Annotated in this window: 47 protein-coding genes, 1 tRNA gene and 1 pseudogene (1 of these 49 only partly in view); 25 read left to right on the top strand and 24 right to left on the bottom strand. The window is 39.0% G+C overall.

Annotated features, from left to right (window positions below; all coding sequences use genetic code 11):
- The 18 genes and pseudogenes from ACT29I_RS09035 to ACT29I_RS08950 all read left to right on the top strand — a co-directional run.
- Positions 1 to 1,078 carry the 3' portion of a c-type cytochrome gene (locus ACT29I_RS09035; protein ID WP_444793239.1) on the top strand. 230 nt of this gene lie to the left of the window's left edge, so only the last 1,078 of its 1,308 coding nucleotides appear in the window; the start codon falls outside the window, past its left edge; the stop codon is at positions 1,076 to 1,078.
- A 62-nt stretch (positions 1,079 to 1,140) separates the two neighbouring features.
- Positions 1,141 to 2,463, top strand: a complete 1,323-nt coding sequence (locus ACT29I_RS09030) for an alkaline phosphatase D family protein (RefSeq protein WP_430933577.1) — start codon at positions 1,141 to 1,143, stop codon at positions 2,461 to 2,463.
- Positions 2,464 to 2,699: 236 nt separating this feature from the next.
- Positions 2,700 to 8,255 (top strand): alpha-2-macroglobulin family protein, encoded by a 5,556-nt coding sequence (locus ACT29I_RS09025; protein ID WP_444793238.1) that lies wholly within the window; start codon positions 2,700 to 2,702, stop codon positions 8,253 to 8,255.
- A gap of 56 nt (positions 8,256 to 8,311) precedes the next feature.
- On the top strand, positions 8,312 to 8,464 hold the full coding sequence (locus tag ACT29I_RS09020) for a hypothetical protein (protein WP_430933575.1): 153 nt from the start codon (positions 8,312 to 8,314) through the stop codon (positions 8,462 to 8,464).
- Between the two features lie 255 nt (positions 8,465 to 8,719).
- Positions 8,720 to 9,343, top strand: coding sequence for a hypothetical protein (locus tag ACT29I_RS09015; RefSeq protein WP_430933574.1), 624 nt, complete (start codon positions 8,720 to 8,722; stop codon positions 9,341 to 9,343).
- A gap of 3 nt (positions 9,344 to 9,346) precedes the next feature.
- Positions 9,347 to 10,693 carry a tetratricopeptide repeat protein gene (locus ACT29I_RS09010; RefSeq protein WP_444793237.1) on the top strand — a complete coding sequence of 449 codons (1,347 nt, stop codon included), beginning with the start codon at positions 9,347 to 9,349 and terminating at the stop codon, positions 10,691 to 10,693.
- Between the two features lie 316 nt (positions 10,694 to 11,009).
- Positions 11,010 to 11,534, top strand: coding sequence for a hypothetical protein (locus ACT29I_RS09005; protein ID WP_430933572.1), 525 nt, complete (start codon positions 11,010 to 11,012; stop codon positions 11,532 to 11,534).
- Positions 11,531 to 12,646 (top strand): hypothetical protein, encoded by a 1,116-nt coding sequence (locus tag ACT29I_RS09000; protein ID WP_430933571.1) that lies wholly within the window; start codon positions 11,531 to 11,533, stop codon positions 12,644 to 12,646. Before ACT29I_RS09005 ends, ACT29I_RS09000 begins: the two co-directional genes overlap by 4 nt.
- 117 nt (positions 12,647 to 12,763) lie before the next feature.
- Entirely contained in the window at positions 12,764 to 14,053 is a 1,290-nt protein-coding gene (locus ACT29I_RS08995) for an Ig-like domain-containing protein (RefSeq protein ID WP_430933570.1), read from the top strand.
- Positions 14,054 to 14,167: 114 nt separating this feature from the next.
- The gene (locus ACT29I_RS08990) at positions 14,168 to 15,034 is read left to right on the top strand and encodes a sugar phosphate isomerase/epimerase family protein (RefSeq protein ID WP_430933569.1); all 867 of its coding nucleotides are present in this window, start codon (positions 14,168 to 14,170) and stop codon (positions 15,032 to 15,034) included.
- 55 nt (positions 15,035 to 15,089) lie between these two features.
- A complete protein-coding gene (locus ACT29I_RS08985; RefSeq protein WP_430933568.1) occupies positions 15,090 to 16,043 on the top strand; it encodes a sugar phosphate isomerase/epimerase family protein in 954 nt (317 codons plus the stop codon).
- Positions 16,044 to 16,564: 521 nt separating this feature from the next.
- Positions 16,565 to 17,059, top strand: coding sequence for a hypothetical protein (locus ACT29I_RS08980; protein WP_430933567.1), 495 nt, complete (start codon positions 16,565 to 16,567; stop codon positions 17,057 to 17,059).
- A gap of 445 nt (positions 17,060 to 17,504) precedes the next feature.
- Positions 17,505 to 17,699: pseudogene (locus ACT29I_RS08975) on the top strand (hypothetical protein); the annotation flags it as partial.
- 115 nt (positions 17,700 to 17,814) lie between these two features.
- Complete coding sequence (locus tag ACT29I_RS08970) at positions 17,815 to 18,153, top strand: DsrE family protein (protein WP_430933566.1); 339 nt, start codon at positions 17,815 to 17,817, stop codon at positions 18,151 to 18,153.
- A 39-nt stretch (positions 18,154 to 18,192) separates the two neighbouring features.
- A complete protein-coding gene (locus ACT29I_RS08965) occupies positions 18,193 to 18,537 on the top strand; it encodes a TfoX/Sxy family protein (RefSeq protein ID WP_430933565.1) in 345 nt (114 codons plus the stop codon).
- Positions 18,538 to 18,843: 306 nt separating this feature from the next.
- The gene (locus ACT29I_RS08960) at positions 18,844 to 20,190 is read left to right on the top strand and encodes a sensor histidine kinase (protein WP_430933563.1); all 1,347 of its coding nucleotides are present in this window, start codon (positions 18,844 to 18,846) and stop codon (positions 20,188 to 20,190) included.
- A gap of 130 nt (positions 20,191 to 20,320) precedes the next feature.
- Entirely contained in the window at positions 20,321 to 22,120 is a 1,800-nt protein-coding gene (gene typA / locus ACT29I_RS08955) for a translational GTPase TypA (RefSeq protein ID WP_430933562.1), read from the top strand.
- A gap of 196 nt (positions 22,121 to 22,316) precedes the next feature.
- Positions 22,317 to 23,468 (top strand): MFS transporter, encoded by a 1,152-nt coding sequence (locus tag ACT29I_RS08950; protein WP_430933561.1) that lies wholly within the window; start codon positions 22,317 to 22,319, stop codon positions 23,466 to 23,468.
- A gap of 68 nt (positions 23,469 to 23,536) precedes the next feature.
- Here the strand turns inward: ACT29I_RS08950 and ACT29I_RS08945 are convergent, their stop codons facing one another.
- Both ACT29I_RS08945 and ACT29I_RS08940 read right to left on the bottom strand, forming a co-directional pair.
- Complete coding sequence (locus ACT29I_RS08945; RefSeq protein ID WP_430933560.1) at positions 23,537 to 24,484, bottom strand: sensor histidine kinase; 948 nt, start codon at positions 24,482 to 24,484, stop codon at positions 23,537 to 23,539.
- Between the two features lie 168 nt (positions 24,485 to 24,652).
- A tRNA-Asn gene (locus tag ACT29I_RS08940) sits at positions 24,653 to 24,726 on the bottom strand.
- A gap of 186 nt (positions 24,727 to 24,912) precedes the next feature.
- On the opposite strand from ACT29I_RS08940, the gene ACT29I_RS08935 reads away from it, so the two are divergent.
- Positions 24,913 to 25,893: an adenosine kinase gene (locus ACT29I_RS08935; RefSeq protein ID WP_444793236.1), complete on the top strand. Its 981-nt coding sequence runs from the start codon at positions 24,913 to 24,915 to the stop codon at positions 25,891 to 25,893.
- 65 nt (positions 25,894 to 25,958) lie between these two features.
- On the opposite strand, the gene ACT29I_RS08930 is transcribed toward ACT29I_RS08935, so the two are convergent.
- The 9 genes from ACT29I_RS08930 to nadB all read right to left on the bottom strand — a co-directional run bounded on the left by ACT29I_RS08930 (position 25,959) and on the right by nadB (position 38,887).
- A complete protein-coding gene (locus ACT29I_RS08930; RefSeq protein WP_444793235.1) occupies positions 25,959 to 27,230 on the bottom strand; it encodes an NAD(P)/FAD-dependent oxidoreductase in 1,272 nt (423 codons plus the stop codon).
- A gap of 225 nt (positions 27,231 to 27,455) precedes the next feature.
- Entirely contained in the window at positions 27,456 to 31,157 is a 3,702-nt protein-coding gene (locus ACT29I_RS08925; protein WP_444793234.1) for a metallophosphoesterase, read from the bottom strand.
- A gap of 32 nt (positions 31,158 to 31,189) precedes the next feature.
- Complete coding sequence (locus ACT29I_RS08920; protein ID WP_430933556.1) at positions 31,190 to 32,083, bottom strand: SdiA-regulated domain-containing protein; 894 nt, start codon at positions 32,081 to 32,083, stop codon at positions 31,190 to 31,192.
- A gap of 187 nt (positions 32,084 to 32,270) precedes the next feature.
- Positions 32,271 to 33,230, bottom strand: coding sequence for an AEC family transporter (locus tag ACT29I_RS08915; protein ID WP_430933555.1), 960 nt, complete (start codon positions 33,228 to 33,230; stop codon positions 32,271 to 32,273).
- A gap of 329 nt (positions 33,231 to 33,559) precedes the next feature.
- Entirely contained in the window at positions 33,560 to 34,249 is a 690-nt protein-coding gene (locus tag ACT29I_RS08910) for an FkbM family methyltransferase (protein WP_430933554.1), read from the bottom strand.
- A 364-nt stretch (positions 34,250 to 34,613) separates the two neighbouring features.
- Positions 34,614 to 34,994, bottom strand: coding sequence for a DUF4890 domain-containing protein (locus ACT29I_RS08905; RefSeq protein ID WP_444793233.1), 381 nt, complete (start codon positions 34,992 to 34,994; stop codon positions 34,614 to 34,616).
- Positions 34,995 to 35,209: 215 nt separating this feature from the next.
- Positions 35,210 to 35,959, bottom strand: a complete 750-nt coding sequence (locus ACT29I_RS08900) for a glycosyltransferase family 2 protein (RefSeq protein ID WP_444793232.1) — start codon at positions 35,957 to 35,959, stop codon at positions 35,210 to 35,212.
- Positions 35,960 to 37,225: a glycosyltransferase gene (locus tag ACT29I_RS08895; RefSeq protein WP_444793231.1), complete on the bottom strand. Its 1,266-nt coding sequence runs from the start codon at positions 37,223 to 37,225 to the stop codon at positions 35,960 to 35,962. It abuts the gene before it with no gap.
- Positions 37,226 to 37,312: 87 nt separating this feature from the next.
- The gene (gene nadB / locus ACT29I_RS08890) at positions 37,313 to 38,887 is read right to left on the bottom strand and encodes an L-aspartate oxidase (RefSeq protein ID WP_444793230.1); all 1,575 of its coding nucleotides are present in this window, start codon (positions 38,885 to 38,887) and stop codon (positions 37,313 to 37,315) included.
- 640 nt (positions 38,888 to 39,527) lie between these two features.
- Between nadB and ACT29I_RS08885 the strand changes: the two genes are divergently transcribed.
- Positions 39,528 to 41,081, top strand: a complete 1,554-nt coding sequence (locus ACT29I_RS08885; RefSeq protein ID WP_444793229.1) for a glycine--tRNA ligase — start codon at positions 39,528 to 39,530, stop codon at positions 41,079 to 41,081.
- Between the two features lie 634 nt (positions 41,082 to 41,715).
- Here the strand turns inward: ACT29I_RS08885 and ACT29I_RS08880 are convergent.
- From ACT29I_RS08880 to rplM, 5 genes are all read right to left on the bottom strand, one after another.
- Positions 41,716 to 42,444: a tRNA lysidine(34) synthetase gene (locus tag ACT29I_RS08880; protein WP_444793228.1), complete on the bottom strand. Its 729-nt coding sequence runs from the start codon at positions 42,442 to 42,444 to the stop codon at positions 41,716 to 41,718.
- Between the two features lie 101 nt (positions 42,445 to 42,545).
- Positions 42,546 to 43,370, bottom strand: coding sequence for a translation elongation factor Ts (tsf, locus tag ACT29I_RS08875; RefSeq protein WP_430933547.1), 825 nt, complete (start codon positions 43,368 to 43,370; stop codon positions 42,546 to 42,548).
- 26 nt (positions 43,371 to 43,396) lie between these two features.
- Positions 43,397 to 44,245, bottom strand: a complete 849-nt coding sequence (rpsB, locus tag ACT29I_RS08870) for a 30S ribosomal protein S2 (protein WP_430933546.1) — start codon at positions 44,243 to 44,245, stop codon at positions 43,397 to 43,399.
- 176 nt (positions 44,246 to 44,421) lie between these two features.
- A complete protein-coding gene (gene rpsI / locus ACT29I_RS08865; protein ID WP_027473237.1) occupies positions 44,422 to 44,808 on the bottom strand; it encodes a 30S ribosomal protein S9 in 387 nt (128 codons plus the stop codon).
- A gap of 5 nt (positions 44,809 to 44,813) precedes the next feature.
- Complete coding sequence (gene rplM / locus ACT29I_RS08860) at positions 44,814 to 45,269, bottom strand: 50S ribosomal protein L13 (RefSeq protein ID WP_430933545.1); 456 nt, start codon at positions 45,267 to 45,269, stop codon at positions 44,814 to 44,816.
- Between the two features lie 379 nt (positions 45,270 to 45,648).
- Between rplM and ACT29I_RS08855 the strand changes: the two genes are divergently transcribed.
- Positions 45,649 to 46,119, top strand: a complete 471-nt coding sequence (locus ACT29I_RS08855; protein ID WP_444793227.1) for a nucleoside deaminase — start codon at positions 45,649 to 45,651, stop codon at positions 46,117 to 46,119.
- A 35-nt stretch (positions 46,120 to 46,154) separates the two neighbouring features.
- Positions 46,155 to 46,664 carry a DNA-3-methyladenine glycosylase gene (locus ACT29I_RS08850; protein ID WP_430933543.1) on the top strand — a complete coding sequence of 170 codons (510 nt, stop codon included), beginning with the start codon at positions 46,155 to 46,157 and terminating at the stop codon, positions 46,662 to 46,664.
- On the opposite strand, the gene ACT29I_RS08845 is transcribed toward ACT29I_RS08850, so the two are convergent.
- From ACT29I_RS08845 to ACT29I_RS08835, 3 genes are all read right to left on the bottom strand, one after another.
- A complete protein-coding gene (locus tag ACT29I_RS08845; RefSeq protein WP_444793226.1) occupies positions 46,657 to 47,451 on the bottom strand; it encodes a LytR/AlgR family response regulator transcription factor in 795 nt (264 codons plus the stop codon). The two genes, ACT29I_RS08850 and ACT29I_RS08845, sit on opposite strands and share 8 nt — an antisense overlap.
- Before the next feature lie 4 nt (positions 47,452 to 47,455).
- Positions 47,456 to 49,447 (bottom strand): tetratricopeptide repeat-containing sensor histidine kinase, encoded by a 1,992-nt coding sequence (locus ACT29I_RS08840; RefSeq protein WP_444793225.1) that lies wholly within the window; start codon positions 49,445 to 49,447, stop codon positions 47,456 to 47,458.
- 162 nt (positions 49,448 to 49,609) lie between these two features.
- The gene (locus tag ACT29I_RS08835) at positions 49,610 to 50,215 is read right to left on the bottom strand and encodes a riboflavin synthase (RefSeq protein WP_430933540.1); all 606 of its coding nucleotides are present in this window, start codon (positions 50,213 to 50,215) and stop codon (positions 49,610 to 49,612) included.
- 238 nt (positions 50,216 to 50,453) lie between these two features.
- On the opposite strand from ACT29I_RS08835, the gene ACT29I_RS08830 reads away from it, so the two are divergent.
- Positions 50,454 to 50,861 (top strand): OsmC family protein, encoded by a 408-nt coding sequence (locus tag ACT29I_RS08830; RefSeq protein ID WP_430933539.1) that lies wholly within the window; start codon positions 50,454 to 50,456, stop codon positions 50,859 to 50,861.
- A gap of 9 nt (positions 50,862 to 50,870) precedes the next feature.
- Positions 50,871 to 51,881 (top strand): NAD-dependent epimerase/dehydratase family protein, encoded by a 1,011-nt coding sequence (locus ACT29I_RS08825; RefSeq protein WP_430933538.1) that lies wholly within the window; start codon positions 50,871 to 50,873, stop codon positions 51,879 to 51,881.
- A 36-nt stretch (positions 51,882 to 51,917) separates the two neighbouring features.
- Here ACT29I_RS08825 and ACT29I_RS08820 read toward each other — a convergent pair whose 3' ends face one another.
- The 4 genes from ACT29I_RS08820 to ACT29I_RS08805 all read right to left on the bottom strand — a co-directional run bounded on the left by ACT29I_RS08820 (position 51,918) and on the right by ACT29I_RS08805 (position 54,503).
- Positions 51,918 to 52,502: a DUF502 domain-containing protein gene (locus tag ACT29I_RS08820; protein ID WP_430933537.1), complete on the bottom strand. Its 585-nt coding sequence runs from the start codon at positions 52,500 to 52,502 to the stop codon at positions 51,918 to 51,920.
- A 58-nt stretch (positions 52,503 to 52,560) separates the two neighbouring features.
- Entirely contained in the window at positions 52,561 to 52,914 is a 354-nt protein-coding gene (locus ACT29I_RS08815; protein WP_430933536.1) for an MmcQ/YjbR family DNA-binding protein, read from the bottom strand.
- Between the two features lie 248 nt (positions 52,915 to 53,162).
- On the bottom strand, positions 53,163 to 53,528 hold the full coding sequence (locus tag ACT29I_RS08810) for a YraN family protein (RefSeq protein ID WP_430933535.1): 366 nt from the start codon (positions 53,526 to 53,528) through the stop codon (positions 53,163 to 53,165).
- Between the two features lie 72 nt (positions 53,529 to 53,600).
- The gene (locus ACT29I_RS08805; RefSeq protein ID WP_430933534.1) at positions 53,601 to 54,503 is read right to left on the bottom strand and encodes a S66 peptidase family protein; all 903 of its coding nucleotides are present in this window, start codon (positions 54,501 to 54,503) and stop codon (positions 53,601 to 53,603) included.
- Between the two features lie 232 nt (positions 54,504 to 54,735).
- Between ACT29I_RS08805 and metG the strand changes: the two genes are divergently transcribed.
- Positions 54,736 to 56,772 (top strand): methionine--tRNA ligase, encoded by a 2,037-nt coding sequence (gene metG / locus ACT29I_RS08800; protein WP_430933533.1) that lies wholly within the window; start codon positions 54,736 to 54,738, stop codon positions 56,770 to 56,772.
- Between the two features lie 292 nt (positions 56,773 to 57,064).
- Here the strand turns inward: metG and ACT29I_RS08795 are convergent, their stop codons facing one another.
- Positions 57,065 to 57,328: a GIY-YIG nuclease family protein gene (locus tag ACT29I_RS08795; protein WP_444793224.1), complete on the bottom strand. Its 264-nt coding sequence runs from the start codon at positions 57,326 to 57,328 to the stop codon at positions 57,065 to 57,067.
- Positions 57,329 to 57,671: the final 343 nt, after the last annotated feature.

The following is a 57,671-nucleotide window of genomic DNA, read 5'->3' as shown; positions in this document are numbered from 1 at the left end:
TTTGGCTGTGGTGTTAGGTGTGGCGCCTTTACTTTCCATCAACGTGCTATATACCATTTACTTTTATTCGGCCAATGCGCTAACCGGTAAGTATTGGATTATGCTTGTTCCGCTGGTGGCTTTTGTGTTTTTGTTGTTATACGCACATAAATATAACTGGAAAATATTGGCTAACAATAAACCTTTGCACATTTCAATATTGGTTTTAGCGGTGGCTTGTTTTCTTTTTATCCCATTTGTATTTTTGGCCAATATAAACCTGATGCTTTTTCCGGAAAAGTGGAGTGAAGTTAAGGGATTCTTCTCCTCCTTGGCATTGCCAAATGTGTTGCCACGATACTTTCATTTTCTGATGGCCTCAATGGCAATTACCGGCTTGTTTTTGTTTTATTATTTCAGCCGCAAGGGCTTTGAATTTAAAGAGAGTCTTGGAGAATTTACCAAATATGATTTGCAAAAAAAATTTTACTCATTGGCCTTTGGTGCAACTACTTCGCAATTTTTATTTGGATCGTTAGTGTTCTTAACCCTGCCATCTAAAGGAGTCGATTGGAACCTGTTTTGGGTGATTTTACTGGGCGTCTGTTTTGGGATAGCCGCCATGATACTGATGTGGTTTGAGATTACCGGGCCGCAGGAAAAAATAGGACGACATTTTGTTAGGGTAGTATCCTTGATAACCATTACTGTTGTTTTTATGGGTACCGGACGCCATATTTACAGAGCAAATGCTTTGGAGCCACATCAAAGACTAATGGCCCAACGTTCGGCCCAACATGCTGAAATGGTACAGCAGGCAACCTGGGAGGCACAACAGGGTATGAGTGCCCAAGCTGATTTGCCTCCGGGCGAAGCTTTGTTTAAACAATATTGCACCGTTTGCCATAAAATTACCGAACGCCTCGTTGGGCCGCCGGTAATCGAAATGATTGAGGTATATGCCAATGATTTTTCAGGATTTAAAAAGTGGGTGCGCACTCCGGGCCGCAAACGAATGGATTATCCTGCCATGACAGGTTTCCCGCAAATGACTGACCAGGAACTATCGGATTTGGGTGATTATATTTTTGAGCAATAGCATGACTTGGATTTTAAGCTGCCATAATTGCTTATGTAAGCTTTGGGTGAAATGGATAAAATATGACAATACATAAAAATATTATTGTTTGTTTGGCTATTTTTGGTTTGCAGATATGCTACAGTCAATCCCCACTTCAATCTGGGCCTATGCTTGGGTATACCGATATGAAAGAGACTGCCATCTGGATTCAAACCAGGCAGGAGGCTGAGGTTTCTATCCGGTATTGGATCAAAGGAAACAAGGGAGAATTCTATACTACATCGAAAGTTCAAACATTGCAAAATACTGCCTGCACGGCAACATTAATTGCCAATAAAGTTGAACCCGGAAACGTGTATCAATATCAAGTGGTTGTAGATGGTACGGAGGTTGATATAAAATATCCAACTGAATTCCGGACGCAACCCATTTGGAAATGGAGAACAGAACCGCCAAATTTCACCTTTGCGACGGGGAGTTGTGCCTATGTCAACGAAGAAAGCCACGACAGGCCGGGAGCTCCATATGGCGAAGGCTATGAAATATTCGAAGCCATTTATAAATCAAAGCCTGACCTAATGGTTTGGTTGGGAGATAACACCTACCTGCGCGAACCCGACTGGCACACGTGGACAGGTATTCTTCATCGATGGACACATACACGCTCCCTTCCCGAACTTCAACCGATGCTGGCATCAGTTCATCATTATGCCATATGGGACGATCACGATTACGGCCCCGATAATAGCGACCGTGGGTGGTGGAACAAGAATAAGACTTTTGAAGCATTCAAATTGTTTTGGGCCAATCCTTCATACGGTGTAGGCGATACTAAAGGAGTATTCACCCATTTTCAATGGAATGATGTTGACTTTTTTCTTTTGGATAATCGATTTTATCGTTCTCCAAATAATTTAATTGCGGACAACAAGTCCATCTTAGGAGAAGAACAAAAGCAGTGGTTAAAAGATGCGTTGGTTTACAGCGAGGCCAACTTTAAAGTAGTGGCCATTGGAGGACAATTCTTAAACACGGCTGCTAAATTCGAGACGTATGCAAATTATGGCTTTGGTAAAGAACGTCAGGAAATAATAGATTTTATTGATAAACAAAAAATAAAAAACGTGGTATTTGTTACCGGCGATAGACACCATAGTGAATTAAGTGTGTTTAAAGAAGATAACAAGCCGAGAATAATAGATGTTACGGTATCACCTTTTACATCTGGGTTAGGAAAAGCCAAAGATGAAGGGAACACACTTCGTGTAGAAGGAACCTATGTTGAAGTGCGCAATTATGCGCTAATCAGCTTTTCCGGAACAAGCAAAAAACGCATGATGAATATCCAAATTCGCGATCAAAAAGGAAAAATGATTTGGGAAAAGAAGTTTGAGAAGGAATAGTAATTCAAAAACGAATGTTATTGGGGTTAGGGTACAAGTGACAGTTTATTGGGAGACACAAAAATAACTATGTATTGACATGTTAAGGTAATAAATGTATCGGGGCATTGGTATTTTTTGAACTCCAAAACGTACATTCATCCACAAATATTTTGTTAATTTAATTGGCGATGTTCCCAACATTTTTGTAGCTTGTGAGGATTAAAGAAACGTATAACCTTCACAAGCATTCCCCTATGCAAACCAAAAACATACTAAGCCTAATCGTCCTGATTATTTCTCTGATTTTAGCAGGATGCAAACAGAAACCCAAAGAAGTCCAACAACTTTCCGAAGTTAAATACAACAAAAGAGTATCTGCCTTTACTTCAGGTATGGTATCTAACCAAACCGAGATTATGGTGCGGTTCTCTAAAAATGTACCCGGAGCTGAACCGGGTAGTCCGGCTTCATCGAGCATCTTGGAAATGACACCTGACGTCAAAGGTGAATTCTATTGGCTCGATAACCAGTCGTTAGCATTTAAGGCAGCCGATAAAATGGAATCGGCCACCGTTTACAAGGTGAAGGTAAAACTAGGGCAGGTATTTAAAGATGCCAAAGAAGATTTTGAATTTTCGTTTCAAACCATCACCCAAAATTTTAGGGTTGAGATGGGCGAAGTTTCGCCTTACGAAAAAACCAACCTATCGGATAATAAACTCAGTGGGAAACTGATTTTATCAGACTTTGCCGAATTGGACAAGGTGCACCAAATGGTTGTTGCCGACCAAAAGGGAGATCCATTGGAAATTGAATGGCTATCCTCTGCAACAGAAAATCATTATCCTTTTTTGATTCACCATATCAGCAGGGGCACCTCATCAGATAATATCAAGATTAGAATTAAAGGTAGGCCCATAGGTGTTGACAAAGAAGACAGTAAGAAAATTGAGATCCCTTCCGTTGATGATTTTGAGTTGATTAGTTGTAAGGCGGTTTTTCTGCCACGTCAGGCTATCGAAATTTCTTTTACCGATCCTTTAAATCCCGGACAAGAGTTGGCAGGATTGATAGAGCTGGAAAACAAAACAGCCTTCTCCACCGAAATTGAAGACAATATCATTAAGATACTTCCAGGCAATTCGTTAAGTGGAAGCATTAGAGTGACTGTTCATCCTGGAATAGAAAACATATTAGGCGCGATAAGTGATGAAAAGGAATCTTATCATGTCACTTTTACCAGCTCAAAACCCCAGGTGGAATTTATTGGGAAAGGTACCATTTTACCCGAGTCATCAGGCTTGACCCTTCCTTTTAAGGCGGTGAGTTTGAAAGAGGTCCAGGTGCGAGTGATCAAGATATTTGAGAATAACATCGCCTCATTTTTACAGGTTAACCGACTGGACGGAAACTACCAACTGAAACGGGCTGGCCGGCTGGTTCTTAAGAAAACTATTCCGCTGAATACAGATAGAACACTGGACTTAAATAAGTGGAATACTTTTTCCATCGATTTGGACCAATTGGTTACGGTGGACCGGGGAGCGATTTACAGGGTTGAACTGCGGTTTGACCGAAGAAATGCCATCTATCCTTGTGCCAGTGAAGACGAAAGTTCACATGCTAACCAGGAATCTGACCCGGATGAAATTACCGAACGTGAAATAGCTTATTACGACACGCCCGAAGGAGGTTACAGCTATTACGATAACGATTATTATTACGGCAGTTGGCGCGACAGGGATGATCCATGTAAACGAGCCTATTATCACAGCAATCGTTTTGCCAGCAGAAATATTCTGGCTTCAAATATTGGAATTATTGCAAAAAAAGGAGCCGACAAGGAGATGGTGGTAGCGGTTACCGACTTGCGAACTACCGAACCATTGGCGAATGTGGACGTCGAAATTTATAATTATCAGAATCAGCAGATTGCTTCATCAAAAAGTAATGGAAATGGGTTGGTTAGGGTTGATGTTACTAAAAGACCGTTCCTGTTGGTGGCCAAACAGGAGAACCAACGTGGTTATCTGCGATTGGATGCAGGTTCTTCACTCTCCTTAAGTCGCTTTGATGTAGCCGGACAAACCATCAATAATGGACTAAAAGGATATATTTATGGCGAACGTGGTGTATGGCGACCGGGAGATACCCTGTTCGTTTCGTTTATTTTAGAGGATAGAGATAAAAGTCTGCCCGAGGAACACCCTGTGGTTTTTGAGTTGAGCAATCCTCATGGTCAGTTGGTAAAAAGAATAGCCAGTACCGATGGAGTTAACAACATGTATTTGTTTAAGGTGGATACGGATGAAGATGCACCAACCGGTAACTGGCAGGCTCGTATTCATGTAGGGGGTACCTCCTTTAATAAAACACTAAAAGTAGAAACGGTTAAGCCGAACCGCCTGAAAATAAAAATGGATTTTGGGGTAGATATGATATCGGTTGCCAAGCCATATATCAGTGTCGATATGGAAGTGAAATGGCTTCATGGCGCTGTGGCGAAAAACCTGAAAGCCGACGTAACCGCTACTTTAACCTCCAGCCCAACTAAATTTAAAAGGTTCAATGATTTTACTTTCGATGATCCCTCGCGTTCCTTTACCAGCGAAGAAGTCACCTTTTTTGAAGGAAAAACCAATGCCGAAGGAGTAGCCAATATGCAAGGTAATTTAGAGGTGAGCGACCAAGCACCCGGAATGCTGAAGGCTTCTTTCCGCACACGTGTTTTCGAGGAAAGTGGTGATTTTAGTATTGATAGGTTCTCCATTTCTTACAGTCCTTACAAATCGTACGTGGGCGTTAAAACCCCTACAGGCGATAAACGTGGAATGTTACTGACCGATAAAGACCATACTATTGAAGTAGCCACTGTAGATAGCGAGGGAAACCCGATCTCGAAAAATCGATTGAAATATGTTGTGTACAAAGTAAATTGGCGTTGGTGGTGGGAGAGTGGCGCCGATAACCTGGCTCGTTACGTTTCTTCGTCCTCGCAAGATATCGTCCAGAAAGGTTATCTGAACACTGAAAATGGAACTGGCTCATTTGACTTTAAGATAAAATACCCGGCCTGGGGACGTTATTTGGTGCGGGTGTTCGACCCAGTTAGTGGTCACGTTTGCGGAAAAACGGTTTATGTGGATTGGCCGGGATATGCAGCCAAACCTATGAGCGACAATCCCGAGGCTGCTTCTATGCTAACTTTATCAACCGAGGAAGATAAATATAACGTAGGACAAAAAGCCCAGGTAAACTTTGCCTCATCGGAAGGTGGCAGGGCGCTGGTAACCATCGAAAACGGAACCCGCATCATCCGCGAATATTGGGTTCGTACGCAAAAAGAATTTACCTCGTTTAACTTTGAGGTCACCAAAGAGATGACACCCAATATTTATGTTCATGTTACTTTGTTGCAACCACATGCCCAAACTGCGAACAATCTCCCTATTCGTATGTATGGTGTAACCCCGTTATTGGTTGAGGATGCCGAAACGCATTTGACACCGGTGATTGATATGCCGGAATCTTTGATGCCGGAACAAATGGTAAAAATTAAGGTAAGTGAAGAGAATGGCAAACCCATGACCTATACCTTGGCTATGGTTGAGGAAGGATTATTGGATTTAACACGATTCAAAACACCTAAACCCTGGAATCATTTTTATGCCCGTGAAGCATTAGGCGTGCGTACCTGGGATATATACAACCAGGTGATTGGTGCCTATGGCGGACAAATTGAAAAAGTATTTAGCATAGGTGGTGACGGCGATTTGGCCAAAGTGCAAAAAGATCCGAATGCCAACCGTTTTAAACCCGTGGTAAAAGTTTTTGGCCCGTTTGAATTGAAACCAGGCAAAAGAAAAACGCACGAGTTTAAGATGCCGCAATATATTGGTTCGGTACGCACTATGGTAGTGGCCTGTAACGAGCGCATGTACGGAAACACAGAAAAAACAACTCCGGTTAAAAAACCATTGATGGTGCTGGCTACCCTGCCTCGGGTATTGGGACCGGGCGAAGCAGTGATATTACCAGTCACAGTGTTTGCCATGCGCAACGATATAAATAAAGTGGATTTGACGGTGGAGACCAACGACCTGTTCAACGTGGTGGAGGGAAATAAACGTACCATCACATTTGATAAGGAAGGTGACCAGGTAGTCCCTTTCTCATTGGATATTCCCGAGAAGTTAGGTGTAGGTAAGGTAAAAATTATTGCCCAATCGGGATCAGAAAAAGCTGAGCACGAAATTGAAATTCAAGTTCGTAATCCCAATCCGCCCAGGGTTACCTCGGTGAGTAAAATATTGCAAGGCAAGGAAAGTGCCGGTATTCCTTACGAACTGTTTGGTATGGAAGGAACTAACAATGCCACCATAGAGGTGTCATCCATTCCTCCGGTCGATTTTGGTCGCAGGTTAAAGTATTTGCTTTGTTACCCGCATGGCTGTGTGGAACAAACCGTAAGTTCCGTGTTCCCACAATTGTTTCTGGAAAATGTGATGGAGGTGGACGGCAATACCAAAGCATCCATCGAAAAGAATATAAAAGTGGCTATCAGCAGGCTTTCTGCCTTTATAAATTCGGATGGTGGTTTTAGCTATTGGTCGGGACAAAGCAAAGCCAACGATTGGGGAACCTCCTATGCAGGTCATTTCCTTCTCGAAGCCGAAAAGAAAGGTTATAGCCTGCCACTGAACTTTAAAAGCAAATGGATTAACTATCAGAAAAAGCAGTCCAGCTCATGGTCGAACACGGCTGAATACAAATACCGACAGTTAAACCAGGCTTACCGACTATATACCTTGGCGTTAGCCGGGAAACCGGATAAAAGTGCCATGAACCGCATGCGCAATTCAAACTCGCTAAGTCGTGTAGCTAAGTTCCGATTGGCAGCGGCTTATGCGTTGATAGGACAAAAGGATGTGGCGAAAAAATTGATTGAAAACCAAAGTACGTCAATTGAGAACAGCAACCATTATTACTATTATTCTTACGGTTCGGTGCTGCGAGACCAGGCCATGATGTTGGAAACACTGGCCCTGCTTGGGGACTTGGACACCGCTGCCCCATTGATGAAGGAAATAGCCGATCAGCTGAGTTCGCAGCGATGGTTGAGCACACAAACCACAGCGTACTCGTTGATCGCATTAAGCCAGTTGGCCGGAAACTCCAATGGTTCACGGGTTGCTTATGCTTACAGCGGAACAGGCATTAAAAAGGAAAAAGTATCGTCGGACAAGCCAGTGAATCAGGTTCAATTGCCTACCGATATTCCAACTAAAGGTGAAGTGAAGTTCGAAAACCATGCCGATGGCGTTATGTTTGCACGTCTGATTTTGGAAGGAACTCCGATTACCGGTGATTCGGTGAGTGAAAGCTCCAATCTGAAAATGAAGGTGGAATATACAACGTTGTCCGGGAAGCCCATTAGCGTGCAGAAGTTGCTACAGGGAACCGACTTTAAAGCTACAGTTACCCTCACTCATCCAGGACAGTTATCGCGTTATACCGATATGGCGCTAACACAAATATTCCCATCGGGCTGGGAAATCAGAAACACCCGTATGGAAGACGTGAAGTCGGTTTATGAGGCCAGCATCCCGGATTACCGCGATATCCGCGACGACCGCGTGTATACCTACTTTGATTTGGAACGCAGAAAATCGCAAAAGTTTGTGGTGCTGCTAAATGCTACCTACCAAGGAAGGTATTACCTGCCATCGGTATCGTGCGAGGCCATGTACAACAACCAGATTAGCGCACGGAAAGCAGGCCAGTGGGTTGATGTTGTTGGGGAGGAGTAGGTACAAATATAAAATTAGAGTATACAATATTAAATAACCTCAATAAATAATCAGATATGCCAAAAGCTTTTTTATCACATAGTTCAAAAGACAAGGGATATGTTCAAGTAATTGCCAATAGACTTGGTAAAGAAAAAGTTATATATGATGCAATGACTTTTGAGGAAGGAAATAGATCAATTGAGGAAATTATTTCGGGATTAAAATAATCTGATATTTTTGTTTTCTTCATTTCAAAAACGGCATTAGAAAGTAAATGGGTTAAAGAAGAAGTACTTCATGCTCATAATCTCTTTAACAATGGAAGTATAAAGAAAATCTACCCAATAATTATCGATTAAGATATTACATACGACCATAAAGATATTCCAGATTGGCTTAAGGAATATAATCTTAGATATGTAAGTAAGCCCTCAAAAGTTGCACAAAGAATTTTACAAAAACTCAAAATAGTCACATGGGAATTGTTTCCAGTAAATAAAGAAAAAGAACAATTATTTATTGGCCGGCATAATTTAAAGAAAGAATACCATGAAAGGTTGTTTAACTTTGAGCTTCCATCTCCAATTGTAAATATTGCATCTGGTTTTGAGGGGGTTGGTCGTAGGAAATTTCTCTTAAGTGCATTAAAAGACGCAAATAACATCAAAGATTACTATAAACCCCTATATATGTTATTGCACAGTAGGAGTAGTATTGAGGATTTTATTTTAGGTTTATTTGATTTAGGGCTTACGGATTCAATTTCAAGAGAAGGTCTTATTGATTTTTTGAAGATTCCACTTGAAGAGAAGATTGAACTGGCTAAAATTCTATTACTTGATATTTTTGAAAGTGAAAATAAGATTTTTATTATAGACAATTATGCAATTGTTAATTCTGATGGAACTATAGTTGACTGGTTTGTTTCATTAATTAGAGAGTTACGTTGTATTCCAAGTACTTTTTTGTTTTTAATTTCACTTTCAAAAGTCAGATTCAATGAAATTAAAAACAACGATTACATTTATGCTTTATCAATACCTGAATTGGATAAACCTGAAAGAAACAATTTGTTCCAAGCGTTATTAGGTATTGAGAAGCAGTAAGTTGTGTTTGATGATAAGAAAAAAATCTCTGATTTGTTTACAGGTTTTCCTGCACAAATAAAGTTTGCAGTAGATTACATAAAAAATGAAAATACAAAATTACTCTTAGAAAGAGTAAATGAACTTGTTGATTATAATTCAGAAATTATAGCTAAGGTAATACAAAAGTTTGAGGGTAACGAAGAAGCCTTATCGCTATTAAAACTACTTTCTGATTATGAATATTTGAGCGTTAATTTTTTAGATAAAATATATTCTGGACTACCTGATAAGGAAAAAAATCTTTTGCACGATTTTTCTTGTAGCCTAATAATTGATCATTTCGGTGCTAGTGGTGAGTATATAAAACTTAATGATGGTATACGTGATTATATAAGAAGATCAGGTATAAAGCTACCTGAAAAATTATATTCTAGACTTAGAAAGATAACAGAAGAAGGATTACAAAACTATACAGATATTGAGGACGACTTATCTGAATTCAATATTACAATACAAGAAGCATTTGTTAATGAAATTGAAATTCCTGAATCCTTTTTGATACCATCTCATTTCCTTCTTGCAATGAGAGAGTTATATGATAATCGTAAAAATTATGAACAAGTTATTGAATTAGCAGATAGAGCATTAAATAGTTATTCACATTTGGATAATAAAATTGAAATTGAAATTAAAAAATGGTTGTGTTTAGCTCTTTGTAGAAAAAGAAATCCTAGATTATTAAAAGAAGTTCAAGAAATAAAAGGTCCCGATCACAACTTTATTATTGGTTTTTATTATCGACTGAATAAAAAGTATGATAAAGCACTGGAACGACTACTTGATTTAAGAGATAAATATCCAAATTATTATAAAGCCAAACGAGAATTGGTGCAAGTTTACGTAAGTACAGAGGATTTTGAAGCAGCATATTCATTGGCAAAAGAAAATTATGAGAATGATAAAAACAATCCATATCATATTCAGAGTTACTTAAGGTGCGTTTACCGAAAAAAAGAAGATATAGAAAATGCTGACCAAATCATCCAGAGGCTATTACAACAACTAAAAGAAAGTTCTCATGAAAAAGCAGCTGAAATGTACTATACTTCTAAAGCTCAATTTGAAACATTCATTTTAGAAGATAGGAATATTGCTTTAGGGACTGTCAATGAGGCAATTCAGTTCTTTCCGTCCAATATCTACCCTTTACTTATTAAGTTGGATATATCTAGAAAGTTCTTCGATGTTTTTAGTTTAGCTTCAACACTCAAAACACTTGAAGCTAAATTTAAAAATCATGATTTATACTATAGATTAAGCTTTTTGTGTGCCAAAAGATTATTTTTCGCTCTAAATGGTCAACTTTAACAAGCCAATCAGTTTATTGATAATAAAATTGTTCCTTTTTACCCTCCAAGTACAGCAAAAAGATTGAGAGAAGAAATTCTACAGGTAAATACTGGACAAAATATTTTGTATAAGTAATTGATGTAAGAAGCTAAACATAAAAGATTGTAATCCGTTCAAAATCCATTAGGATTTGACAGGAATGCGATCTCCGTTACAGTAAGTGTCCTTATATACTGTATAATATTCAAACAAAAACGAATGAACTTATGCCTCAGCGAAGGATGAACCAATATCAATAGATTAAGCTTATATCATTCCAGTACAAACCATCCCAATGCAACAAATAATCGAAAAAATATCTGAAGAAAAAGGTGTTCCATTCTCAATGGAAGAATCACCTATGTTTAATGGTAAAATGAATGTTCCGATTAAGGTATACAAACTAAATTATCCTTCAAAAACAGGTCACATTCATCTAATCGGTGAGTACCGTAGAAATACCTGGCAAAAACCAAGTATGTTAAAGCACATCCATAATACTGATATTTATTTGTGGGAAATCAAATTAATAGTAGATTCGAAATTGCCCAAGTTTAAAATAGAAAAAAACTCCTGGTTAAAGACTGCATTTCTGCACCAACATGTTTTGAGCATAAAATGCAAAGACGAAAGGCTATATAGGTCTCTTTATTATTCAGAAAAGTTAGCAGACTTGTTAGCCGGGAATAATGGCAAATTATCGGGAACGATTATATCTGATGGTCATACAATGTACACTAACTTCAATACCATGTTGAATCATGAACAGTTAATAACAAGAGCATTGGAAACCTTTGAAACAATTGAAAATATAATATGAGCGAATACCAATTTTACGAATTTAAATCAGTAGACAAAGCTCTTACCCCTAAACAAAAAGAAGTCGTTTCGAGTTGGTCGAGCAGAACGGTGGCCACAAACACAGGCGCAGTGTTTACATATAGCTATTCCGACTTCCCTAAGGATGAACGCAAAGTGGTGGAGAAATATTTTGATGCCATGTTTTACGTTTCCAATTGGGGTAGCCAAAGGTTGATATTTAAAATCCCTAACGAATTCGTTGACAAAAAAAAGATTAAGCAGTATTGTACCGAAGGATTAGAGGTTTACGAATATGACAACTTTGTTTTGATAGATATTTGGAGTGAAGATGAAGATGGTAGAGATGGTTGGGTTGAAGGAGAAGGAATGTTAACATCGCTTATTTCGCTGAGGGAAGATATTATTGCTGGCGATTATAGGAGCCTTTACCTGGTTTGGTTAAAAGATAGCGTTGATGATGTTATTTATGAATACGGAAACGTTGATGAAGAAAGCAAAGAAGCTGATGTTCCGGCTGGTCTGAACGAACTTAATGCTTCTCTGAAAGAGTTTATCGATGTTTTTCAAATTGATCAAGATATTATATCAGCAGCATCAACAGTTAGTGCACCTTTAAAGTCCTCTACCAATATTGACTATTCTAACATGGTAGAAAAACTAACGGAAAAAGAAAAAAATGAATGGCTAATACGGCTTATAACCAACGAGCCTTTGCTGTCGGAAAAGTTTAAGCGCCACTTTGCCAAAAGTAACCTCAACAATGATAATAAAAGGATTCCACGTAGAACAATCTCAGAAATCGTTGAAAGAATATTATCAATAAGGGAAGAGCGCAAAGCCAAAGAAAAAAGAATTAAGGAAGAAAAGAAACTCGCCAAACTTAAAAATATTGAAAGCAATGAACATAGGCTTTGGGATGACATCGACAATTTTATCAAACAAAAAAAGCCTAAATCTTACGACGAAGCCGTTAAAAATTTAAAGTTGTTAAAGGAATTGGCTATCCATAAATATAAATATGACGAATTTGAAAAGAAGGTTGAATTATTAAAACAACAATACAGCAGGTTGAGAAGTTTGCACGAAAGGATATACAATGCAAAGCTATAACTAAACCAAAACAAGATTTATTGCTCATGTTCAGGTTTTGATTAGTTACTACTTCATGCGGTTCAATAAAGTATCTATAACATTGTTTATTCAATTATTAGATTAAAAACCGTAAGAATGTTAACTAAAAGAAGCTTTTTGAAACACCAGACTGCCCTAATATTATTCATTTCACTATTTCTGTGCTTAATAAGTTGCGGCAGCAACTCAGAATCGGAAAAAGAAGCTACTCCCGCAAATGATAATCCTACGGGGGTGGATGATAACCTTACTGTTGACGAGAACAGTAGTGCGGGAACCGCCAACCAGATAAACGTTTCGGCAAACGATAAAATAGGTGATGATGGTGGTGACGGAGACGATTACAGCCTATTGGCCAATCCCGGCAACGGTACGGTAAGCGAAATCAAGGACGGCGTGTTTGAATATGTTCCCAGTACGGATTTCTATGGTTCTGACAGCTTTACTTACACCATTACCGATAAAGATGGCGATGATGATATGGCCACAGTAAATGTTACGGTAAACGAGGTTGAGGATGTACCTACTGCCGAGGATTTCGAAAATATAGACCCCAACTTACCATCTTTTGTATCCATTGACGATACAACTCCCGAAGGTAAAAGATGGGTTAAGTTGGAGAGCATGTCGGATGAGTTTGATACATGGGACGGTAACAAATGGTTTAAGTCCACATGGAATTATGGCGTACCTGTTTTTATGTCAAAATCGGATAACAATTCAGGAGTAGCAGACGGAAACCTTTGGATCAGGGCTACCCTAAACGAAAGCAATCCCGAAGGCAGGTGGTTTCAAACAGCCAGGATTCATTCAAAAGCAGAAACCAGTTACCCTATGTACACCGAAGCCAGCATTAAAGCGGCATATATCTCGGCTTTTAATACCTATTGGTTAAATAATGGTAACTCCGAAAACAGAGATGAGATTGATATTATCGAAAACAACCCCAAACCTTCTTGTGGGTGCCAGCCAGAGTTTCCCACAAGAATGAACTCCCAGTATTTTCATGCCAACTCGGATGAGACACCTGGAGAGATAAGGGATGAGGATAATTTCTTAAGTACCAACTTATCCGATGCCAATCCGGGCAAAGGGGTAAAATGGAACGAGGCATACCATACCTTCGGTGTTTGGTGGAAGGATTCTAAAAACATTCAGTTTTATTTGGATGGCGAACCGGCAGGCAGCGTTGTGGTTGGTCACGATAGGTCGGGCACAACATACGAACATCGGGAATTTACAAGGGAGCTTGAAATTATATTTGACTTATGGACCTACGATGCCAACTGGATAGGCGGACTAGCGATTAAAAGTGATTTAAGTGATAACAACATCAATACCATGAAAGTAGATTGGGTACGAACCTGGAAACTTGAAGACGAATAATACGATATTGCATCATTCATAAAAAGGTCCAATGCTAAATAATAGCATTGGACCTTTTTTTATCCACCTGCTTTTTTGTATTTTTCAATAGTGAAAAAACGATCTAGGATTAAAATGAAAGCAATCTCCAACAATACATTAGCAATCCTTATTCTATTGGTCTTTATTTATTCTTGCTCAAGTGCCCCAAAGAATAAAATAGAAAGTCAGGATTTATATCCCTGGTGCATTGTTGCATATGATTCATTGGAGCGGTCTCCTTCAGAACGTATCAACATGTTAAAACAGCTGGGTTTTGAGAAATATGCATACGATTGGCGTGATAAACACCTCGATAATACTTTAACGGAGCTTAATTTAGCAACCGAAAACGATATTGAAATTATTTCCGTTTGGCTTTGGCTTAACGCAAAAAGAGATAGCCTGGGCAAACTAAGTCTTGCGAACGAAAGGTTTTTTGATATTATTAAGCAAGCAAAGCTCAAAACCACCATATGGGTTAGCCTGAGTGAAAATTTTTTTAAGGATCTTGATCAGGAAAAATCGCTCGAAAGAGCCACTGATGTTATTCGGTTTATTGCAGAAAAAGCAGAAGGAATAGATTGTAAAGTAGCGCTTTATAATCACACTGGATGGTTTGGTAACCCATTTAACCAACTAGAAATCATTAAAAATTTACCTCAATATGAGCTAAGCATGGTTTATAATTTTCACCATGGACATAATTCTATGGATGAATTTCACATACTAATTAAAGCTATAAAACCATATTTATCGGCTGTTAACTTAAATGGTATGGAAAAAGATGGCCATAAAATCCTTGCCATTGGTAAAGGTAATTATGAGAAAGAAATGATACAAATATTAAAAGAAGCCGGATTTAAAGGACCATGGGGAATACTAGGGCACGTAAAAGGAGTGGATGTAGAGAAAATATTAAAACAAAATATTGAGGGGCTAAAAGCAATAGAAGGCGAATAAGCATTTCGCAAAAAGATAAACAGCATACCGCAATCCAAAATAAAATCATACAATAATGCAGTCAAGAAGAAAGTTTATTAAACAAACAACTATAGCAGGAACAGCTGCATTACTGGGGTCCAATACCGTTGCTGCCAATTTGGGATTCAATAATAACTCAGGGAATAACGATCTTAGTGTACATATTTTTTCAAAACACCTTCAGTTTCTCGATTATAAAAACATGAGTGAGGCTGCCAAAGAAATGGGTTTTGATGGAATAGATATTACGGTAAGGCCAAATGGACATGTTTTGCCGGAAAGGGTAAAGGAAGACCTTCCCAAAGCTACAGAGGTCATGAAATCTTTCGAACTTAAGCCGCAAATGCTTTCAACCCATGTAAGCGATGCCAATAATCCCATTCATAAAAATATTGTGGAAACTGCGAGTCGTTTAGGTTACCAATATTACCGTTCAGATTGGTTTAGATACGGTAAGGAGCAGACTATATTTGAAAGCCTTGATTATGCAAAAAATAAACTGAAGGAACTTGAACAGTTAAATAAAAAAAATAATATAAGTGCAACATACCATAATCATTCAGGCCATTTTTTTGGGGCCGCTATTTGGGATTTGTATCAAGTATTTGAACTGCAATCACCTAAATATATTGGGAGTCAGTACGACATTATGCACGCCATTGTTGAAGGGGGCAAGAATTGGGAAATTGGATTTAAACTAATACGTCCGTTTATTAATACTTTGGTAGTGAAAGATTTTATTTGGGGTAAAAAAGATGGTAAGTGGGCTCCGGTTTTTACACCCATTGGTGAAGGAATGGTTGATTTCAGAAAATATTTCACCATGCTAAAACAATACCAAATTAACGTTCCAATGTCTATCCATGTTGAATATGATTTAGGAGGTGCAGAGCATGGAGAAAAGCCAACCATAAGTAAAAAGGAAGTATTAAAACGAATAAAAGGGGATTTAGATTTTATAAGAAAAACCTGGAAAGAAGTTCAATGATATTTCTATATGCATATACCCCATAGCGGAAAAATGGAGCCATGGATAACCTCCATAACCTACTCAACCCAAAGGAGATGTGATTAAAAAAAACTATTTTAAAAAGATTTCCTGATTTTAAACAAGGAGATGACAACCCGTTAAACCCGCAATATGCATTAGAAATTCTATAACACATTAAAATTACTTTAAAACAAGACACTTCGTTGCATCACTTCAACTCACCAGAACGATGCTCCCGAAAGTAATCGGGACAAGTGATGCCTCGTTTCAGTAATGCCTTGTTTTATTGTACTTGCAATGCTCATGACGAACCTCCAGTACATAATCCGGGTTAAATAAAAATGGCAAGTATGTAAATTCGAACATATACGATGCTGATTTTTGTGATGGAGGTGGATCGGATTGGTAATACTTAGTATGAAAAATGCTGTATGTCAATTTTTCTAAGGAGGTTGAGCTTTAAAATATGTGACAGCAAAGACGATTGGTAATAATCTGAAAAATAAATTAACGTTATTATGCAAACTAACCTAACATGGAAAAAAGGATTGTTCTCCAGCAATTACAGCATTTACTCCAATGGAACCCTAATTGGGGAATTAAGAGATAAAAGCTTTTCGCAATCTGCTTATGGAGAAATGGATGGTAAGAAATATGTGTTTAAAACAAAAGGTTTCTTTAAACAACATACTGATATTATTGATGCTTCGAACGGAAGAATTATAGGACAAATAAGCTATAACAATTGGATGACAAAAGCCACCATATCATTAAACCATAAAACCGTGTTTTGGAAATACGATAATATATGGAATTCGAAATGGAGTATTTTTGATTCGGAGGGAACGGATGTCAGGTACTTTAGTTCTTCAAACAAAGGTAGCATAGAATCAAACTCGGAAGATCCGCTTTTAATATTGAGCGGACTATTTGTAACCAACTATTATGTGCAGATGACTATTGCTGTTATGGTTGGGGTATTTGTACCCATAATTACAACACTGTCAAATTAATTGTGAATCGGATGTGATGGGCAATAAAATAGCAAGTTAAGCCAATTACATTGCTGCTATAATTTAAACCTTGATTTGGACTAAAACATAGAATCAGGAAGCCAGTCAAACCAAAGAAAAACGAACCATTGATATTGCACGAGCCAATATTTTCGGGTTTATTATGCTTGTTCCCATCCTTGTGGTCTTTGCATTTCCTTATTATCAAATTTAGGGCATATTTGCAGCATCCAAGAATTTTCGGATAACCTGGCCGGATGTGTTTTTTTCTGGAGCTAATTGCCTTTATTGCAATAGTGCTAGTGGGTGTAGAGGCGCACGAACCTATTCATAAAATAACATGGACCCTCTATGCTAACAAAGGTTTTAGGTCGATAAAGTTTGGGTTAAGGTGGAAAATGATTATGCCTTATTGTTATTGTAAGAACCCCCTAAAGTAAAGCATTATATCGTAGGAGCTAATAAGCCCGCATTGCTTTTAGGCATTATTCCGTGCTATGTTGCTATGGCAATAGACCACTCAGGATTGTTATTTTTTGGTGTTTTTTTTACCATGGAAGCTACTGGCGATTTTATAATCATTCATCTTGTCCGTAATAAAAAAACAGAAGTTTATTTTTGGATCACCCTTCAGGAGTAGGATGTTTTGCGGATCGAACACCGGAGTAAATTGTTTGAAATTACGTTCAATTAAAATTTATATATTATATTAACAAAGCAGTTTGCAATATTTGGTAACAAAAAGAAATAAACAGATGAAAAACACCTTAATACAATTCACACAAAATGGTATGGGTAGCGGCAGTGAGGAACTCGCTGTTTCCCTAGTGGCCATTTATTTAAAACTAATTAACGAAGAAAATAACTTACCTCAATTTATTACCTTTTACAACGGAGGTGTAAAGCTCATTTGCGAGGGATCCACCGTGTTGGAAATATTAAAAATTATCGAAGGGAAAGGTGTAAAGTTGGTGGCCTGTAAAACTTGTCTGAGTTATTTTAATTTGCTGGATAAAAGGGAAGTTGGCGTGGAAGCAACTATGCTCGATATTATTAACCTTCAAAAAATGGCGGACAAGGTAATTAATGTATAAAGTTGCAAGCCAAACCTGGTTTATTAAAAATATAACAATATGGCGTATGATGAATTTTTGGCGGACCGTATCCGTGGTGTGTTAAATACCAGGGGTATCTCTTTTGAAGAGAAAAAAATGATGGGTGGATTGTGCATTATGGTTGATGATAAAATGTGCGTGGGCGTTATCAAAAATAATCTGATGGCACGAATTGGTCCCGACAATTACAAAGAAGCTCTTGCAAAAGAAGGATGCAAGGAAATGGATTTTACCAAGAGACCGATGAAGGGCTATGTGTATGTTGAACCCGATGGCGTAGATATGGACAGCGACCTGGAATACTGGGTTCAGCAATGTCTGGATTTTAACCCTAAAGCTAAATCAAGTAAAAAAAACAAATGAAATGGCGTGGTCACCTATGGCCACAGGCAAGAAACAATTCATTGAACACATGAGCATGTAGCCTGTTCCGAACTTAATTGTGAATATTTTAAATTACAGAGAATTTGAGTGTTTTGTTAGGTTTTAAGGCAAAAAGTTGATCTGTAGAAAAAAATATGTTATGATCTGTGATGTAGTATAAAGGTAAATGCAATGGTAATTATTGGTTAAATGATTGAATATTCAAACGAATTGTATTTAAAATCTAAAAAAATACAAAAATGATTTTAGGGATAACAAAATGGTTCTTGTTGCGTAACCTCCAACATGATAGAGAGAATTAAGTCATATGTTTCGGTGGGACAATATAGTTCTGCCGATGGATTAGACTATTGGAGAGAGAGAATCTTTAAGAGCATCTTACTTGTTATTATCATTTTTGGGATTTTTCCTTACGGTTTTGGGATGTATATGGCGTTCAGTCAAGAAATATATCCGGTTGCTGTTGTAGATACATTGGTTTATGGCGCCATTATTTATTCTATATTTACCAAAGGTATTTCGTTAATTAAGCGCATATATTTTATTGTTGGCCTAATATTTTTTATCGGAATAGCTTTAACAATACTGGTGGGTAAAGATGGGGCAGGCTTTAACTTTGTGATTGGCTCCATTGTGCTGTCCTCTTTGCTTCTTGGTCTGAGGGGAGCAATTATAAGTCTAGTGGCCACATTAATAACCGTATTGCTTATTGCATTAGGTATCTATCTGGATGTATTTGGTAACCTAAGGGTTACGCAGTACACCCCTATCGAATGGATTGCGGTCTCCATCAATATCATTGCCGTAGGTGCTATGACCGCTATTCCGCTGGCCATCTTGTTAAAAGGCTTAGAAAGTACTATTGATGGACAAAGAAACCTGCAGCAACAATTAACTAATAAGGTATCCCAATTACAAAAAGCCAAACAGAAAGCGGAGCAAGCGGATTCATTAAAAACAAATTTCCTCGCTAACATGAGCCATGAAGTCCGAACACCTCTCAATTCTATTATGGGATTTTCGGAACTGGTTTTAAACGGGATGTATAGTGACGAGGACGAGAGAAATAAGTATATGATGACTATTAATCAAAGTGGCAGTTATCTTCTCAATATTATTGAAAATATTATGGATTTTTCGATGATTGAATCTAACCAATTAAAATATACACTACAATCGTGCAACCTAAATGTAGTGCTCGACGAATTAAAGAATATATACAGACACCCCAACACAACATCTTCAGACGTTAATGTTTCATTTAAAAAACTCAACGGCAGTGATACATTCGTGATCACCGATGCCCATCGATTAAAGCAGGTGTTTATTAACCTGATAAATAATGCCCTCAAGTTTACCGAGAAAGGAGAAATATCGGTTGGGTTCAGCAATGACGAGCAAGGTATGACCCGGTGTTTTGTTAAAGATACCGGAGTTGGAATTACTCCAGATGCCCAATTAGCCATCTTCGATCGTTTTGTAAAGATTGAAGGGTTAAACCAGGTTAAGGATGGCACAGGACTGGGGCTGCCAATTTCTAAAGGCATTATCGAAGTAATGGGAGGTACGATGTGGGTCGAGTCAGAAGTCAACAAAGGCTCAACATTTTATTTTACCATTCTTAATGAGTAAATTATTCTTCAATTTAAAACCATTTGGTTAAAAACCCTTAAATACACCTGTTTATATTTCTCTTTTAATATTCGTATCCTATAAAACCAGAAATAAACCTTACCTTTGCACCCTCATTTTTTACGATGTTATGCAGGATATAAGAAATATTGCAATTATAGCACACGTTGACCACGGTAAAACTACCTTGGTAGACAAGATGATAATGGCTGGTAAGCTGTTTAAAGATCATCAGGAAGTTGGCGAGTTAATCATGGACAGCAACGATTTGGAGAGAGAGCGGGGCATCACCATTCTTTCAAAGAACGTTTCGGTCATGTACAAGAACACGAAGATTAACATAATCGATACCCCGGGTCACTCCGATTTTGGTGGAGAGGTAGAGCGTGTATTAAATATGGCTGACGGAGTTCTGCTTTTGGTAGATGCCTTTGAAGGGCCAATGCCACAGACCCGCTTTGTATTGCAGAAGGCTCTTGGTTTAGGTTTAAAACCTATTGTCGTTATTAATAAAGTTGATAAGCCTAACTGTCGACCCGAAGAAGTGCACGAAGCAGTATTCGACCTAATGTTTAACCTGGACGCTACCGAAGACCAACTGGATTTTGTTACCGTTTATGGTTCAGCAAAAAATGGATGGATGAGCACCGACTGGAAGGTTCAAACAAATGATATATCTGCTGTTTTTGAGGCTGTATTAGAAAATATTCCTGCACCAGAATATAACAAAGGAACGCCACAGATGTTAATTACATCGCTGGATCACTCTCCTTACACCGGACGAATTGCCATTGGTCGTGTTCAGCGAGGTGAGTTAAAAACCAACCAGCAGGTTTCATTGGTAAGTAGAGATGGTTCTATCACCAAAACCAAAATTAAAGAAATCAACGTTTTTGACGGATTAGGTCGCACAAAAGTTGATGAAGTTAAATGTGGTGAACTTTGTGCGTTGATTGGATTAGAAAGTTTTGACATTGGGGATACTGTAGCCGACATCGAAAACCCGGAAGCCTTAGATCCTATTTCGATTGACGAACCAACCATGAGCATGTTGTTTACCATTAACAATTCACCTTTCTTTGGACAAGATGGTAAATTCGTGACATCTCGACATATTAAAGACAGACTAGACGCTGAACTGGAGAAAAACCTGGCGCTTAGAGTTGAAGATACCAATTCGGCGGATGCCTGGAATGTATATGGCCGTGGCGTTCTTCACTTGTCTGTATTGATTGAAACCATGCGTCGTGAGGGCTATGAGCTTCAGGTTGGTCAGCCCCGTGTAATCATTAAAGATATTGGGGCAATCAAACACGAGCCAGTTGAGGAATTAACTATCGATTTACCAGATGTGCATTCGGGTAAAGCAATTGAAATGGTGAGCCAACGTAAAGGTGATATGTTGAGCATGGAACGCAAGGGCGACCGCGTGGTTATTGAATTCCACATTCCTTCAAGAGGAATCATCGGATTACGTAACGCCATGTTAACAGCAACCGCAGGAGAGGCCATTATGGCACATCGCTTTGTTGAGTTTCAGCCGTACAAAGGCGAAATTAATAAGCGCTTAAATGGTTCTTTAATTTCCATGGAAGATGGAGCAGCGATTCCTTACGCGTTGGACAAGCTTCAGGACAGAGGGAAATTCTTTGTTTCCCCACAGGAAAAAATATATAAGGGTCAGGTAATTGGCGAAAACAATCGCGATGGGGACCTGACCATCAACATCACCAAAACCAAAAAACTAACCAACATGCGTACCCAAAGTACCGATGACAAGGTTAGATTGGCACCTCCGATCATATTCTCGCTAGAGGAAGCATTAGAGTATATACAAGGAGACGAGTATGTGGAAGTAACACCGGAAGCGATCCGTATCCGTAAAATATATCTTGAAGAACACGAACGTAAGCGTTTAGCGAAGCAATAAATAATAACGTAAGAAGTTATTTATTGATTTGCTGTTTTTCGAGTTAGCAGCGAGCCGCATCTGTTTCAGGTGCGGCTTTTTGCATTGCGAATGCAGCGAATAGTTTTATTTTTACGATTCACATAAGAAATTTAACTACTGTGCAGAATATATTATTGTACAGTGAGTTATATTGAGTATCATAATACAAACCACCATGATAAACGCCTTTAAAATTATTAGCATATACATTATGCTATACATGGCCAATGCACTCTGGAAAGTTTTTTACAATATATATTTGGCTGAAATAGGTTTAACAGGTGCCGAAATTGGCACACTCAATTCAATTATTCAGGCAACTATTTTTGTCGCTGTAGTTTTGTGGGGCCGATACGCAGATAAAAAAGGAATTCGCCCAACATTGCGCGTGGGCATGGTAGCCACTTCAATATTGATGTGTTCATTAGCTTATATGAACGGTTTCTGGATTTTGGTTTTCTTTCTTCCTGTTCTTACTTTTTTTTATCACCCATTAGGCGCGTTAACAGATGCAATGGCTATGCAATATGCCGCGATTGAAAAAAAACATTCGTACGGCAGTTTCAGGTTATGGGGATCGTTAGGCTGGGCGCTTGCAGCTATTGCCGGTGGATATTTGTTTACATCGGTATCGTTAAAATACACCTTTTTTATTGCCGCAATTCTTTATTTAATCAACATACCATTTCTATCTACCCGCAAAAAAGTACGTACCTATAAAGCCAATTTTAAACTGGTGGGCCTTAAGGATGTGATTGACAACAAACCTTTGCTTTTTTTTATAATTATTTTGACTTTCTACGGGATTGTGTGTTCCCCCATGTTTTATTATCTGAACTTATATTTTACGGAGCTCAAAGCCTCTAACACCGTTGTAGGATTGGCGTATGCAATTATGGCCATTAGCGAAATCCCCTTGTTTTTGCTTGGCAACAAACTATTAAAGAAATTCGGTATAAAATCTATCATGATCTTAGCAATGTCTTCCATTGTTGTCAGGTATTTTGTTTTAGGCTATTTGCCCAATGTACAATTGGCCCTGGCAATTGGTTTGTTGCAGGGTGTTTCTTTTGCTTTTTTTCTGGTTGCTGCGGTCAGGATTATTGAAAAACTAATGCCAGAAGGACAACATGCCACAGCCCAATCCATCATCTGGGGGACATATATTGGCATAGGGCAAACGATTGGAAACCTTGCCATTGGTTTTTTACTCGATTCAACGGGAATGATTGGGGTAATGAAAATCTCTGTTTACGCGAGCCTTGGCTGCGTATTGGCTGCAATCGTTTATTTTAGGAAGTTCGATTGGGAAAATGGGCACCAATAAATTACCGGGGTTTGAAAAATTTAAAAAAACAGGTATGATTTAAAATAAGCAAAGAAACCTAAATATTGCTATTTGTCAGTATTTACAAGAGGAACGGTAAACTTAAAATTAGAACCTTTATTCAATTCCGACTCCACCCATATCTTTCCATTAAACAAACCTATCATTTCTTTGCATATGGATAGTCCCAGACCTGTACCTCCAATGCAGTTTTTAATCGTAGATTCGGCCTGGCTAAATCGCTCAAAAACAGATTCGTGCAAATTGGCCTCCAAACCCACTCCTGTATCCTTTACATAAAACTGGAGTTCATCAACGCTTTTCGAACAACCCAACTCAATACTGCCGGAGTGGGTGAATTTAATGGCGTTACTTAACAAATTGCTAACCACCCTGCGCAATTTATCCTCGTCACAAACAAAATAAAAGTCATCATCTATTGTATCCATCGATGCAATCATGGTCACCTTAGGATTCATTAAAGGGGCAAATGTGTAGAAAAAACTATCTAAAAACCCGCGCAACCTAATTTTAGTTAAATTAACCTTCATCACCCCGGTTTCTAACAGGGAGGTATCCAACACATCATTGATCACAATTAAGAGCTGTTTGGAACTATCTAAAATAACGTCCAGATAAGAATTGACCATCTCATTTTCCGTTGACTCAAATTGTGCCAATTCCGAAAAACCGATAATTGAATTCATTGGGGTACGGAGTTCATGGGATATATTTTGAACAAATGCAGTCTTGAGTCTGTCATTTTGCTTTGCCAATGCTTCCGCCCTTCTTATTCTAGTCAAATGTTTTTTGGTCAATAAAAACAATAGAATAGCTGTTGCCAGAACATAAAACCAACCTTTGTAATGCTGAATTTCTGTCATCAATAATGGATCATCCGTAAAGCTGGAAACCAAACGGTCAGAATACAAAATCCAGCCGAACCCCAACAATAAATAGATGATAGCTAACTTATATTCAAACTTGATCTTATCGCCCAAAAACAAATTATTCATAACACCATAATATAATGATTTTACAAAAAATCGTATAGGTTATATTACAGCCACCTAACGATGTTTGGTTAAACATATGGATTTTCTAATTATAAACAGATTATTTTATTTACAATCTAATTTTAGGGCACAAAAAAAGCCACCCGAAACAGATCGGATGGCTTTTAGCTCCCCCTTCAGGACTTGAACCTGAGACCCTCTGATTAACAGTCAGATGCTCTAACCAACTGAGCTAAGGAGGAGTATTTTATATATTCCAATTCAATAATTAATGCTCTTTTACGAACAACTCTACATCTGAAGCCATCAACCTTTTGAGAAGCGTTTTTGTCAAATGCGGAGCAAAAGTAATAGGATTATTGAAAGTATGCAATATCTTTGTGAAAAAAATAATAAAAAAACAACAATAAAACGATAAATAGCTGATTATGAGTAGGGTTCTTGGAATGGGAAATGCACTTGTTGATATTTTGGCGAGGATGGAAAACGATGAATTGCTGAAGAAGCTAAATTTTCCGAAGGGAAGTATGCAGTTAGTGGATGCTGAAACTTCATCTAGGGTATTACAGGAAATAGCCAATTATGCCAAAGAACAAGCTTCGGGCGGGTCTGCGGCCAATACCATTCACGGGTTATCTTGCCTGGGTGTATCCACCGGTTTTTTTGGTAAGGTTGGTAAGGATGATTTGGGGGCTTTCTTTAAGAAAGATATGAGTGAAAACAATATTGAACCCAAGCTATTGGAAAGCGACCATGCTTCAGGAAAAGCGGTTGCGCTTATCAGTCCCGATTCGGAAAGAACATTTGCGACCTATTTGGGCGCTGCGGTAGAACTTTCGGCCGAAGACATCATTGATGAACTGTTTCACGGTTATACTCACTTTCATATTGAAGGGTACCTGGTATACAACCAACCTTTAATTGAAAAAGCGCTCAAATGTGCCAAAGAGGCCAACTTAATCGTTTCGCTTGACCTGGCCAGCTTCAACGTGGTAGAAGACAACCTGGCCTTTTTAAAGGATATGGTGGCCAAATATGTGGATATTCTTTTTGCCAACGAAGAGGAGGCCAAAGCTTTTACCAGCAAAAAGCACAAAGAAGCATTGGAAGAGATGGCGAAGCATTGCAATATCGCTGTTTTGAAATTGGGCAAGAAAGGTTCGTTGATTAAACATTTTGAATCCATATTTGAGGTAGGTATTATTCCTGCCAACAGTATTGACACAACCGGGGCTGGTGATTTATATGCCGCTGGATTCTTGTATGGATTAATAAACCTGTTACCACTTGATAAGTGTGGTGCCATTGGGGCACTGCTCTCGGGTAATGTGATCGAGGTTGTTGGCCCTAAAATGGAAACCGATCGCTGGGATAAGATTCACACTGAATTAGAGAAGCTGAGAAATTAAAATTTAACGGAACAGGTAGAAGAGTGCTTCCTATAGGGGCTTGCTACCTGTTCCTTTTTTTATCTTTATTTCTTTTTAAAAGGTCTGATCAACACCCTTAACGATTGATCACGGGAAAAATAACTCTGGGCCCAATTGATAAAGATGAACAAACGGTTTTTTACGCCAACAATGGCCATCAGGTGAACCACGAGCCACATAAACCAGGCTATTACACCCGAAAATGTAAACGAAGGAAGATCCACCACCGCCATGTTTCTGCCAATAGTTGCCATCGAACCTTTATCGCTGTATTCAAATTGTTCCGTTGTATCTTTTACTAAGTTTCTGGAAAGTAATCGTGCTTGCTGTATAGCAACTTGGGCTACTTGCGGGTGACCGTTCGCATATTTTTCAGTTTGCATGGAGGCAATATCACCTAAGGCATAAACGTCAGTAAGCCCTTTAATCTGATTGGTTCTATCCACTGCCAAACGATTTCCCCGCACGTAATGCTCTTCCGGGATCCCGTTGATGCGTTTCCCGCCAACCCCGGCCGTCCATACCAAGTTTTGAACTTTATAAGAGGTGCCGTCCTCTAAAATCATTTCATCACCATCATAATCCAAAATTTTAGTGTTCAGATGTACCTCGACACCTAATTGAGTGAGAAACTTGAATGCATCCTTACCGGCTTTTTCACTCATTCCATTTAACAGCCGGGGAGCAGCCTCGTAAAGCCGTATTTTCATCCGACTAAAATCAAGCTCGGGATAATCTTTTGGCAGTACATAACTTTTCAATTCGGCGATAGCCCCGGAAAGCTCCACTCCGGTTGGTCCTCCTCCTACAATCACCACCGATAATTGCTTGGCCTGTTCTTTTCTGTCTTCCGTTAAAATGGCAGCTTCAAAGCTTTCTAAAATACGGTTTCGAAGATTGATGGCCTGAGCCGTTGATTTCATGGAGATACCATATTCTTCGATATTTTTATTGCCGAAGTAATTCGTGTCCACTCCTGTAGCAATCACCAGTTTATCGTAGCTTAGTTCGCCAGCTTGCGTAACGATTGTTTTTTCGTGAGGCTTTACCTCCAACAGTTCGGTATTTCGGAAATGTAGATTGGTATGTTTCTGAAATATTTTCCGTATGGGGAAAGATATGTTGCTGGGTTCCAGACCAGAGGTGGCCACCTGGTAAAATAACGGTTGAAACTGATGAAAATTTCTTTTATCAATCATCACCACCTGATATTGTGACCCTGCCAGGTTACGGGCAAGTTTTAAGCCCGCAAATCCAGCTCCAATGATCACCACTCTTTTTTTACCGTTTGCTGGTAAATTAAAACTTTTTTCCATTTTTTAAAGACAATAGACGACAGGACATCCCTGAGTCTGTTTTAATAATATACCACACAAACTCGCCATTAAAGAAATTGTTCGTTAATTATAACTTTTTTAGGGATTATTAGGTTTCGTACATATTTATAAAGAGATGCATTATATGATACAACCTCGTTTGGATTATTTTTACTAAATAACAATTAAAACATTTTGGCATACGATAATGATGGGTCTCAAGCCTTAGAAGCTAAACTTCATGGCTACACTTAAAAAATTACCTTCCATGGTAAAGGAGTAGTAGGGTTGGAGTATGAACATTTCTAAAATATCCATGTACATGCCAATGGTCTGGCTATTGTGCCATTTATCGGAATCTTCACCATCTAACCAAACTCTACCTATATCGTAACCCCCTAACATTCCAATATGCATGGGAACATAACTATTGTTCCAATTCGCGAGTTTAAAGCGTACATCGGAGTTGTTATAAAACAAAGATTCGCCTCTGAACCTGTCCTTTCTAAAACCTCGCAGGTGAGTGATGTTACCAAGACTTGGATAATGGTAAAACTGTGGATCACCTTCAACAAACTGATACCCCGAGCTGTTGGCTAAAACAATTTTGGGTCTGTTGGACACGGTAAGGTAAAAACTGGCTTCTGAATCAAATTCCCAAAGGTCGTTATACCCCGATATTTCGTTCAGATATGACAGTCCTATGTTGAATTTAAAACCATTGGAGGGATTATTTTCCCTATCCAGTGCGCTAATACGATAACGAAGGGTTCCCCCGCCAAAATGTTTTCTTTTCAATTCTTCATCGGTAAAACCTATTTGCCGATCTCGGGCCACACGACCTACTGAGTTCTCCAGACGCACTGTTTCATAAACAGGCCCGAACACAAAACTTTGACGCTCGTTTTTACTGTGCCATCCAAACAAAGGGGAAATTTTAGTAGAACGTTTGCGAACCCAGTTGTATTGTTTAAGACTATCGGGATTGACAGACTCGTTGCCATAGCCAAAAAAGTTTTCAATTAATGGATAATCGATATTAATGGCAGGTACAAAATCCAATCGGCCTATCACGTTTGTGAAATGAGCGTTATAACCAATGGTAAATGCGTCCTGACTGCCCGGTGCCACCGAAAAATAGGCAGTGTGTTTAGATTTGAAAGGCTCTTTTCGCCAACCGTGCTGTGTCCATGTAAAAGTACCGCCCACCCACATACCATCGTCTTTGGTGTACCCCGCTGTAAGCAAAGGTAGGTGGGTGTTATACACGAAACCTTTACGTTCGTATTCGTTCACCTCTAAATCTTCGGAGGTTTTATCTGCAAATCCATCACCTTTCATTTTGATTCCCTTGTGATTATCATACACGAAAATCCTGTTGGCCGGAGATTCATTTATAACCTTATCATCATCTTCTCCACCAATAATCCTGATTTTTATTTTCTGATTATCGCTCCCGGTTATTATAAAGTCATCCTTGCCCCTTAAACCATATAAACGTATTTCCTTGGTTTCATCAGGATAAAAAGTTCTTTCAAACTTTTTTATGTCATCTTTCTTTTTTCGGGATATGAAGTAGGTAACTTTAACCGAACCATCTTCGTTTTTACGCACGTAAAACGCATCATCTTCATCGGTGCCCGAAACCTCTACCTCCTTTGAAATGAATTCATATAGTTTCCTTCCCATTTCAAGCATATTGGCACGGCGCTCCTTTAAAAGCGGGACCAGTTCCTTGTTCATTTCCTGAACCTCTTTTGGCAAGGCTATTAAAGAAGATGTGATCACTTCGTCGGTCATGTCTTGTTGTAATTGTTTAATTATGACTTCCCAATCGCTCCATTCCAATTGATTTAGGAAATAACGGTCGAAATAACGCGCATTGAAAGATTGATTTTTCACATCGCGCACGTTTCCTTTCATGGTTTTAAATTTCTTGACAAGAAAAGTTGAAACATACCATGGTATTGCGCCTTCGAACTTATAAAAAGCCTGATCCCTGTCCCGGGGAATGGGTCGGTACAATGTGCTATCCTCTTCTTCGAATGATGCCCAGCGCCACTGGTCGTCGTGTCTGTCCCAATCGTGTACCCAAAGGTCAAACATACGCGATTTGAGCACCCATTCCTGATCCACAAAATGGCTTTTTTTCTCGCGAAGGTTCATCAGCAAATCGGTATAGCCAATAATCTCCTTGCTATTGCCAAACTGTTTGGCATCGCTCCAATCGCCGTTAGGTCGTTGTTCCAATAAATATGCCTCTTCGGGGAACAACGAGTTGTAATTCCCCAATGCTTTTTGATGTTTCAAATAAACCAGTTCGGGTCTGGTATAGTAAATCCCGGCTGCTTTGGATAAGGTAGGTAACATCAATGCACCGTACGGATGGCTGGCACTGTTTATATCTTTCATGATGTCCATTGCCTTGAGGGTGCTAATCTTTTCGTCTACTAACTTGGTGTAATCCTTTTTAATGGAACGAAGGATATACTGTTTTCCGTCATTGGCTTCCATGCGTAAGGAATTGGACGACATTCCGCCACCTTTTTTAATAGGGGTAAGCCCCCCCAGCTTGGTTTCTAAATTGATAAAAGGAAGGCGCACAGGTGTTGTCCAAGTGCTTCGGTATTGTTTTCCTAACCAGAACTGCTTTCCTTTGCCTGCAGCAAAATGTGGGTTGGCCGCGGCAACCGTATCGCTTAGCGATACTGACGGGTAAGTTTTGGCAATGTTTACGGAACCGGCCTTGGGTTCGCGTAGCTGCTTTTTAAATTCCAGTTTTGGTTCGGCTTCAAATCCAGCTACTGTATAGAATTCTACCCATGATTCGTTGTTTTCGAAAAAATTAATTTTAGCATATCCCCTGGCTTCCCTCGCATATTCGGCATCTCCACCCCTCGCAGTATAATTTAATTTGCTTCCCGATCCACTTACAATATACCTTAAATCCTGATCCTCGAAATATTGCAAGGAGTGTTCATGGCCTGCGGCAAATATCACATCAACACCCAGTTCCAATGCCATATCGTTAATGCCCCGTGTTAATTCCTGATATTTTTTGTTTGCTAAATCCTGAATATCACCTGTTGTACGACGATATATTGGCGCCACGGAACCAAGTACTGGCAGAGGTACCCATAGGTTCTTTACTTTGTGTAACGGGAATAAGTGATGCTTCCAGGAAAAACGACCTCCGTGTTCCCCGTCACTTTTTATCGGATGATGCATCAACATCACAATTTCGTCGTTTTTATGATCCATGAAAATTTCTTCAATTCGTTGCAGCAGGTCAGCTCTTGTTTTAATATCGCATCCTTTGTTTATTTTCTTCTCTTCATCCCAATTCTGGAGCCACCACTGGCTATCAATAAAAACGAATACCAAATCTTTGTGAATTTTAACTACCATAGGGTCGCCACAACCATTGCCGGGATACATCTTCACCTTCTTCTCAAAATCATCCTCAAAGTATTCCTCGATATAATCTTCTTGCCGCTTAACAGCTTTCAGCCCTTTCTTTTTGCCCTTTTTCCAATCGTGGTTACCCGGTATAAAAAACGTATTTCCGTTACAGAACCTAGCCAGTTCTAACGATGCATTTATCGTTTTCTCCATATAAGCCCTGTCTGCATTATTTTTAGTGGGAAGTCCCCAGGGATATAAATTATCGCCCAAAAAAACCAGGGTGCTCGGGGTTGTGGTTGCAGACAGATCCTGACCAACTGCTTCCAGTACATAATTTTTCCCTAAGTTATTGTTGTCGAGCTGACCCGCATCTCCAACTAAAAACAAGGTATGTACAGGTTTGGTAGTTGGGGATGTAACCTGTGATTGCCAGTTCAAACTCTCAAGGCCATAATACGGAGTGCGAATGGTTCCGCATGAAACAATAAATGCAATGAATAACAGAGAAAGTATAATCTTCATAATTGGTAACGGATATTGTAGGTTACAATTTTCTAATGGATGGACGAGTAAACAAATATTCTTCCTCTTGTTCCATGTCCTTCTGTACTTACGAATAAAGTACCATCCGGACTGAAGCAAATACCTTCGGGTTGAGGGATCTTACTTTTATCAAAGAAAACGCATTGAATAGGTTTATGTTCCAATGAATAAACCAACATCATGCTTTCAACAGCCGATACAATATAAACATGTTTCGTTATGGGATGCACAGCAATGCCCGATGGAGAAAAACCTTTTGCTCTATCTTCTGCTTTTTTACTGCCGCCATCATTTTTTATGAGTTTTGATACCTTTTTGCGCTTAATCAATAAAAAAGGTTCTTTGTTTAATTTTTCCTTAGCCAGGTTAAAAGAATAGACGGCCTTACTTCCTTTGGGATCCTTTTCGCTCAGCGTTTTTGCTTTGCACGATACTAGCAATTGTTTGTTCGTAGTATCATATCCCAATCCTTCCACATCGTTTTTTAATGAAAGCCGGGTTTCAATTTTAACAGTTTCTGTTGGAGTTTTTTTGTATATGTCGCCATTGCTTTTTACGATATAAATATTGTTTCCAACCTTTTCAACTCCTTCATAATCACCTGTGGAACCAAATTTTTGTTGACTTAGAATTTCTCCGGTCGTTGGATTTAGCTCGTAAATAAGTCCTTGTTCGTCGTTAATAGCCAAAAGATTGTTGTTTGCACTGTTGAACGACAATCCGGATATTTCGGTTAAAAAGGCACTTAACTTTATAATATTGTCTGGTTTTTCAAAATTATAGTGGGCCAAGTTACTCGAGCCCGATTGATATGCATTTATATGTTGGGTATCACTCCCCGAACTGAATTTACAAGAAAAAAGCAATAGCAATAATGTGATAATGGGTAGAACCTTGAACTGCATATTTTAAATTTTAGGATGCTACAAATTAAGACTAAAATTTCAACTGACTTAAGATAAATTTATTGTATTGATAAAGAAACGTGTTCAATGATGAATTGTTGACTTTGAAATGGCATAGATGCTAATGTTGAAAGATTGCATCCTTTGCTAGGAACTTATAAGCAAGGATACCATCATACAACTAATATTACAGCAGAAACAGTAGCCACAAAGGAATGGTTATTAACGAAAGCAAGTGGGTAATTAAAATGGTTCCGCTAATAAGTTTTTGGTCTGCCCCGTATAGTTCGCCCAATACCTGGCTTGCCATGGCACTCGGCATTACAGCAACAATAAGCATTACATTCAGGAATGCATGGTCCGGGAAAATTTGTTTGAAAAGAACAACCCCCAAAACAGGAATTAAAATCAACCTGAACAAAGCCACCGACCATAAATCCAATTCTTTTAAATCGCTCAATTTAATTAATCCCATCCGTCCCCCTACCATTATCATCGAAATAGGGATAGTGGCCTGTCCCAATTGATAAATAGTTTTTTGGGAGTAGTTCAAAAACAGGCTGTTGTCCAGTAGATTTTGGATGGGCATTTTAAGTACATAGAGACCGACAAGTACCATCAACGAAAAATAAATGCTCACCATTGGCGGCGAAAGCAAATGTTTTAGGTCTTTTATTTTAAATCCTCCTTTGTTCATGTTGAGGATAGAAATTCCAAGTGTCCACACCGCCAGCTCGGCACCCAGCGTCGATAAGATTAAGGCACCCATATGCTGTTCGCCATAAAGTTTTGAGATGATAGCCAAAGGCAAAAAAGAGTAGTTGTTGGTGGTCATCTGAAACAAAATACTCTTGCGCCGTTGCAGGTCGTTACATTTAAAAAAGCCGAGATAAATTAATCCAACCACATACCCTAACAGGCAGAATACAAAAATAGCTACGGGCAGCTGCCATGATGCCAGGACCTTTGACAGGGTAAAGTTTTTTGTGATTGAACTGAATATCAGGCATGGATACAGTACTTTAACAATAATCTGGCTGAAATCCTTAAGGGCAGGTTCGGAGATGATGTTTTTGCGAATGACCAAAAATCCGGGTATCATCATTAAAAATACCGAAAGCACATTTATAAACAGCGTTTGGAACATCTTTTAACTTTTGACCGTAAAGGTAATACTATTTAATAAATGTAGATTTGTCATTGGGAATGGGTAATTCTGCCTGGAAGGGTGGGGAAGGTTTCAAAATTGAAAACTTGGTCAGGTAATGTCGAAGCGGAGTTTGTTGCTCTTTAACTGAAAACGCAACAGGTCAACTTGTTGCGATAAATATCACGATCCTTGGAAGGCATTGGAAACAAAAGAAAACCTATCTAAATTATAACTTTTATCTCGAACTCACGATTGAGTTGTTGCTTTTTCACGCTTTACAAAATTTAGATGTTATGTTTTGTCCCGTTTTATTTGAAATTTTTTGACTATCGCATCTTTACAAACGACACCTCTTCATAAATATCGGAAATGCCAAAGATATGATAGCCATTGTTTTTCATTTTTTGGATAAATTCGATGGTTTTCTGTTTCCCTTCTTTAAAAAAACGTTCGTGGAATTCAATGGCTATTTGGTTAATTTCTACGTCAGCGTCCAATATTCCATCAATAACTTCGTATTCGGCACCTTCGATATCCATTTTGAGCAGGTCTATTTTCTGATGACCTAATTCGCCAACAATGTCGGCAAAACATTTCATGTGAACATCAATCAAATCGTGGTTGGAAACACTGTCGTGGGCCACTAAGCTGCCAGACACATATTCCTTATTTTTAGGAAGGTGGAACTGCATCACGCCAGTTTTCGGAGCAATTCCATATTCGTATAAACTAAATTTCTCCGGTAAATCCTGTTCTTTGCACCAAGCTATGGATTTTGGTGTGGGGTCAAAAGCAAAGATCTTACATTCATGATTTTCGATGAGCGATTTGTCAAAAGAAATATCTTCGCCAACACCAAACGAATAAACCACAGAATGCTTATTCAACAATTTATGTCCCACGTAAAAACCGCCACCTTTGCTTCCATACCATTTTTTTGGTAAACGGGTGGTTCTTTTTATATGTTTATATTTTCCCTTAACAAGGAAATATAGCCTGGTAAGTTTTGAATTCATGATATGTTAGTTTGTAACAAAACTAACAAATATTGGAATTAAATGGGGATGCAGGAATAAATTAGGATTATTGTAGGTTTAAATATTTTTTTTCTGTCTTTTCAGTTTCCCTGATGGTGTTTCTTTTTCCGTAAGAAATATTGCAAGAACCGACCTGATACTTGCACTGGAAAAACAATAAATGATGTAAATTATTTTGGGTAACTCTGTTTTGATTTTTTCAAATAAAACGTGATTAATCGAGAAAGAGGCTGTCTTTAATGAGACAGCCTCTTCAATCAAATCAAAAATCCGAAAATAAAACAGCACGCCCGCCTAGCAGTCTTGGGCTGCGAGCGAATAGTTATTGCCCTAACCGAATGTCTTATTTACGTCCTTGCCCCTGTCCACGGTTTTGCATCCTTTCTTTTTCCTGAGCCACCAGTTTTTCAACTTGTTCCTCTGTTAGAACTTTTTTTAGCTCTGTCATTCTTTCGTCACGTATAGTCTTCATGCTTTCACGCATCGCCTCTCTGTCTCCTGAGGCATTTTTTCTAAGTTCCTGTTGCTTATTGGCATACTTTAAGTTGATGGATTGGATTTTAGTGGTTTGTTTGTCAGTTAAGCCCAAATCTTCCTTCATACGTTCAGTTTGTTTTTTGGCCATCTCTTCGGGAGTGCCCATGTTTCCTCTTTGTGGACGTTGGGCTTCTAATGAGAATGTGATTGCGAATATTGCAACGAGGCTAAATATTAAATTTTTCATGGTGTATAAATTTTTTAGTGAATAATTTATTTCTTTAATGATCATTTACTGTGTTAGACGACAGAAAAGAAAATACCCCTCATAAAAAAACTGTCCACAGATTTTACAAATTAAAACGGGCATGGATGAGCAGGTTTTGATATAGGGATAACCTGAGAAATTTGTGGATAAATGAATAAAATATTTGCCAAGCAAATCGTTTAATTCATGTTTATTTAAAACCGTTTATGTTTTAACAAGAAAACGAAAAACTTAAGGGAGATAAAAATATGGTGATACAAAGTAGAAAGCAAGCCATAATGTTGAACCATGATTTTAAAACGTTCTTTTAGGCCGGGAACAATGTTTTGTTTGGTAACCCCCCCATCCAGGAATTTGGACATAACAAGGTTGGTATTGCAGATATTTTGCGCCTTTTTCATGGCTTTGAGGCACCATTCAAAATCGGCCGAGAATTGATACCCGAGGTTGTAATGACCCACCAGGCTTTTTTTAACGATAAAAGATTGATGGCTAACCAACATTCCTTTTTTAAAACTCTTCCAATTAAGTGATACTGGAGTTTTTAAGCGACGGTCACCTATTTCATGGCCATTGTTATCTATCATCACTGTTTCGCCATAATAAATATCGGCATTTGGCCATGTGGCAACCGTTTTTTCAAGCGTTGTGCCGTCATATATCTCGTCACCTGAATTCATAAACCAAAGATAGTCGCCGGTGGCCATATCTATGCCTTTGTTCATGGCATCGTAAATACCCTTATCGGGTTCGCTTATCCAATAGGTAATAACCTCGTCATATTTTTTGATGATGTCAACCGTTAAATCCTTTGAAAATCCATCGATAACTATATACTCAATGTTTTTATAGCTTTGTTTTCCAATGCTTTTAATAGTCGCTTCAAGGGTAGGTTCACCGTTATAGACAACTGTAATGATAGAAATTTTAGGATTAGAGGTCATTTATTTGCTAACAAGAGATGAATACAATTCGTTGTATTGCCTGGCAACCTCCTTATTGGAATATTTATCTTTTACAAATTTGGTTGCCGAGAATTTAAATAAATCGGGATTGTTCTCATATAACACATGATGAATTCCAATGCCCAAATCATTGCAGTTGTTTGCCGATACTACATATCCGGTTTCTTTATGTTGAATCATTTCGGGTACGCCCCCAATGCTAAACGCAACAACAGGTACCCCACAGGCCAACGATTCCATCACCGTATTGGGTAAATTATCCTCCAACGAAGGTAAGACAAAGGCATCGGCGCAGTTATACAGTTTAGCCATTTTATTTTGGCCGGATATAAAATCAATTTTATGCCATTTGTACGGCAGCATGTTCATCTCTTGTGTTTTACACTTTCCAAAAACAACCAGCTCAAGTTCCTTTGTTAAGTTTGGATGTCTGATATTCAAAAAGTCAAGTGCTTGTGCCAATTGTTTGGCACCTTTTCTGGGATCATTAATATTTACCGCACCAAATAACAAAAGCTTTTTATCCAGCGGCAGTCCAAATTCTTCCCTGCATTGTTTCGTGTTTAATGGCGTAAATACCCTTGAGTCGATCGGGTTGGGTATGCTAATTACATTATGCTTTTGCAGTAAGGTGCTTTTTTGAGCAGTTCTTTCCATCCATTTGCTACAAGCAACCGCATTTATTTTTGTGTTATCCCAAATTTTCTTTTTTTCGCGAATGATCTTGTTCGAGAGATCCTTTTTGCCCGGACGCCTTAAAAAAGGACAGTTTCCGCAGCTGCCCATATAGTTATCACATGGGCCTGCATAGTGGCAGCCTCCCGTAAATGGCCACATGTCGTGCAATGTCCAGACTATTTTTTTGTTCAGTTTAAATAGTTTCTCTATCGTTTGTAACGATAAGAATCCTTGGTTAACCCAATGCATATGGATAATATCGGCGTCTAGCACCAAAGGATGTTTGCTGATATCGATTCCCGATGTGGCGGGCGAAAACCTATACCTTACCGTTTTGTTTTTTTCGTGAGGCAGAAACCGAAGTCTTTCCATTACAAATCTACCGAAAGCTTTCTTTTTAGCTTTTTTTGAGTTGGTTAAGCATTTTACATCATCCGTTTCTTCAACCGTATCTTCCACCAGCATTTTTACTTTTGTACCACTCTCTTTTAACGCATTAAATAGCCTGGTGGCAGCTATGGCAGCGCCTCCGTTTGTCAAGGATTTATTAATAATTAAAACTTTCATGGCACAAGGTTTCCTTTCAAATATATTGATGGAACGACATCCAGTTTAAAAACAAATTTGTTTTGTTGCTGATAAAACAATCAATAGTTATCTTTTGGTTCGAAGCTTATTATGGTCAAGTGTGTAGTGTAATCCTCGACTCTCTTTGCGTTTCATAGCCATTCGTATAATTAAATAGCCAACATTTATTTTATTACGCAACTCGCACAACTCTTTGGTAACTATGGAATCGTCGAAAAGACTTTCTGTTTCGCGATATATCAGTTCAAGTCTGTCCAATGCCCTTTTCAAACGCAAGTTAGAGCGAACAATACCTACATAATTACTCATTATCTGCTCCACCTCTTTGTTGGTCTGGGTAATCAAAACCATCTCTTCGTTGTGGGTGGTCCCTTCATCGTTCCAACTGGGAATCCTGGAGTTGTGCTTAATCTCCTTGACTGTTCCAATCGCATCTTTAGCGGCCACATCGGCGTATACGATAGCTTCGAGCAAAGAGTTACTCGCCAAACGGTTTGCGCCGTGTAGGCCTGTAGAAGAGCATTCTCCCGCAGCATATAGGTTGACAATAGAGCTGCGTCCCTTTAGGTCTACTTTTATTCCGCCACACAAATAATGGGCAGCAGGAACAACAGGAATCATTTCCTTGGTAATGTCGACTCCAACTTCCAGGCATTTATGGTATATGGTTGGGAAATGTTTCTTGGTTTCTTCCGCATCTTTATGTGTAACATCGAGATATACATAGTCTTCACCGGTGTTTTTCATTTCGTTATCAATGGCCCGGGCAACGATATCCCTGGGGGCCAGATTACCTCTCTTGTCATATTTTTCCATAAATGCCACGCCATCCCTTCGTTTTAGGATAGCACCATAACCCCGCATGGCCTCTGTAATTAAAAAGGAAGGGCGATCTTTGGGGTTGTACAATGAAGTGGGGTGAAACTGCACAAATTCCATATTTTCGATAATCCCTTTAGCACGGTACACCATGGCGATCCCATCCCCGGTTGCAATAGTCGGGTTGGTGGTGGTTTGATAAATATTACCAATACCTCCGGTTGCCATCATAATTATTTTAGATAGAATGGTATCTACCTTTCCCGTTTTTTGGTTGAGAACATAGGCACCGTAACATTCTACGTCGGTGCGCCAACGGTAAGTTATTTCGCCCAGGTGATGCTGGGTGATGATATCTACGGCATAAAAATCTTCGGCAAATTCAATGTTGTCATTTTGATTAGCGGATTCGATTAAGGCACGCTGAATTTCAAATCCGGTATTGTCGAGATGATGAAGGATGCGGAACTCCGAATGGCCACCCTCTTTATGTAAATCATACTTGCCTTCTTTGGTTTTATTGAAGTGTGTGCCCCAGTCAATCAGCTGATTAATCTGCTCAGGCGCATTTTCGACAACCATTTTAACGGCTTCCGGGTCGGAGAGCTGATCGCCTGCCACCATGGTGTCCTCAATATGCTTTGTAAAGTCATCGGGTTTGTATGTAACAGCAGCAATGCCGCCCTGTGCGTAGGCCGTATTGGTTTCTGCTAATTTAGTTTTGCTAATGACTAATACTTTGCCGTAAGGTGCTACTTTTAGCGCAAAGCTTAAACCTGCGATTCCGGAACCTATTACCAGAAAGTCCACTTTCTTTCTCATCCTAAAATATTGTTTTTCCTCTCCAAGTGCCGCGAATTGACACTATTGTTAAATTATTGCAAAAACAAATATAGCTATTTCAATAGTCTTATTAACAATAGATTATTAGATATTTAGACAATAGATAGGAGACTGATTTGCAAGATGCTTAAAATCACTGTGGTATTGTTTTTAATAACCTTTAAAAACCAGAGCTTGAGAAATTAATGCCCACCGAAGGTTATCTTGTTACTATTCAAGCAAGGCGACTCCTCTGCTGTGGAATTATGCTTTAATCATTTCTTATTTATAGTTACGGATTAATTCGGAAAAAAAGAATTTTGGTTTATTTTTGCAGTCTGATAAACCAAAGCGCCTTATTTCAATATTTTACGCAGGGTGCTTGGTTTAAAAACTGAATTAACATATAACGATAGTAGAAGGAGTCTCGACGTGTTATCTTCTCGCCAAAAATATATATAAGCGATGAGATGTCAATTCCCTGTCCGGAAACAGGCGCGACTCTACATTTATAATCAAATCATCTATAATCGAATAATACCGGTTGTGATTTATTATTGCAAATACTACTGCTCAGTTTTGTATTTGAAAATAAAGCTGCATCGGCATTATAAGGGTAGTAAAAAATTAAGTGTACAATATGGCTCAGGAAGATGTTTTTAAAAAATTAGTAGCCCACTGCAAAGAGTACGGGTTTGTTTTTCAATCGAGTGAGATTTACGACGGATTGGGAGCGGTTTATGATTATGGTCAGCTTGGTGTTGAATTAAAAAACAACATTAAAAAGTACTGGTACGATGCCATGGTAAAGTTAAACGAAAATGTGGTGGGACTGGATTCCGCTATTTTTATGCACCCGACCACCTGGAAAGCATCTGGACACGTGGATGCCTTTAACGATCCTTTGATTGACAACAAAGACAGTAAAAAACGCTACCGTGCCGATGTGTTGATTGAGGATTTGATCCAAAAATTTGAAGGCAAGATAGAAAAAGAAGTTACCAAGGCTAAAAAACGTTTTGGAGAGTCTTTTGACGAGGAACAATTTAAGACGACCAATCCTCGGGTTTTAGCCAACCAGGAAAAAATAAATACCATACATTCTCGTTTTAGCAAAGCGCTAAACGAGAATGATCTGGATGATCTAAAGCAGATCATTATCGATTACGAAGTGGTTTGTCCGATCTCCGGAACAAAAAACTGGACGGATGTTCGCCAGTTTAACCTGATGTTTGGAACCGAAATGGGTTCTACTGCGGATGGAGCCAGCAAAATTTATCTTCGGCCGGAAACTGCACAAGGTATTTTTGTGAACTTCCTGAATGTGCAAAAAACGGGTCGTATGAAGATTCCTTTTGGGATTGCCCAAATTGGTAAGGCATTCCGTAACGAGATAGTGGCCCGACAGTTTATCTTCCGCATGCGCGAATTTGAGCAAATGGAGATGCAGTTCTTCGTTCGTCCGGGAGATGAAATGAAATGGTTCGAGTATTGGAAGGAATTCCGCATGAAGTGGCATAAGTCGTTGGGTATGGGTGATGAAAACTATCGCTACCACGACCACGAGAAACTGGCCCACTATGCCAATGCCGCCACAGATATTGAGTACCGTATGCCGTTCGGCTTTAAAGAAGTGGAAGGAATCCACTCGCGTACCGATTTTGATTTATCGCAGCATCAGGAATATTCGGGCAAAAAACTTCAATATTTCGATCCTGAATTAAACAAGAACTATGTTCCTTATGTGGTAGAAACATCCATTGGGGTTGATAGAATGTTCCTAAGCATTATGGCAGGTGCCTATACAGAAGATGAGGTTGAAGATGCCAAAGGCAAAAAGGAAACCCGTGTAATGCTTAAGTTGCCAGCAGCTTTGGCTCCGGTTAAAATGGCAGTACTACCTTTATTAAAGAAAGCCGGTCTGCCAGAGAAAGCCCGTGAGATTGTGAATACTTTGAAGTTCGACTACAACTTACAATACGACGAGAAAGACAGTATCGGTAAGCGATACCGCCGTCAGGATGCTATCGGAACACCTTTTTGTATTACTGTTGACCACCAAACTTTGGAGGATAATACGGTTACCATCCGTTATCGCGACACGATGGAGCAGGAACGTATTGTTATAGCAGATTTAGAAAAAATACTGGAAGAAAAAGTAAGTATGAAAAACTTGTTTAAGGAGCTGGTATAATTAGTGTATAGTTCCAAGTTGAAAGTATTAAGGCAGTCCATTGGGCTGCCTTTTTTTAGCCAGGATTGTTTAAAAGACAAAACGCACGATGGCTGCAGTCTTTTTTTGCTCATATAATCTACTGTAAGACCTGTAAACTTGCTTCTTCTTTCATTTGATGTTGAGTAAAGCAAGACCCCCATATACCTTTAAATGATGCACCTTGGTCAACTTTTCGCCGATTCATCCTGCTATTTGCGTTTTCTAGCTATGGGAGTCTTTTTAAAGACTGCTTTCCACACAATATGGTATCATTATCCGATAAAGTTTTGTGGCTTTAGTTAACGCTGCTGGTGCGGGCAATAAAATAGGAATAACGCCCCAGCCCATCCACATATCATCACAAGTTACATTGGGTATCGTATTCAAATTTATTGAATTAAGCTCTACCGGAATCTTATTAAATTGGATATAACTGTTGTCATTCTTTACCGTTTTCTCTTCGTATCATGAGCAGCAACCCGATAATCCACATGAGTTAAAACGAAGCATTCCTTCCTTCATCAACTGCAATAACACACGCACACAAACTTTGCCTCCAGCGTTAAGGAACTTTTTCGCAATGTTTAATTTCATGTATCAAGTTATCGATGTTTTATGGTAGATACTCCTCATCAATATTCCCCATGCTTTTAAAAAGGTTTATTTTTGCCTGAGGGTTCAATTTCTCGAATTGATTGATCATTTGGCGGGTAGTATTTCGGAGCGTATGGTCTTCGTAAGGACATTCCTTTTTAAGCGATACGAACTGCTTTATCCGGGCATATTCCTTCATCTCATTGTTGGTGAGTAAAATCAAGGGACGAATAACTTCAATATTGCCGTCGAACATGGAAAGTTTGCCCGGAATAGAAGATATATTTCCGTGCATCAACATATTCATCATTAAGGTTTCAATGGCATCATCCAGATGGTGGCCGAAAGCCACCTTTTTAAAGCCAGTTTTTTGTGCGAAGTCGAAGAGCTCTTTTCTTCGGTTCCACGAGCATGTAAAGCAGGGTTTTTTGTCTGGTTTTTCTTCAATGCCGGCATGTGTGGTTATAACATGCAGAGTGACATGGCGCACTTCGCAAAAACGGGACAGAAATTCCCTGTCTATTTCGTAGGGCACATCATCGGTAACAATATGTATGGCATGAAGCTCGTAATCGATGGGTAAAAACTTCCTTCTTTCGGCAAGGATATCCAACAATGCCAAGGAATCCTTGCCCCCGGAAACAGCAACAAGAATTTTATCATTGCCTTCCACCATTTTATATTGGTTGATGGCTTTGCCAGACAGGTTTATGACTTTACGGAGAAAGTTTTTATCTGATTTATTCATTAAATACCAATTCGTTAATAAAATTAGCGTAATTAGCAATCAAAAAAAAATCCCGGCGCTGCATGCAGGCCGGGATTATATAATTTAATAGCGTAAAACTATTAGCTTAGTGAAAAACGCTTAAACTCAGTTACCGTTAAGCCATTGCTGGTTTCTGTAAGATATTGCTTGATAGACTTTTTGTTATCTTTAACAAAAGCTTGCTCCAGCAAAGTAGATTCTTTGTAGAATTTACCTAAACGTCCTTGTGCAATTTTATCAAGCATAGCTTCAGGCTTACCTTCTTCTTTTGCTTTCTCTCTACCAATTCTTAGTTCTTGCTCAACAATATCAGCAGGAACAGAATTTTTGTCTACACCTACGGGAGCCATAGCGGCAACTTGCATTGCTACATCTTTACCGGCCTGCTCATCAAAATCAGTCTGGTTAAAACCTACAATTACAGAAAGCTGGCTACCGGGGTGAATATAAGAAATTACTTTTTCGGCAGAAATAGTAGCATAATCTTCCACCTCGATTTTTTCACCGATAACACCAATCTGCTCGGTGATTACATCCTTAACGGTTACGCCGTTAATTTCCAGTTCAAGAATTTCTTGCTTGGTTGTAACATCGCTGTTAAGCGCTGTTTCAAGTATAGAATCAGCTAATGCAACGAAGCTTTCGTTTTTACCGACGAAGTCTGTTTCGCATTTTAAAATTAAAACAGCACCTTTTTTACCGTCAGCGCTTACCAAAGCCCTTGAAGAACCTTCTGTAGTTTCACGATCGGCACGTTTATTAGCCATTGCCTGACCTTTTTTACGGATGATTTCAACAGCAGCGTCGAAATCGCCATCAGTTTCGGTTAATGCCTTTTTACAGTCCATCATACCGGCTCCGGTCATTTTTCTGAGTTTGCTTACGTCAGCAGCTTTAATCGCCATGATAATATCTAATTTAGATGGTTAAATTATTCAGTTTTACCTTCTTCTTTTGGTTCTTCAGGTGCTTGCTTTTCAGCAACCTCAACTTTTTTAGCTGCTTTTTTTTCGGCAACCTCAACCTTTTTAGCTGCTTCTTTTTTAGCAGGTCTATCTTTTTTGGCGGCCGCCTCAGCTTCGCGGTCTACTTTTCTTTCGCTCAATCCTTCTTCAATGGCCTTAACCATGATGTCTGTGATTAATTCGATAGACTTTGTGGCGTCATCGTTAGCTGGAATTATGAAATCCAAATCGGATGGGTCAGAATTTGTATCCACCACACCGAAAACAGGAATATTCAGCTTCTTGGCCTCGCGAACCGCGATGTGCTCTTTCATTACATCGATAACGAACATGGCAGCAGGCAGACGAGTAAGGTCAGCAATACTTCCCAATGTTTTCTCTAACTTCGCTCTCTGACGAGTAATTTGTAAGCGCTCTCTTTTCGAAAGGTTTTTCCAAGCTGTTGGGTCAGCCATCATCTTATCGATGGAACCCATTTTCTTAACTGCTTTACGGATTGTAGGGAAGTTGGTAAGCATACCGCCCGACCAACGCTCAACCACGTAAGGCATGTTAATACCTTTCATTTTCTCAGCAATAATTTCTTTTGCTTGCTTTTTAGTAGCTACAAATAAAATTTTTCGTCCAGATCTTGCAATCTGTTTTAATGCGTCAGCTGCTTCTTCAATTTTAGCAACTGTTTTATGAAGATCGATAATGTGGATACCGTTGCGCTCCATAAAAATATAAGGAGCCATTGCTGGGTTCCACTTTCTTTTTAAGTGACCGAAATGTACACCGGCCTCTAATAATTCATCGAAATTTGTTCTTGCCATTTTTTCTTTTTTAATGTCGTTTACATTCTTTAAATATCAACCGCTAAGTAGCCAACTTTAGTCTGTCAGTTTATAATGTAATAAGTTAATAAAGTACACAGCGTACTTTAAACTATACAACTTTCAACTCAAGAGAGGGTCCTAGCAGTTTAGATACTAAACGCACCCGAAAAATATTAACGCTTACTAAATTGAAATTTCTTACGAGCTTTAGGCTGACCTGGTTTTTTACGCTCAACAACTCTTGCGTCGCGAGTCATAAATCCTTGTGCTTTTAAAGCTGGTTTATTTTCTTCGTCAATTTTCACTAGTGCACGCGAAATAGCCAATCTAATAGCTTCCGCCTGGCCTTTGATGCCACCGCCATATATATTCACCTTAATATCATAATTCTCAGTTACACCTAAAGTTCCTAAAGGTTGAGTTACGATATATTGTAGGATAGGTGATGGAAAGTAATCTTTAAGATCACGCTTGTTGACAGTAATTTGTCCTTTACCTTCACCCAAATAAATACGAGCCACAGCAGCTTTTCTTCTACCAATTGCGTTTATCACTTCCATACTCATTACTTATATAAGTTTAAATCAATTGTTTTTGGCTTTTGCGCTTCTTGTTTGTGTTCTGCTCCAGCATATACAAATAAATTGCTGAATAGCTGACGACCCAAACGAGTTTTTGGCAACATGCCTTTTACAGCTCTCTCTACAAGTCTCTCAGGACTTTTTGCAAACAATTGTGCAGGTGTTACATCTGTACGTCCCCCAGGAAAACCTGAGTGATAAAAGAAAGTTCTTCCTTCCCACTTGTTTCCAGTCAAACGAACCTTGTCTGCGTTGATAATAATAACATTATCTCCACAATCGACATGTGGTGTATAGTTTGGCTTGTATTTGCCGCGTAGCAATTTTGCTACTTTTGAAGCCAAACGACCTACAACCATGTCTGCCGCATCTACTACAACCCACTCTTTGTTGGCGGTTGCTTTGTTTGCCGATACTGTTTTGTAACTTAAAGTATTCACAGTCTTCTCTGTTAAAAAATTAAACTAAAAATTATTACAAAAATACAGTTTCAAACAGTGTAACAATCTAGCTTTCAAACCTATGGATACCTACTTCCCATCGAAGGTATACGCTTAAGTTGTTCAGTTATATTGTTTTAAACTGTTCGGCACGAATAATAATCGGCCGCAAAAGTACAGTTTATTTTTCTTTTAACCCAACTTTTTTTTAAAAACATGCATGAGTTTCGTGATGGAGAACAAAAAAGTAAGCCGGCTGGTTATCTTATAGTTATGAAACTTTGGTTAATGATCGCCAGGAATTGTTGCATATGTGGGTTGAAACTTCAATAATTTATTTCGATATAGCTATATTTACCTTCGAACTTAATTTTTAATAATGAGCGAACACAATAAATTTATGGCTCGTGCCATTGAACTCTCCATTAACAACGTGAATGGTGGCGGAGGTCCCTTTGGTGCGGTGATAGTAAAAGATGGGGAAATAGTTGGGGAAGGGTTCAATCAAGTATCTACGAGCAATGATCCTACTGCGCATGCCGAAGTAACGGCTATTAGAAATGCAGCCAGAAAACTGAACAGGTTTGATTTGTCGGGCTGTACCATTTATACATCATGCGAGCCTTGTCCTATGTGTCTCGGGGCGATTTATTGGGCCAGAATAGAAAAAATGTATTATGGGAACACCAAAAAGGATGCGGACAGCATTGGCTTCAATGATGATTTTATCTACCAGGAAATCGATAAACCGATGAACAAACGTCAGCTTTCTGCAATCCAGCTGATGAGAGACGATGCTTTGACCGCGTTCCGATTGTGGGATGGTAAAAACGATAAGACTGAATATTAATAGTCTAAGCGATTTGTAGTTTAGTAAGGATTGGAATGAGGTTGGGTAAAGAATATTATAGCAAGGATGCCGTAGCACTGGCAAAGGATATGTTGGGAAAGACCTTGGTCAGGAGATTTGGGGATGGGACCGAGTTGCGTGCAAAGATTACGGAGGTTGAAGCATATTGCGGAGCGGAGGATTTGGCTTGCCATGCCAGCAAGGGGAGGACCAGGCGTACCGAGGTAATGTATAAAGAAGGGGGTAGGGTTTATGTATATCTGATATATGGTATGTATTGGATGCTGAATTTCGTGAGTGGAAAGGCAGATCATCCGCAAGCGGTGTTGATAAGAAGCATTGAAAATGTTACGGGACCGGGAAGGGTAGGGAAGGTATTGCGGTTAGACAAGAGTTTTTATGGTGAAGACTTAATGAAATCTGATAGGATTTGGGTGGAGAAAGAACCGGATGTGCAATCTGTTGTTATTCGGGTTTCAAAAAGAATTGGAATTGATTATGCCGGTGAATTTTGGGCGAACAAACCGTGGCGGTTCTTTATTTAGCCATTCTGTACGAAGTGGTTAAAGACAGGTCTTTGGCCACTAAACGCTGTAGTTTCTGCTTAAGTCCATCAATGCGTCTGGTATCCGCCGGTATGGCCATGCCATTGCTCATTAGGACGGTTTGGGAGGCGAAATCAACTTTTCGTACATGGTTCAGGTTTACCATAAATTGCATGTGACACCTGTAAAACATATACGATTGGAGCATGGCTTCGTATCTTCGCAAAGGCTTGGAGGTTTCGATAGCTTTTTGGGAAGCGAAATGAAACTTTGATTTACCGTATAACGATTCTCCGCAAATAATGTCCGATATTGATACGGAAGTTATCCTATCGGAACTTTTTAATATAATTTGCTTTTGATGATGGCCTATTTTGGTATTGGTAAATAGGGTTTGGATCTTCTTGTGGTATCCTTCTTCAATCAAGCTCGAAATTACCTGATCAACGGTTACTATGAATTCGCTAATGTCTAGCGGCTTGTAAATAAAATCTATGGAAGCAAAGCGGATATCTTCCAATGCGTATTCCTGGTATGTCGACATAAATATCACCTTGTAGTCAAGGTCGGAAGTTTTTTTTATGACGTCCAAGGCGGTGCCACCAATAAGGTGAATGTTAAGGATGGCAATATGGGGCTTGGCGCGATATAGGGAGTCTACTGTATTGTTCACGGTGTCCGACAAAGCCACAATATCAATAGAGGTGAAGTTCTGAGCCAGTATTCTTTCAATCGCATCGCGCACTCTGAAATCATCATCGGCTATTAGCACCTTAACTTTCTTCATGACATCAATTCTTATAGAGTTTTACCGTTTTTTTATTTTCTGAATTAAATTCTGAATCAGGTTTTATTATTGGTATCTCAATCTTGATGAGCACCCCACTCTTATCCGCGGTGACCATGTGCTGGTCTATCATTACAAACGATGTTGGCCTTTTGGTCACTTTTTCTATTACTTGAAGTCTTTCGTTGGTAATTTGAACAGCCATAGATTCGTGTTTGACTCCATTTTCTTTGGCCATCTTCGAACCGGCAAGTCCTATGCCATTGTCTTCAATCTCAATAAGTAAATTATTTTTTTTAATCGAAAAGCGAATTTCGACCAATCCATTTTTTTCTAATGATTTTAAACCATGTTCCACCGCATTTTCAACAAAAGGTTGCGTTATCATTGGGGGAATAAGGGTGTTTTTTGGGTCTATCTCTTTGTCGAATTTTATGTTGTACGAAAAAGGTTGCACAAAGCGCAGTTGTTGAAGCTTTAAATAATAGTTTAGCATACCCGTTTCTTCCTCAAGGGTTACGTATTCCCTTTGCGAACTGCGTAATACCTGCCTCATTAACCTGGCGAAATCTGACAGGAACCTGGATGAATTCTCCATGTCATTTTCTAGTATAAAAACTTGTATTGCACTCAGTGCATTGAATATGAAATGGGGGTTCATTTGTGAACGTAACAGACGCTGTTGCATCAGGATGCTCTTGTAGCCTTCTTTTAATCTGGTCTGACGGTATATTAAAACTGTTGCTGCTATTAGTGCTATTATGAAAAAAGCAAAATATATAATCGCCTTTTTTTGTTGCGAAATTAATTCCTTTTGTAAGTTGGTTTCGCTATGTAATTGCTGAATTTGCGATTTGGCCCTGTCGGCTTCGTTTTTAGCCGTCATTACTTCAATATGCCTAAGGTTTTCTTCGTTAAAGATACTGTCTTTGTATGCTTGGGATATTTTTAGGTAGGCAAGTGATGCTTTAAGGTTATTGACTTTCTCGTATGCATCTGCCAAGAGCCTTGCGCAAATTTCAATCTGGTATTTTGAGCCAATGTCTTCTGCAATAGCAAGTCCTTCTTTAAGGTTTGTAATTGCATTGTCGTAATCATATACCTGCAGGTACGTCTCCCCTAATATGGTATAGCTCGATGAAACATTTATTCGGTCTCGTGTTTTTTCGTTTAAAACTAAAGCCCGTTTTAAATATTTTAGTGCTTGCGTATAGTCTTTTTTTAGCCGATAGGTATCTCCAATGCTGTTGTAACAAATGGCTTGCCCCACTTCTGAGTCAATTTGGGTGTTGTAATCTAGTGATTGATAAAAATATACCAGTGCAGAATCCAGTTGACCCAGGTTTTTTAGCGCCTCACCAATATTGTTGGCATTAATGGCTTGTCCCAGCACATTGCCTCTCACTTCTGCTATTTCAAACGACTTTTTAAAATATTGCATTGCGGCACGGAACCTGGCAAGTCCTAAATAAACGTTTCCTACTCCGTTATAGGCAATACCCACCTGAAAAGAATCATTTATCGATTCCGCTATCTCCAATGCCTGCATGTGCAATTCCATGGCTTGGCTATTTTCGTCAACCCTCCTGTAAATAACAGCTGCCATGTTAAGGTAATTGGACAAAAGCGATTGGTCATTTATCTCTTTGCCCAGATCCAAAGCTTTGGTTGCATACTGAATTGCAATACCGTACTCTGATCTGTTCCGGTGTCTTTTGCTGACCAGATGATAGATGTTGGAGAGCGGTACCTTAAAATTATTTTTTAAGGCAATGTCTTCTGCTTCTTTCAGGTATTCGTCAAATGCTGTGGCGGTAGTAATGTTATTGTTGTAATAAGTCTGAGACTGGTTTATCAAGTTGGCGACTACAATGGAATCTGTTTCTCTTATCGACAAAGGTACTTCCTCAAGTATTATTTCTTGAATGTCGCTGTTTTTGCTGGTACATGCAGCCAAAACAAACAATAGTAGCCATATGTGGGAGAGCTTGATCAAGAGAATATAATGTTTTTGCTAAATGTATTAAAATATACTCACAACCAATGGGTTGAGCCGTGCACTTTTATTAACGAGTTATTAACAGGAATATGGCGGGAATGGAAAAAGCTTCAAGGAAAGCCCCGTGTTAGCGAGGCTTATAGTTCTTGTTGTTCTCAATTAGTTTTTGAGCGCCATTATTCGGCTAATGTATTTGCCAAGTATATCAAACTCAATGTTAATTATGCTGCCCTCCTCGATTTGATGAAAATTTGTAAAGTCGTGTGTGTATGGAATTATAGCCACAGAGAACCTGTCGTCTTTGCTATTGACTACCGTTAAGCTAACTCCGTTTACGGTTACAGAACCTTTTTCCACCGTCATATAGCCTTGGGCAGCTTTTTCTTTGTTAATATCGTACTGGAAGGTGTAATACCAGCTTCCGTCTGCTTCCTTTACCTCAATGCATTTGGCGGTTTGATCTACATGGCCTTGTACAATGTGCCCGTCCAAACGGCCGTTCATGATCATGCTTCTCTCCAGGTTAACTTTGTCGCCAATTTTCAATACACCTAAGTTCGACTTGTCAAGTGTTTCCTGAATTGCAGTTACCGTATAGGTTTTATCGGTTTTTTTTACCACAGTTAAGCAAACTCCGTTGTGAGCAATGCTCTGATCGATTTTTAACTCATCCACAAACGAACATTCCATGGTAATATGTAAGTTGCTTTGTTCTTTTTCCAGGCCAACAATGACTGCCGCCTCTTCAACAATTCCTGAAAACATATCTTTAATTTTTTAAGTTTTATCTAAACGGTGCAAAATTAATACTATTTACCGAATTATACATGTACCTAAAAAAGGTGACATCATTTTGGCATGAATTCCAAGATTGTCAAACTGTTTATAGCGAAGGAATAGGTATGTCTTTGCAAGCGTTCCAAGATATTTTGACCGGTAAAGATTAAACGAATGGGTATTTTTTGTTTCTTTGATGTTTATATGTAAATCAAAGCTGTAGGTCATGAGCATTACTGTTAAAACCACTTATTTAGGAAACCTGAGGACGGAAAACACGCATCTTCAGTCGGGGGCTAAAATAATTACCGATGCCCCAACGGACAATAGGGGAAAGGGCGAAGCTTTTTCTCCAACCGACCTGTTGGCAACTTCACTGGGTAATTGTATCATGACTATTATGGGCATTAAGGCCATGGATAACAATATTGATATTGAAGGAACGCAGTTGGAAATTACAAAAATAATGGCCGCGGATCCGCGCAGGGTTGCAGAGGTTGTTTTAAATTTTAAATTTCCCGATAAAGGTTATAGTGACGAACAGAAACAACTTATTGAAAGTGTGGCAGGAAAAAGTCCGGTGCCTTTAAGTGTTCATGCCGATCTTAAACAAACCATAAAATTTAATTGGTAGATAGTTGATATGATTTTAGTAACAGGAGGTACTGGTTTAGTTGGGGCGCACTTATTATATCATTTGTTGGTGGATGGTGAACAAGTTCGGGCTTTAAAACGAATCACTTCAGATGTTGAAAAGACCCGATTTGTATTTAATTTTTATGGGGAGTCTGGAAAAAAACTATTCCATAAAATAGAATGGATAGATGGCGATCTTCTGGACTATGAATCATTAGAAACGGCTTTAGACAATATTGAGGTAGTCTATCATACCGGAGCGCTGGTTTCTTTTAATCCTTCGTTAAAGGATGAGATGATGGATGTAAATGAGGAAGGTACGGCAAATCTTGTTAATATTTGTGTGGATAAAAACATAAAGAAATTCTGCTTTGTAAGCTCCGTGGCCACATTGGGAAACTCCAAAAATGGGGAAATGATCGATGAATTTTCCTATTGGCAGGGAGGTAGAGACCATTCTGCCTATAGCATAAGTAAATTTAGGGCCGAGATGGAGGTGTGGAGAGCCACCAAAGAAGGATTAAATGCCATCATTGTAAACCCGTCGGTAATTATTGGCCCCGGCGACTGGGGACAGGGGAGCCCTAAAATTATAAAAACCGTTTATGAGGGGTTGAACTTTTATACACCCGGCGGTACCGGGTTTGTTGATGTGAGAGATGTGGCTGATGCAATGATTAAACTGATAAAGAGCGACGTAAATAACGAACGTTTTATTTTAAATGGGGCTAATTTGTCTTACCGGTCATTCTTTGAGCAAGTGGCAGATGGACTGCAGGTTAAGTTGCCGAGGTTTAAAGCCGGTAAGCGGTTGATTGGGTGGGCCTGGAAGTTTGAAAAGGCAAGAAACATACTGTTTGGCTCCGAACCATTGATTACCAGGGATTCTGCCCGAACATCTTTAAAAACTACCAGATATTCCGGGAAAATGATTTCGGACTGCGTCGCTTTTGAATATACGCCAATGGAGGATACCATTAAGGAAACCACACAGTACTTTCTGGATACAAACGTTTAATTAAATACTTTGCGCAAATCATAAAAAACCTCGATTCTACTTCTTCACCTTAGAAACACCTCCGGAAACGATAAACTTCATAACCTCTGCCGAGTTAGCCTCGATAGGTGTTATTTGTTTTTTGGGAACAACATACAGGTCTCCAAGCATTCCGTATGAGCTGGGGAGATAGACGCCAACCATTTCGTTTACCCCTAGCTCCTCAAGTTTTGTATTGGTGATAAATCCGAAACGATTTAATATCCCTGCTTCGTCCAATTTAACAATTACGGGTTGATTAAATTTCTTCTCCCCGCCTACAAAGGCAGACAATAAATCTTTAACCGAAGTATATATCATTTTAACCAGTGGGGCTTTTTTCATCATTCTGTCGTAAGCAACCGAGATGGGGGATGAAATCATACGCTGCCCGATGTATCCTATAAGTGTCAGAAGGATCAATATCAAGGCTAATCCCACTCCTGGGAAATTGTATTTGGCTAAAAAGCCTTTTTGGAAAAATTCACGGTCCATCAGCAATCCGTCTATCCATACAATAGCAATAACTATAACATAAATGGTCACCGCCAAAGGAACTACATAAAGAATTCCCTGAAGAAAATATCGTATCAGCTTTTTCATTAATTAAATATCAAAATGTATGTGTCAGGACAAAAGATAATATCCGTGCTAATTTGTATTATAAGTTGGCCAGTTCCTCCTTTTGCTTTTTGGTCAGCTTTGAAACTACCAGGTCGTATGAGTGATCAATCAGTTCTTTTACAAAATCTGGTTTCAAACTGCCGTCCATTTCTAAAGTGTTCCAGTGTTGTTTGTTCATGTGGTAACCGGGGTTGATGGACTCATATTCCTCGCGAAGTGCTATGGCTTTTCCCGGGTTGCACTTTAGGTTGATAGATAAATCCCCCTCTAAATTTCCAAGCGCGTACATCTTGCCCATCACTTTAAACACCAAAGTAACTTCATCAAAAGGCAGTTCCTCGGTGGTGCCTTTTTTCGACATGCAGTATTCTCGTATTTCTTCTATGTTCATGGTTGACTAAATTTTCATAGGTTGACTCAAATATAAAAAAATAAGCTTCTCACTATGATATTTTAATGAAAATAACGGCGGATACGGTGTGTGAAAAATGTGAAACAAAATATTTTAGCTATTGGCCATTAACAGATCCATTTTCCGTCGAAACTGAATATTAGGTAATGTAATTTTGAAAAGGGAGAAATCGCGATATCTCTTATTTATTCAACTTCGCGATCGACCCGCTCAAAATGAACATGGCGCTAGTTTACAGGTGGATAAAACGCTTCTTCAATGTGATTTATCTTCCAGGTTTTATTTTCAGGTATCACAGAAACCACATCAAACCTTACTTCTAAATCAATGTCGTTTTCCATAATGTATGCTTCCGTGGCATCCACTAAGAAACGGATTTTAGAATTTGTTATGGACTCTTCGGGGTGTTCCCACTCTTCAGTTGAACGGGTTTTGATTTCGGCTATAATCAAGAGTTCATCTTTTTGGGCTATCAAATCAATTTCTTTGTGTTTATAACGCCAGTTTTGCGCCAATATTTTGTAGCCATTGCTGGCTAAGTAATGAGCAGCAATCTGTTCCCCTTCTTTCCCTAATTCGTTATGTTCGGCCATGGTTTTTGTTTATTAAAATACAATTTATTTACATTTACAACAATTTATACAGAGGCACAGGACACAAGGTTTTTAGACGGAGATCAAACTTGCTTCACTTTCCGTTACGTTCAATTCTACCTCATCACCAAAAATTAAAGGATAATTGGTTTCAATATGACCCGAAGGAAAATTAAAAGCCACGGGATAATTATATTCTGACACACTTTTATAAATAATTTCCTCAATAGTTTCGCCAAAGGGTGTTTCATTGTCCTTCATTTCGGTAAACTGACCTACTATTAATCCGGACAGCTTCTCAAGAACCCCTCCCAACTTAAGGTTAAACATGGTTCTATCCAAATGATATAAATATTCGGACAAATCCTCTATAAAAAGAACTTTACCCCTTGGATCAAAATCGAGTTGTGTACCTCGCAGCGCATGAATGATTGACAAATTACCTCCCACCAAGACTCCTTTGGCAACGCCTAACCTATTGTATGGATGAGGGTTAATCATGTATTGAGGTGTTTCGCCTTCTAAAAAAGAAAACAATATTTCAACATCTGCAGATGTCTCCGTGTAATTCAGAAAACTTTTTGTCATTGGTCCATGGATGGAGGCCAGTCCATTCTTTTGAAAGGCAGCATGTAAAACCGTGATGTCGCTAAAACCTATAAGCCACTTTGGATTTTCCTTAATTTGGGTAAAGTCTAACTCACTCACATACCTGATTGTCCCATAGCCACCCCTTGTGCATAAAATGGCCTTTACCTCATCATCATCCATCATTTGCTGCAAATCATTTTTACGGTTTTCATCTGTCGCAGAAAAATTAAAATGATGATTGTTGATGTGTGCGCCAAGTTTAGTTTTGTAGCCCATCTGTTCAATTCTGAGGCAAGCTTGTTCCACTGTGCTAAAATCGATTCTGCCTGCAGGTGCCACAATGCCAATAGTATCACCTTTTTTTAAAGAAGGAGGATGTATCATTTTTTTTAGACTTTTAGATGTTAGATTGGAGATAATAAAATATTTAATCCCCCTCTTAAAAACCAAAAATAGTAAAAACAACCCGTTTTTATCACATAGAAACTAATTCGTGTAAATTCGTGTAAAATCGTGGTCAAAACCTTATCTTTGCGCAATAATGTCTGATTTAGATTAATCCGTGCTTTGTTTTGGCCGGATTTTTATTTTTATTATGCAATAAGCGCTTTAAGAAATGGATAATTTTAAAAGAACACTGATTACAACTGCTTTACCCTACGCAAACGGACCTGTGCATATTGGTCACCTGGCCGGAGTTTATGTCCCTGCTGACATCTATGCCAGATATTTACGAATGAAAGGTGAGGATGTATTGCTGATAGGCGGCAGTGATGAGCATGGTGTGCCTATTACGCTTAAAGCCAAAAACGAAGGTGTGACACCACAGGATATTGTAGACCGGTATCACGGTATCATTAAAAAATCCTTTGAGGATTTTGGGGTAACCTTTGATGTGTATTCCAGAACCACATCGGATACCCATTACGAAACGGCTTCTGACTTCTTTAAGACTTTGTACGACAAAGGTGAGTTTATCGAAAAAGAATCAGATCAGTACTACGACGAAGAGGCCAAACAATTTTTAGCGGACAGATATATTACGGGAACTTGCCCTAGCTGTGGTAACGACGGTGCCTATGGCGATCAGTGTGAAAGTTGTGGGAGCTCGTTAAATGCCACAGACCTTAAAAACCCTGTATCGGTTATTTCGGGAAGTGTGCCGGTGGTCAGAAAAACCAAGCACTGGTATTTGCCGTTGGATAAACACGAGCCGTTCCTAAAGAAATGGATTTTAGAGGATCACAAAGAATGGAAAGCCAATGTGTACGGACAGTGTAAATCGTGGATTGACCATGGGTTGCAGCCCCGTGCGGTGAGCCGTGATTTGGACTGGGGTGTTCCGGTCCCTTTAGAGGGAGCTGATGGCAAAGTGCTTTATGTTTGGTTTGATGCACCTATCGGATATATTTCGGCCACCAAAGAGTTGACCCCTGAATGGGAAAAATACTGGAAAGATCCGGAAAGTCGACTGCTTCACTTTATTGGTAAAGACAATATTGTATTTCACTGTATTGTTTTTCCATCCATGCTTAAAGCTGAAGGTTCGTATAATTTACCTGAGAATGTTCCTGCCAATGAGTTTCTAAATCTTGAAGGGGATAAGATTTCGACCTCACGCAATTGGGCCGTTTGGTTGCACGAGTATTTAGAGGATTTTAAAGACCAGCAAGATGTGCTGCGATATACCCTTTGCGCCAATGCGCCCGAAACCAAAGACAACGACTTTACCTGGAAAGATTTTCAGGCTCGTAACAACAATGAGTTGGTTGCCATACTCGGAAACTTTGTGAACAGGGCCATCGTGCTAACCCATAAGTATTACGAAGGTAAGGTTCCTGCCATGGGTAGCGCCGTCGATGATTTTGATAAGGAAACATTATCTCAGATTGATGTAATCGTTAAAAAAGTTCAAACGAGCTTAGATCATTTCCGTTTCCGTGAGGCGGTGAAGGAAATGATGAACCTGGCCCGCCTTGGAAATAAATACCTGGCAGATACTGAGCCTTGGAAAGTAATAAAAACGGATGAGGAACGCGTAAAGACTATTATGCACATCTCACTTCAAATAACTGCAAACCTTTCTGTTTTAATGGAGCCTTTCTTGCCATTTAGTGCGGTTAAGTTGCAAACCATGCTAAACCTGTTTGGTGTTAACTGGGAAGATTTGGGTAGAACAGATTTATTAGCTGAAGGACACGAAGTAAATAAGCCAGAACTGTTATTTGCCAAGATCGAAGACGAAACTATCCAAAAACAATTGGATAAGCTGGAAGCTACTAAAACAGCCAACGAAGCCGCTGCCAAAACTGTTGAGCCGGCTAAGGAAAACATCAGCTTTGATGATTTTACAAAAATGGATATTCGTATCGGAACCATTTTAAGTGCCGAGAAGGTAGCCAAAACCAAAAAACTTTTAAAACTTGAAATAGATACAGGAATCGACAAAAGAACTGTGGTTTCAGGTATTGCCGAGTTTTTTAACCCTGAGGATATTATTGGCAAACAAGTGAATATCTTGGTCAACCTGGCTCCCAGGAAGATTAGGGGAATAGAATCTCAGGGTATGATATTGATGGCTGAAGATGCGGATGGCAAGTTGGTGTTTATTCAACCAGGACAAGAGGTTAAGCCAGGTTCTGGCGTAAGGTAATAAAGGTGCCCCCTGTAGTAAATAGGCATGAGTTATTTATAGTGAATAAAACGCAGCTAAAAACGTGAGATTTAACACCGTTTAACTTTTTTTTGTATCGCTTCACGCTAATATGACCTACATTTGTAATGTAGATTTTTTTTCATAGATTTAGATTTGGTTAACAAAGCTGATTTTAAGGGTAAAGGATAGATGTTTCCATCTATCCTTTTTTTTATGCCTGAATTTTCTTACGCAGCAACTATTCCTTGCATGTGCGGACTCCGTATTGATATATGACAGGAAGCGTTGTTTATATTCTGACAAAGTGGTTTGAACGAATAAATTGGGCCACTCTTTGCCTACTCTTTAAGTTTTTGAGTTTTCTTTCTGTCCTTGTGGCTTCCGACCTTGTGCTAAACTCTTTGTAGGCAAACAAAACCCAAGGTGCATATCTTCGTGTTGAAATTACTTTTCCGCCATTGTGTTTCAACAGCCGGGAACTTAAATCCTCTGTCTGACCGTAATAATACTTGTCAAACTTCTGTGAATGCAATATGTAAGTACAATATTTCATAAACAAAAAAGCGCCCAGGATGGAAGCTCCCGAACGCCTTAGTTTTCAATGTGGAGAATATCGGAATCGAATCCCGAAAATTCCAAAACTTTTGGTTTTGATGTATTTTCGAGGATCCTCGAATTTACAGGAAAACACGGTTTTCGTAAATTCGGGACCGCCGACCTTTTGACTAACCGTTATAAGGTATGTCACCGCAAACGCTATACTTAAATTGAGTTGCGATAAAGCAATGTGCCAAAAGCTATGTTATAACAAAGTGGTTTGAACGAATAAATTGGGCCACTCTTTGCCTACTCTTTAAGTTTTTGAGTTTTCTTTCTGTCCTTGTGGCTTCCGACCT

This window comes from Saccharicrinis sp. GN24d3, assembly GCF_052400645.1.
Classification (GTDB): Bacteria; Bacteroidota; Bacteroidia; order Bacteroidales; family Marinilabiliaceae; genus Saccharicrinis.
The sequence above is the reverse complement of the archived record's forward strand: the minus strand, read 5'-3'. Positions and strand labels throughout refer to the sequence as shown.

Coding starts and splice junctions, on each gene's coding strand:
- ACT29I_RS09030 (WP_430933577.1), top strand. CDS start 1,141: ATGACAATACATAAAAATATTATTGTTTGTTTGGCTATTTTTGGTTTG.
- ACT29I_RS09025 (WP_444793238.1), top strand. CDS start 2,700: ATGCAAACCAAAAACATACTAAGCCTAATCGTCCTGATTATTTCTCTG.
- ACT29I_RS09020 (WP_430933575.1), top strand. CDS start 8,312: ATGCCAAAAGCTTTTTTATCACATAGTTCAAAAGACAAGGGATATGTT.
- ACT29I_RS09005 (WP_430933572.1), top strand. CDS start 11,010: ATGCAACAAATAATCGAAAAAATATCTGAAGAAAAAGGTGTTCCATTC.
- ACT29I_RS09000 (WP_430933571.1), top strand. CDS start 11,531: ATGAGCGAATACCAATTTTACGAATTTAAATCAGTAGACAAAGCTCTT.
- ACT29I_RS08995 (WP_430933570.1), top strand. CDS start 12,764: ATGTTAACTAAAAGAAGCTTTTTGAAACACCAGACTGCCCTAATATTA.
- ACT29I_RS08990 (WP_430933569.1), top strand. CDS start 14,168: ATGAAAGCAATCTCCAACAATACATTAGCAATCCTTATTCTATTGGTC.
- ACT29I_RS08985 (WP_430933568.1), top strand. CDS start 15,090: ATGCAGTCAAGAAGAAAGTTTATTAAACAAACAACTATAGCAGGAACA.
- ACT29I_RS08980 (WP_430933567.1), top strand. CDS start 16,565: ATGCAAACTAACCTAACATGGAAAAAAGGATTGTTCTCCAGCAATTAC.
- ACT29I_RS08970 (WP_430933566.1), top strand. CDS start 17,815: ATGAAAAACACCTTAATACAATTCACACAAAATGGTATGGGTAGCGGC.
- ACT29I_RS08965 (WP_430933565.1), top strand. CDS start 18,193: ATGGCGTATGATGAATTTTTGGCGGACCGTATCCGTGGTGTGTTAAAT.
- ACT29I_RS08960 (WP_430933563.1), top strand. CDS start 18,844: ATGATAGAGAGAATTAAGTCATATGTTTCGGTGGGACAATATAGTTCT.
- typA (WP_430933562.1), top strand. CDS start 20,321: ATGCAGGATATAAGAAATATTGCAATTATAGCACACGTTGACCACGGT.
- ACT29I_RS08950 (WP_430933561.1), top strand. CDS start 22,317: ATGATAAACGCCTTTAAAATTATTAGCATATACATTATGCTATACATG.
- ACT29I_RS08945 (WP_430933560.1), bottom strand. CDS start 24,484: ATGAATAATTTGTTTTTGGGCGATAAGATCAAGTTTGAATATAAGTTA.
- ACT29I_RS08935 (WP_444793236.1), top strand. CDS start 24,913: ATGAGTAGGGTTCTTGGAATGGGAAATGCACTTGTTGATATTTTGGCG.
- ACT29I_RS08930 (WP_444793235.1), bottom strand. CDS start 27,230: ATGGAAAAAAGTTTTAATTTACCAGCAAACGGTAAAAAAAGAGTGGTG.
- ACT29I_RS08925 (WP_444793234.1), bottom strand. CDS start 31,157: ATGAAGATTATACTTTCTCTGTTATTCATTGCATTTATTGTTTCATGC.
- ACT29I_RS08920 (WP_430933556.1), bottom strand. CDS start 32,083: ATGCAGTTCAAGGTTCTACCCATTATCACATTATTGCTATTGCTTTTT.
- ACT29I_RS08915 (WP_430933555.1), bottom strand. CDS start 33,230: ATGTTCCAAACGCTGTTTATAAATGTGCTTTCGGTATTTTTAATGATG.
- ACT29I_RS08910 (WP_430933554.1), bottom strand. CDS start 34,249: ATGAATTCAAAACTTACCAGGCTATATTTCCTTGTTAAGGGAAAATAT.
- ACT29I_RS08905 (WP_444793233.1), bottom strand. CDS start 34,994: ATGAAAAATTTAATATTTAGCCTCGTTGCAATATTCGCAATCACATTC.
- ACT29I_RS08900 (WP_444793232.1), bottom strand. CDS start 35,959: ATGACCTCTAATCCTAAAATTTCTATCATTACAGTTGTCTATAACGGT.
- ACT29I_RS08895 (WP_444793231.1), bottom strand. CDS start 37,225: ATGAAAGTTTTAATTATTAATAAATCCTTGACAAACGGAGGCGCTGCC.
- nadB (WP_444793230.1), bottom strand. CDS start 38,887: ATGAGAAAGAAAGTGGACTTTCTGGTAATAGGTTCCGGAATCGCAGGT.
- ACT29I_RS08885 (WP_444793229.1), top strand. CDS start 39,528: ATGGCTCAGGAAGATGTTTTTAAAAAATTAGTAGCCCACTGCAAAGAG.
- ACT29I_RS08880 (WP_444793228.1), bottom strand. CDS start 42,444: ATGAATAAATCAGATAAAAACTTTCTCCGTAAAGTCATAAACCTGTCT.
- tsf (WP_430933547.1), bottom strand. CDS start 43,370: ATGGCGATTAAAGCTGCTGACGTAAGCAAACTCAGAAAAATGACCGGA.
- rpsB (WP_430933546.1), bottom strand. CDS start 44,245: ATGGCAAGAACAAATTTCGATGAATTATTAGAGGCCGGTGTACATTTC.
- rpsI (WP_027473237.1), bottom strand. CDS start 44,808: ATGGAAGTGATAAACGCAATTGGTAGAAGAAAAGCTGCTGTGGCTCGT.
- ACT29I_RS08855 (WP_444793227.1), top strand. CDS start 45,649: ATGAGCGAACACAATAAATTTATGGCTCGTGCCATTGAACTCTCCATT.
- ACT29I_RS08850 (WP_430933543.1), top strand. CDS start 46,155: ATGAGGTTGGGTAAAGAATATTATAGCAAGGATGCCGTAGCACTGGCA.
- ACT29I_RS08845 (WP_444793226.1), bottom strand. CDS start 47,451: ATGAAGAAAGTTAAGGTGCTAATAGCCGATGATGATTTCAGAGTGCGC.
- ACT29I_RS08835 (WP_430933540.1), bottom strand. CDS start 50,215: ATGTTTTCAGGAATTGTTGAAGAGGCGGCAGTCATTGTTGGCCTGGAA.
- ACT29I_RS08830 (WP_430933539.1), top strand. CDS start 50,454: ATGAGCATTACTGTTAAAACCACTTATTTAGGAAACCTGAGGACGGAA.
- ACT29I_RS08825 (WP_430933538.1), top strand. CDS start 50,871: ATGATTTTAGTAACAGGAGGTACTGGTTTAGTTGGGGCGCACTTATTA.
- ACT29I_RS08820 (WP_430933537.1), bottom strand. CDS start 52,502: ATGAAAAAGCTGATACGATATTTTCTTCAGGGAATTCTTTATGTAGTT.
- ACT29I_RS08815 (WP_430933536.1), bottom strand. CDS start 52,914: ATGAACATAGAAGAAATACGAGAATACTGCATGTCGAAAAAAGGCACC.
- ACT29I_RS08810 (WP_430933535.1), bottom strand. CDS start 53,528: ATGGCCGAACATAACGAATTAGGGAAAGAAGGGGAACAGATTGCTGCT.
- ACT29I_RS08805 (WP_430933534.1), bottom strand. CDS start 54,503: ATGATACATCCTCCTTCTTTAAAAAAAGGTGATACTATTGGCATTGTG.
- metG (WP_430933533.1), top strand. CDS start 54,736: ATGGATAATTTTAAAAGAACACTGATTACAACTGCTTTACCCTACGCA.
- ACT29I_RS08795 (WP_444793224.1), bottom strand. CDS start 57,328: ATGAAATATTGTACTTACATATTGCATTCACAGAAGTTTGACAAGTAT.